Source organism: Arthrobacter sp. M4 (assembly GCF_020251205.1).
Lineage (GTDB): Bacteria > Actinomycetota > Actinomycetes > Actinomycetales > Micrococcaceae > Arthrobacter.
In genome coordinates, this window is sequence record NZ_JAIWYX010000004.1 from 285,146 (window position 1) to 342,816 (window position 57,671).

Consider the following 57,671-nt stretch of genomic DNA (forward strand, 5'->3'; position numbering starts at 1 on the left):
CGGCGATGATCACCAGCAAGTATGCCAACGGAATAGACCTAATCGGGTGGAACAGCGCCCTCCGAAGCCCGGAGGTGCGTTCGAGCGAGGATTCCTGCGGCCGAATAGCGCTGCCATCCGGCCTGCCAACAACCCTTCGAGCCTGGTCCCTTGTGCCGCGCTCCCCTATTTCCGCGTCTTTCCCCCTCAGTTCGTGGCTCATGCTGGCCTCTCCTCCGGATGCCGCCGCCCGCCGTCGCGCTTTTACTGACGCTGAACGGTGGCGGCCACTGGTGGTCTTTTAGCGGAGGCTAACACCGCCACCGAGCACCGAGCCGTGGCATTTACGAAATCCTTACGCCGGGCGGGCTTGTGCTCAACAAGCCCGGGCTATGCCTCCAGAACTGTCAGGACAATGAGCACTACGTTGAGGCCCACAATGAGCACCGCACTGCAGATTCCGGCAATGCGCAGCGGGGTCGAGTCCACATGGACACCCATCACTTCACGGTCTCCGGTCAGCCGGATGAGCGGAATGAGGGCGAATGGGATGCCGAAGCTGAGCAGGACCTGGCTGACCACCAGGGCCCAGGTCGGCTCGGCGCCCATGCCAAGGACAGCCAATGCGGGAATAAGGGTGATGAGCCGGCGCAACATGATCGGAATGCGGACTTTGAGCAGCCCGCCCATGATGGTGGCGCCTGCGTAGCAGCCCACTGAGGTGGAGGCCAGCCCGGAAGCCAGCAGGCCGATGCCGAAAACCATCCCAACCACGGGACCCAGCGCGGAGACAATCGCGGCATGGGCACCGGCGATGGTGTCTGTGCCCTCGACGCCACGGAGGCTGGAAGCGGCCAGGAGCAACATGGCGATGTTCACGGCACCGGCCACCAACAGGGCTCCGACCACGTCAATGCGCGTGGCCCGGATGAGGCGGGTCGTCTGCTCAACGCCTGCAGACAGTCCGTGCCGGTCGCGTGCCAGCGCCGAGTGAAGGTAGATCGCGTGCGGCATCACAGTTGCGCCGAGCATGCTTGCCGCAAGCAGCACCGTCTCCACGCCGTCGAAGCGCGGCAGCAGTCCCGTCAGCGCCTCTCCCGGGACAGGAGGATTGACGAAGAGCCCGGTCATGAATCCCACTGCGATCACCACCAGCAACGTGATGATCACACTCTCAAAAGCGCGTTGGCCTCGCATGGACTGAATAGCGAGCAACAGCATGGACGCCGCCCCGACAATAACGCCACCGGCCAGCAAGGGGATGCCGAAAAGCAGATTCAATGCCACGGCGCCGCCGATCACCTCGGCCATGTCCGTAGCGCCCGCGACTACCTCAGCCTGCAGCCAGTATGCGCGGCGACTCCTCGTTCCCAAGCGACGCCCCAAGATCTCCGGCAGGCTCATCCCCGTCGCAAGGCCCAGTTTCGCCGACTGGTACTGCACCAGCACAGCCATGGCGTTGGCCGCCACCAAAACCCACACCAAGAGGAAGCCATGCTGGGCGCCAGCGGTCAGGTTCGCAGCGACGTTGCCTGGATCGACATAAGCGATCGCAGCCACAAAGGCAGGCCCAAGCAGAAGAAGCCGCCGCCAAAGCCGGGGGCCGGGGGCAGTTCTGGTGAGGAGGGCGGGAGCAGTCATTGGCACACCTTTGAGCGGGAACGACAAACAGTTGTTTTAGGGTACCCGAACTTTGATGCTCAGGTCTACCGAATAAATATGACTAATACCCCCGGACCTCGGCCCAGTTCGCGAATGCCCCCTGCGACCGCAACCAAAAGGTGTCCCATTCGTGGCCAAATTGAGGCCCTGTGATTTCCGCCACACATGGCCCAACGGTGGTACCGTCCGGTCATGAGCGGACGACGGCGACTGGTGCCGGCAGCGTTGCTGGCAGTTCTGATGGTGCTTGGCATCTTCCTCGCAAGCTGCTTCGGCAATGGCGGGCCCAGTCCGTCGTCGAGCAGTCCCAGCCCGACGACCAGCAGCCCCACGCCCACACCAACACCAACACCGACTCCCCCGCCGGCACCGGCAGCTCCTCAACCACCAAAAATCCCGGACCTGGCTCCAGGCGCGATGAACATCCTGGTGATCGGCAGCGACAGCCGCGGCAACGCCCGTGAGCAAGCGGCGTGGACAGCCGCAACCGGCGAGAGCCAGGACCACCGCTCCGATTGCCTGGTGCTGGTGCACATTCCTGCCGACCGCAAGCAAATATTCGGCATCTCGATCATGCGCGACATGTTTGTAGACGTTCCCGGCTACGGCACCAACAAGATCAACAGCAGCCTGGAAGTTGGCGGAATCCCAGAGGTGGTCCGAACAGTCGAATCACTCCTCGGAACGCATATTGACCACACCGCCATGCTGGACTTCCACGGCTTCAAGCTGCTCACCGATGCCCTGGGCGGCGTGGATGTGAACGTCACCACGCCATTCCAAGCGACATTTGAAACTCAGCACCAATTCGTGGCTGGTGTGAACCATTTGGACGGGCAGGCCGCACTGGAGTTTGTCCGCGAGCGCTACGCCTTTGTTGACGGGGATTTCCAGCGCGTCCGCAACCAACAGACGCTCCTCCGGGCAATCCTGGCCAAGGTCTGGGGAAGCCTGCAGGACCCAGCCACCTTGCTGGGACTGGTGCAGTTCGCAGCCGGTGACCTCGTGGTGGACCAAGGCTACGACTGGCTGTCGGTCGCGACCCTGGCGTATGGCATGCGGACCATAGACCCTGCTGCCGCGGTGTTCTTCACCTTGCCAACAGCGGGTGTGGGCAATGTTGGTGGCGCCTCGGTGGTCTTCCCTGACTACGGCGGGATCAATGAAGTAGCAGTGGCCCTGCGCGACGGCACCCTGCCGCAGTACGCAGCGGCGCACGGCTACTAAGGCAAAACCTCATTGAGTCCGATCTGCAGAAGCTGCGGTCTGGCCGTTCCGATCTTTATGCTGCAGAATGCTGCCAAATGACCCGGAGGTGTCGCAGTGACTCCCGCATCGGACGGTGCACGGCCGGAAGGTAAACCTGTCTCACTCTGGACTGTTACCGCCGGAACTACCGACTACCCCGCCTTGCGCGAGGACATGGAAGTCGATGTGGCGGTGATCGGGGCGGGCATCGCGGGGCTGACCGCCGCGCTTGCGCTCAAACGCGCCGGCCGCACGGTCGCGGTCATCGAGGCTGCCCGAGTCGGGACCGGCGTCACTGGCCACACAACCGGCAAAGTCACTTCCCTGCATCGGCTGGCCTATACCGGGCTCGCACGCAGCCACGGCACCGACACCGCCCGCACGTACGGGCAGGCGAACCAGGCCGCGATCGAGCACATTGCGCACGTCGTGGCCGGGGAGGGCATCGACTGCGACTTCCGCCGAGTCGCCAACTACACGTACACCGAATCCGACAATGCGCTGGGACTCGTCCGCGCCGAAGCCAACCTTGCCGCGCAACTGGGCCTACCTTCCACGTTCACCACCGATGTACCGCTACCTTTCGCGGTCAAGGGCGCGGTCCGGTTCGACGGGCAGGCGCAAATCCACTCCGTGAAATACCTCCAAGGACTTGCCCGGGCCGTAAACGGCGAAGGGAGCTTCGTATTCGAGCAAACACGTGCCCAGCGAGTGCACGACGGTACCCCCGGCGCTGTCGTCACTGAGCATGGCACAGTCCACGCACGGGACATTGTTGTGGCCACCAATGTGCCTTTCGACGCCCGCGGCCTGTTCTACCTGCGTTGCCACCCACACCGTTCCTACATCGTCGCCGGACGAGTGGACACCCCGCCCCTGGATGCTACGTTCATCAGCGCCGACGAACCGATGCGCTCCATTCTGACTCTGAACGTCGGCGGGACCAGTTACGTGCTGGCCGGTGGCGAAGGCCATCGCGTGTCCGAGGCCGGAGATACCAGGGGGCGCTACGGCAGACTCGCAGCCTTCGCCCACGATCGCCTGGACGCCACCCAGGTGGACTACCGCTGGTCTACCCAGGACGCGATGCCGCTGGACGGGATGCCCTACGTCGGACTCGCCTCCCCCTTTGCCAAGCACGTGTATGTCATCACAGGCCTTCGCAAATGGGGCCTGACGAACGGAACCGTGGCCGCGCTCATTCTTGCCGACACCATAAACGGCCAGAAAAACCCGTGGGCCCGTGTGTTCAACAGCAACCGGATCACCCCATTGGCCAGCGCCAGCCGGTTCGTCCGGGAGAACACCAAAACCTTCACGGCAATCCTGACGGGCAAACTCGCTAGCAGGCGACCCGGCCACGAAATCCTGGCCCCCGGGACCGGAACAGTCATCAAAATCGGCGGCCAGGACACAGCAGTCTACAAAGACGAAGAGGGGCAGGTCCGCACCCTCTCCGCAACCTGCACGCACCTGGGCTGCACCGTCGGCTTCAACCCCTCCGACACCACCTGGGACTGCCCATGCCACGGCTCACGATACGCCACTGACGGCACCGTCATCCAAGGACCAGCCACCAAAAACCTCGCCCCCGGACCGTCCCGCCTCCCGGAAGGCCTGGCCTAACAACGCACATCCCAGGGCGCTGTCCCCGGGGCGTCCACCAAGGGCGCCCCAAGAGACTAGCCGACAGGCTGGGACTCGGCCTCCCGCCGTCGGGCCTTCAACGCGGAAGCGCGGGTCCCGGACGTGCGGGTCCCGGACGCGCGACACCACGAGGGAACCGCCCTGGACAGCCGCATGTGCAGCCGCTCCGCACCTCCCATCATGCGGACCGAAATCGTCCAATAGGCGATACCTGCCATGACGGACAGCACCACGGCCAGTTCGGGCTGGTGTTCCTTGAAATCCGGGAAAATCACCCAGTGCGTCACGTAGATGTAGAGGGAAGCGCTGGCGATAACGCCCACCAGGCGGTGCAGGAAAGTAGGCAACGGGATGGCGGGAACCCACGCGATCAGGAGAATCCCAGCCACGATCGTTGCCTCGCGCCACGGGTTGTCGAAGTACCCCGGCACGGTCAGGACTATGAGAAGGGAAAGCGCCAGCCGCTGGGGCCACGTCCGTGCCCGGGCGATCGCCCAGCCCAGCGCGAAAAGCCAAAGCACCGGCCTGGTGTGGAGGATGTCGAACGGCACCAGGTTGTAGCGGAACAGCAATCCGAAGCCCATCAGCCCCACCGGAAAGGCGAGTGGGAAGCGCTTCTCCGCGCGGTGTGCCCACGGAATTGCCAGCAGCGCCATTATCCCCACGAGGCAGTACACCAGGACCTCGATGAACCAGAAGTGCCATGCGTCAGTCCACTCCACGGGCCCGATCATCGTATTCAGGAGGAACAGATTGGCTGTGGTGTAGTGGAATTTGTCGTCGGAGAGCAGCATCACGGCGGCAATGAAAGTCACGGTGGGCAGCACAACACGGGCGAGGCTTCGCAGCTGTCTGCGCAACCTGGGGAGTCGTTCACCGCCAAGCTGGAAGCGTGCGAAGTTGTAACCTGCGATTGCCATCAAGACGTGGGCGGTGCCCGGCCATTGGATCAGGTCAATGTGTGTGCTGATGATAGTCAGGATCGCCACGGCCCGAAGCGCAATACTCGTCTCCATCGGCGCGACGATCCGGCGGAAGCGCTTTGCGAACGCGGACCGCTTGGGCGTTCGGCGCGACAGGTCCTTGACGGGAGTGACGTGCCAGTTCGCGGGTAGGTGGCCCAGGGAGCGTTCAAGCCGCACAGAGGCCGCGACGTACGACAGCGAGTCGCCGCCCAGGGAGACGAAGGTATCATCGTCGCCGATGTCGTCGAGTTCCAGGGCGTCGGCGAAGATCCGCTTCACGTCGTCCGGTGAGCCGGCAGCAGCGGGGTCCGTGCCGTCGTCGGGCATTCCGTTGCCGTGTCCGGTGCCGCGCCCGACGGCGGAAGTCCCGACGACGGCGCCCGTCGCCTCAGTTGGCCCGGCTGGCTGGGCGGCGAGGGCGAGGACTGCCGGATAGTCGGTCTTTCCGGTGGCCAGGCGGGGCAGTTCCTCAACGGCGCGGATTACGACGGCGGCGCGCGGCAGCCCGAGGTCGCTCGCCAAAGTCTTGGCCAGCAGGCGCTCATCGTGTTGGCCCTCGACGGCCACTACCAGCTTCGCGTCCGTCCCGGCGCAGGCAGCCTTGATGCCCATCCCGGCGAGCAGCTTCTCCACCTGCCCGAGGTCGATACGCAGGCCTACAATCTTCACGAAGCGGCTGCGGCGTCCCACCACTTCAAACAAGCCGTTGGGGTGCTGGCGGGCAAGGTCGCCCGTGCGCAGTTCCTCGACGGTCCGACCAAGTCCGAGGTCCGCGGGAATCTGCGCGTAGCCGAGCATCACGTTGGGGCCGCTGTAGACGAGTTCGCCGTGCTCCAGGCCGGACACGGGATCAATCCGGAAGGAACCCCCTGGCACGGCCACACCGATGGTTCCCGAATTCTTCTCCGCAAGGTGCGGCGGCAGGTAGGCCATCCGGGCTGTGGCTTCGGTTGCCCCGTACATAACGTAGAGCTCCCAGCCCCTTCGCCTGCCGAGTGCGGCGTAGCGGGACACCGTCTCCGGAGCTAGCTTGCCGCCCGCCTGCGTAATGTAGCGCAGAGTGGGCAAATCCCGCTCCGCGAAGCCCGCCCGATCCAGCAGCTCGAAGGTGTAGGGAACGGCGGCGAAGGATGTCGCCTGGCGGTTTTGGAACAGTTGCCAGAAGCATTCATCCACCACGGACAAGCTGGTCAGCACCAATGCCCCGCCACGCAGCAGGTGGCTGTTGATGACTGAGAGCCCGTAGCAGTAATACATGGGCAGGGTGGTCATGGCACGGTCGTCCGCTGTGATGCCGAGGTATTCGGCGATGGACTCCGCGTTGGATTCGATGTTTTGGCGCGACAGCCGGACGAGCTTGGGGGAACCCGTAGAACCAGAAGTACTGAGGAGCAGGGCGAGGTCAGGATGCAGCTCGTGGATGGTGTGGGTGCGGATCTCGTCAATCTGCGGCTCGCCGGATACGGGAGCGCCTAGAGCACCAGACGCCCGAGCAGCCGACGCCGGCCGGATGACGACGTCGGGATCGTAGGCCTCTACAAGCGAAGCGAGCGCCGCCGGGTTGTCCGAGGGCGCCAGCAACAAGGGGTGGCCGCTCGACAGTGCCGCAAGGTAGGCCACCAGGGATTCAACGCTGTTATCCGCCGCAAGCACCACCAAACGGCGGGCATGGCCCAGGCGGTCAGCGAAATCCTGGACCCGTCCGGCCAATTCGGCGTAGGTGATCGACCGGGCGCCGGTGAGGATGGCGGGCCGGTTGCCGTGGCGGTCTAGGTCTGAAGCAAAAGAGACCCCCGCGAATTTAAGGGGGAAGTTCACCGCCCCAACGTAGAGGATAGCCTTACCTAACAACAACTGGAGTTAATTTGGAAACGCTTTCATGACGTAAATCGTCACGAGAGTTTGTACTGCGTTTGGATGGCGTCGGTTTGCCAAAGGTGGCCGCTTTCAGCCGTCCAAAGCGGCCACCTTTGGCAAACGACCGGGCAAACGGCCATTTCCGGCAAACGAACGAACCGAGGCGAACCGACTTCCACCCGTCCGCGACGTTCACCCGAGGCACACGGCCATTTCCGGCAAACGAACGAACCGAGGTACCGACTTCCACCCGTCCGCGACGTTCACCCGAGGCACACTTCCGGTTCACTGACGGGCCACAGACTGTGAACGATCGTTCGGCAGACTCGCGGGCATGACTGATTTCTCTCGCCGCACCCTCGTCAAAGGATCCCTAGCAGCCCTCGCCGCCGGTGGGCTGGCCACCGCCGGTGCTGCCGCCGTCGGGACCGCCCCCGCAAGCGCCGTGGCCGCAGCCCCGCTGGTCCGCCGTCGTCTCACGCTCCCCAGCGGCATCGCCACCGGCGATGTCTCCGCCGAATCCGCCGTCCTCTGGGCACGCTCATCCGACGCGGGCAGGATGGTCGCAACCCTGCGCGCCATCGACGACGCCGGAGACGTGTTGGGCGGCAAGGCAGCCTTCAGCCGCAGGCTCCGCGGCCCCTGGGCAACTGAAAACAGCGACTTCACCGCCAAGATCCACGCGGACAAGCTTCCGGCCAGGACCCGCTTCGCGCTGGACATCAGCTTCGAGGACGACGGCGGCGCCACCGGCCAGACGGTCAGCGGCACCTTCCGCACCGCTCCTGCCAGCAACGCGGATGCGGCAAACCAGGAGCAGCGTCGGCAGAGCTTCGTCTGGACCGGCGACACCGCGGGCCAGGGCTGGGGCATCAACGAGGAGATTGGCGGCATGCGCGGCTACAAGGCCATGCTGGACACCCGCCCCGACTTCTTCATCCACTCCGGCGACACCATCTACGCTGACGGCCCCATCTCCGCCACAGTCACGGAGAAGGACGGTCAAGTGTGGAAGAACATCGTCACGGAAGAGGTCTCAAAGGTTGCGGAGACCTTGAAGGAATTCCGTGGCCGGCACCGCTACAACTCGATGGACGCCAACATGCAGGCGATGTTCGCGAACGTTCCTGTCCTGGCGCAGTGGGATGATCACGAGACCCACAACAACTGGTACCCGGGCCAGATCATCGAAGATTCCCGCTACACCATCCGCGACGTCAACGTCCTGGCCGCCCGCGGCCGCCAGGCGTGGCAGGAAAACATGCCCATCTCTGAAGCTGCCACGCTGTGGCGGCCGGGCACTTACCAGGACGGCCAGTACCAGCCGGCCCGCATCTACCGGAAGATCAACCGCGGCCCGCAGTTGGACGTCTTCTGCCTGGACATGCGCACCTACAAGTCGCCCAACACTGACGGCAAGGAACCCTACGCCACCAACATCCTGGGCCAGGAGCAGGTGGACTGGCTCATCAAGGAAGTCAAGCAGTCCAAGGCTACGTGGAAGGTCATCGCCGCCGACCTGCCCCTTGGCTTGGTCGTCCCGGACGGCCCGGTCAACCAGGAGAGCCTCTCCAACCGCGACAACGGCGCACCGCTTGGCCGGGAACTGGAGATCGCCGGTGTGCTGAGCGCGTTCAAGAAGCACGGCGTCAAGAACGTGGTGTGGGTGACCGCGGACGTGCACTACTGCGCCGCCCACCACTACTCGCCGGAGCGCGCGGCTTTTACGGACTTCAACCCGTTCTGGGAGTTCGTGGCTGGACCGATCAACGCCGGTTCCTTTGGGCCCAATGCCCTGGACGGCACCTTTGGTCCCGAGGTTGTGTTCAACCGCGCAGGCCGCTTTGCCGGCGAGTCGCCGCGCGATGGCCAGAACCAGTACTTCGGCCACGTCGACGTCGGAACGGACGGCAGCTTCACGGCGAGCCTCCGCAACGCCAACGGTGAGGTGCTCTTCACGAAGGTCCTGACGCCGGAGCTATAACGCCTCCCCGCCCGGGAGTTTGTGTAGGTTTGCACCCCGCATTAGACGAGCGCAAATGGGTACAAGGTCTATACAGACTCCCGGAAGGCCGGGATGGATCCAGGTAACGGAGAGCGCGGCACATGGACCAGCATGAAGCCCCGATCCTCGATGGGCTGGTGGAGCACAGGCAATTGGACCGCTATGGCTTCACTCCGCCCGGGCATCGGCAGGGCCGGGGCGCCGACCCCCGCACCCTGGCAGCGCTGGGGCGGGAGACTTTTCAGGCGGATATCCTGGCCACGGCGGGCTTGGACGACCGTTCCTCCTCCCGCGGTCTGCTCAAGAAGGCCCAATCGCTCATGGCTGAAGCCGTGGGGGCGGAGCAGGCCTTCTTCTCCACCTGTGGCAGTTCGCTGTCCGTCAAGGCAGCCATCCTGGCCGTGACACGGGGAACCGGGGAAATCCTCATTGGCCGTGATGCCCACAAATCGGTGACTGCCGGGCTGGTGCTGTCCGGGCTTCAGCCTCGCTGGATCCGCCCGATGTGGGACTCCGAACTGCACATCGCCCATCCGCCGTCTCCGGACGCCGTGGAGGCCATGTGGCAGCGGCATCCGGATGCCGCGGCGGCCCTCATCACCAGCCCAACTCCGTATGGAACCTGTGCCGATCTTGCATCGATCGCCGATATCTGCCACAAACGTGGCAAACCGCTCATCGTGGACGAGGCGTGGGGTGCCCACCTCCCCTTCCATGACGACCTGCCAACCTGGGCCATGTCGGCGAACGCGGATATTTGCGTGGTCAGTGTCCACAAGATGGGCATGGGGTTTGAACAGGGTTCCGTCTACCACGTGCAGGGCGGCCTGGTGGACCCTGTCCGTCTATCGCAATGCGCCGATGTACTGGCCACCACCAGCGCCAACGTCATCCTGTACTCGGCGATCGACGGGTGGCGGCGGCAAATGGTGGAACACGGCCACGAGGAGCTCGCCCGGACGCTGGATTTGGTGGAAACAGTGCGCACCCGAATCGAACACATCGGAAGATTCCACGTCCTGCGGGACGAACTGGTCCGCAAGGAAGCCTCCCACGACCTGGACCCGCTCCACGTGCTGATCGACGTTTCCCAACTGGGAATCAGCGGATACCAGGCTGCGGACTGGCTCCGGGCCGAGCAGCGCATCGACGTCGGGCTGAATGACCACAGCCGGATTGAAGCCACGTTCTCCCAGGCCGACGGTGACGGGACCGCCGACCGCCTGCTCCAGGCTTTGACCGCCCTGGCGCAAGCCTCCGCAACCATGCCGGCTCCCCATCCGATGTTCCTCCCGGAACCTTCGGACCTGGAGATGGAGACCGTCATGCATCCGCGGGATGCGTTCTTTGGTCCCGTGGAAGTAGTGCCGGCCGAAGACGCCGCCGGTCGGATCGCCGCCGAGCAGATCACCCCGTACCCTCCGGGAGTTCCCGCCATCCTGCCGGGCGAGAAGATCAACGGGAAGGTGGTGGAATACCTGCGCTCAGGCGTTGACGCCGGGATGGTCTTGCCCGACCCCGCCGACCCGAGCATGAAGACCATCAGGGTAGTTCAGGAGTAACGCCATCCGCAGTATGCTCTGATCAGCACCGCTTTCTGCCTTGCCAAGGCACGACGGTCGGTGTTGTTCGCTTTTTGGGGAGGCCACTAACGAGGCGGGGGTCCGGTGGCAGAGGTGAAGCATGTGCGTCGGAGCCACAGTCTCCTGTGGTTCATCATTCCGGCAGGGGCGTCCCTGGGGATCCTGGCTACTGGGTTCAGCCGCGGAACCGGAACGGAAGAGGCGCAGACCTACGGCGATATCGCTATTCTGCTGGCAGCGTTAACTGCCTTCGTGAGCCACACGCGGGCTGCCATCCAGGCACGCGAGAACAGGGTGGCCCGGTGGTTCATGGCTGCCGGCCTGCTTGTTTGGGCCTCGGCCCAGGGGCTGTGGACGTATTACGGCGTCACCCTGGATCACGCCTACCCCTTCCCGTCTTTTGCGGACCTGGGCTTCACGGGGTACTCCATCCCGGTTGGCGTGGCCTTGCTCCTGCTGGCCCGGCGGTCCGGCCCTCGGCTGCCTTTTGTCCGATCCCTCCTTGACATCGGAGTGGTGGCCAGCGCCGTCCTATTCATGGCGTGGGGATCCGTGCTGGGGCCCGTGGCCTCCGATCAAGACGACGACCCGCTGTCCCACATCGCCCAACTGGCCTACCCCATCGTCGACGTCATGATGCTTTCCCTAGTCATCATCCTGACCATGCGGGCAGCAAGGGGCCACCGCCTGCCGTGGTTGTGCCTGAGTGTGGGCTTCCTGGTGCTTGCCCTCACGGACATCATCTACGTGAGGTTAACGTTCGACGGCGTCACGGGAACCACCGGTTCGCCCCTTGCCGTCGGCTGGGTGCTTGCCTTCCTGCTGGTCGGTTTCAGCCCGCTGCTCCCCGAATCGGAAGAGACCACGAAGGATGGCCGTGCCTACACGGCGGCATTGGAGCTTCTGCCCTACCTGCCCGTGTTCATGGCACCGTTCTTTTCGCGGAGCCGGCCACTCACCCTCAGTGATCCGGTCCTGGTCTTCACCGGGCTCACCGTGCTGGTGTTCGTCATCGTCCGCCAGGTGCTGATCGTCGTCGAAAATGTGACGCTCACCCGCAACCTTGAGTCCAAAGTCGCCGAGCGGACCGCCCAACTCGAAGACCTGGGCGCCATTGTGAACTCGTCCGGCGACGCAATCGTCGGAAAGACGGCGGAAGGTGTCATCACCAGCTGGAACCCCAGCGCGGAACGGATCTATGGTTACCCGGCGTCGGAGGCCATTGGCAGGAACAGCGATTTCTTCATCCCGGAGCACCTCCTGGCCATCGAGCACGCCATCCTGTCCGACGCAGCCAAGGACGGCAAAGTACATATTTATGAGACCGAGAGGGTCCGCGGTGACGGCAATTCAGTGGCCGTGGCAGTCACCATGTCCCCAATTCGCGGTCAAGACGGGATCCGGGGTGTGGCAACCATCGCCCAGGACATCACTGAACGCAAGGCAGCCGAGGCCGAATTGCTGGCGGCAAGGGAAGCCGCGCTGGAGTCCAGCCGGCTGAAATCCGAGTTCCTGGCAACCATGAGCCACGAAATCCGCACGCCGCTGAACGCGGTGATCGGCCTGACCTCGCTGCTGATGGATACTCGCCTCAGCGAAGCCCAGAGGCAGTACGCGGAAGGGGTCAAGGGCGCCGGCGAAGTCCTGCTTGCCCTGATTAACGACATCCTGGACTTCTCCAAGCTGGAAGCCGGGAAAGTGGAACTGGATATCGCGGCCTTCGATCCAAGACTGCTTGTGGAGGAGGTCGCAGGCCTGGTGGCAGAGGCAGCCCAGGCCAAGGACTTGGAACTCATTTCCTACTGCCACACGAACGTCCCGGCGAGGCTCCTCGGCGACGTTGTCCGAATCCGCCAAATCCTGCTGAATCTTTCGTCCAACGCGGTCAAGTTCACTCCGTCCGGCGAAGTGGAAATCCACGTGAAAATGCTGAGCCAGCGTGACGACAAAGCCGTCCTCCGTTTCGAAGTCAGGGATACCGGAATCGGCATCGGCGCGGGAGACCACCAGCGGATGTTCGAGTCCTTCGCCCAGGCCGATGCCTCCACCACGCGACGCTACGGAGGAACCGGCCTGGGACTCGCGATCTCACGGCGCCTCACGCAGGCCATGGGCGGCGAGATCGGACTCAGCAGCGAGGTGGGCCAGGGCAGCACGTTCTGGTTTGTGCTGGAACTCCCGATTGGCCAGGCTGTCGAGGACGACGCCGAACCGATCCCGGACCTGCTGACCGGGCTCAACGTGCTGGTGGTAGACGACAACGCCACCAACCGGCTGGTCCTGGAATCCCAACTCGCCGGTTGGGGAATGCGGCCGGTGGCCGTCCCGGACGCCCGCTCCGCCGTCGAAAAGGTCCATCAGGCGTCCGCTGCCGGCACGCCCTACGACATTGCCGTCGTCGACATGTGCATGCCGGAAACCGACGGCCTGCAACTGGCCCGCCAAATCAAGGCGGAAGAGGACACTCCGCCGCGCTTCATCCTGCTGACGTCCACCATGGAAGTGGACAAAGCCGGGCTGGCACAGGCGGGGATCCGCGAGCATCTCACCAAGCCCGTCCGCAGTTCCGAGTTCTACAACCGGCTCCTCCGGCTGATGGCCGTCAAGCTGCCGGCAGCCCGCGAACCTGCCCGCCAGGGAGCCGCGCCCAAGCCCGCGCGGTCGCTCGGCCGGCTGTTGGTGGCGGAGGACAACGAGGTCAACCAACTCGTCGCGCAGGGCATGGCAGCCCGCCTGGGCTACGACGTCGATATTGTCACCGACGGCGCCCAAGCGGTGGCCGCAACGGCCGCCACACGGTACGCCGCCGTCCTAATGGACTGCCACATGCCGGTAATGGACGGGTTCGAGGCCACGCGAACCATCCGGGGACGCAATGGAGAAGCCGGCCGGATTCCCATCATCGCCATGACGGCCGGAGCCATGGACGAGGACCGCGAGCGCTGCCTGGCGGCAGGCATGGACGACTACATCAGCAAGCCCGTGGACCTCACTAAGTTGGGGAACGTGTTGTCCCGCTGGGTGCGGCAGAGTGACGCGGGTGCGCAGACTGAGGGCCCGACGACGTCAAGTGACGCGGGTGCGCAGTCCGGGAGCCCGACGACGTCAGGCGCCGCGGGTGCGCAGTCCGGGAGCCCGACGACGGCAGGTGCCGCGGCGGAGTTGCCTCCCGAAGCGACCACACCGGGACTGCCGGCTCCCACTGAACTGTCGCCGTCGTCGTCGGGCCCTGCTTTGGACGCAGACCGGCTGGCTGTCCTCCGCGAACTCGGCCCAGGGGACGGGCTCGGGCTGCTCCCGGGGGCGGCGCGGGCGTTCCGCGACGAGGTGCAGCGGAGTGTCAGCACCTTGCGGCTGGCGCTGGAGGGCGGCGATGCGGACGCCGTGAGGCAGACTGCCCACAGGCTCGCAGGTGCGGCGTCCAACATCGGTGCCATGGGCGCGGCCGAACTAAGCAAGGAACTCGAGCGGATGGGCCGGGATGCCGGAGCGGAAGGCTCCGAGCCCGGCGTTGCGCTGGCGTTAACCGGCTCATCGGACGCAGCGCCCGCCATCCCGGAAGAAGTGCCATCGGAAGAAATACCAACGACGACGGCAGCGCCTTCAGATGACGCGTCGCCCTTTGTGGGTGGCCTGGAACTGCTGGCGCGGCTGGAGGCCGAACTGGCGGAGGCCGAAGCGGAGCTTGAGCGTTTGCTGTCAGAGTCCGGATGGGAGTCTGGTTCCTCATGAAGGTCCTGATCGCAGACGATGACCAGCTCTCGCGGATGATCACCAAGGCGGCCGTGGAGCAGTCCGGCCACGAGTGCATCGTTGCGGCGGACGGTGATGCGGCCTGGCAGCTGTTCCAGGAACATGCGCCCCAGGCAGTGGTCACGGACCTGATGATGCCGGGCCTGGACGGTCTGGCACTGTGCCGGGCCATTCGGGCGGCGGAAGACGGCTCGTACACCTACTTGATCCTGGTGACCTCACACGGCACCCGGAATGACGTCCTGGCCGGTATGGAAGCAGGAGCGGACGACTATGTCACCAAGCCGCTTGACCCGTTCAGCCTCCACACCCGGCTCCTGGCTGCCCAGCGAATCACGTCGCTGCATGCCGACCTGGCCCGGTACCGCCTCGCCCTGGCCGAACAGGCCCGCACCGACCCGCTGACCAAACTGCACAACAGGCTCAAGTTGTCCGAGGACCTGGACCAGCTGCACGCCCGCTGTGAACGCTACGGCAGGGACTATTCGCTGGCCATGTGCGACGTAGACCATTTCAAGAGCTACAACGATATTTACGGCCACCAGGCAGGCGACGCCGCGCTGGAGGCCATTGCCGGGGCCATAGCTCACCAAGCGAGGAAAGGCGACGGCGTCTACCGCTTTGGGGGCGAGGAATTCCTGTTTGTACTTCCCGAGCAGTCCCTCGCCGAGGCCCGTTTGGTGGTGGAAAGGGCCAGGGCGGCTGTGGGCGCGCTGGGCATTGTGCACAGCGGCGATTCCTCGGGGGTACTCAGTATCAGCGCCGGACTCGCCTCCTACGTGGAGGGACACCGCGTGGACTCGGAGCAGCTCCTCAAGGAAGCCGACCTTGCCCTCTACCGGGCCAAGGCCGCTGGTCGGAACACAGTGGCGGTGGCCGAATAGTCCCGTTCCCCCGCCATTTGAGTTTAGGCCGCCATCGCCAGCTCGGCGGCGTACTCTGCGATCGGGGCCACGATGCTCAGCTCGAAATCCGACTGCCCGGGATCAATGGAGGGCGGAAGGTGGTGGGTTTGGGAACATTCCTGCAGTTGCTCCAAGGCGGCTGCGTCAACCTTGGCGTGGCTGACGTCCACCACAAGGCGCAGGCCTTCCCGGAGATGGTTGGCGCGTTTGACTACTACATACAGTGCTTGAAGGCTTCGCGAGGTGACGTGGCCATGTGCTGCCACTTGCGCCTCGCCACAATCGAGGTCCAGACGAACAAGTACCCGGAGTTTGTCATTCACAATGCTCTCCCGTCCGTGGGTGGCCACGGCACAAAGGCCGGGGCCGGGCCGCGACGCTGCGGCCCGTGGCTGGCCGCGACGCTGCGACCGTGATCCACCCTAGACAGCAAATGTGATGCAGACAACATATTTCTTCGAAAAGGGGATATGACTTGCGGGGGACCCGGGACGCCGATAGCTTGGCGCGCATCGCGTTGTCGGTCCGGCTCTATATATTGAAACCATGACCCAGGCTTCCGCGTCCCCTGCCGATACATCCGCCCACACTGCTGACAGGGCTTCAGCAGTTCCGGCGGCACCAGTTGCCAAAAAAGTCCCCACCGAGCGCGTGCATCACGGTGACGTTTTCGTGGACCCCTACGAATGGCTCCGGGACAAGGAATCAGCGGAGGTCATAGCCCACCTCAAGGCAGAGAACGCATACCAGGAAGCCGTCACCGCCCATCAGGAGCCTCTGCGTGAAGCCATCTTCCAGGAGATCAAAGGCCGCACCAAGGAGACAGACTTGTCTGTCCCAAGCCGCAAGGACGACTGGTGGTACTACACCCGCTCTGAAGAGGGTAAGGAGTACGGCATCCAGTGCCGTGTCCGCGCCGCAACCACCGATGACCCGGTTGCCGACTGGACTCCCCCGGCGGTGGAGCCCGGCGTCGACGTGCCCGGCGAGGAGGTGCTGCTGGACGGCAACGTGGAGGCGGAGGGCAAACCGTTCTTCTCGGTTGGCGGCGTTGCTGTCACAGTGGACGGAAACCTGTACGCCTATGCTGTGGACAACTCCGGGGACGAGCGATTCACCGCGCGGATCAAGGACCTCCGCACTGGAGAGCTGCTGCCGGATGTGATCGAGAACGTGTTCTACGGCGTCGCTTTCTCCCCCGATGGCAAACGCCTTTTCTACACCGTGGTGGACGAGTCCTGGCGTCCGTACCAGGTCAAAGCCCACGTACTCGGCACGCCGGTTTCCGAAGACCAGCTGATTTACCAGGAAGACGACGTGGCCATGTGGCTGGGCTTCGAGCTCTCGTCCGACCGCCGCTACCTGGTTTTAAGCATCGGCTGCTCCGAATACAGCGAGACGCGGATGCTGGCGTTCGATAACTTCGACGCCGGGCTGACTACAGTGATCTCGCGGGACGAACGGATCCTCTACGAAGCCGAGCCCTTCCTGCAGCACCAGCCCGACGGCACCAGCGCGGAGCGGATCCTGCTCACGCACAACAAGGACGCCATCAACTCGATGGTCAGCCTGGTGGACCCTGCCGAACTCAGCAAGCCCCTGTCCGAGCAAAACTGGAGCACCGTCGTCGCGCATTCCGACCACGTCCGTGTCAACGGCGCCGGTGTCACCGCAACGCACGCCGTTGTGTCCATCCGGAAGGACACCATTGAACGCGTCCAGGTCCTGCCGCTGGCGGGGCTGGGAACCGAAACCCAGCAGGCCGCCGTCGAACCGGCCTTCGACGAGGAGCTTTACACTGCGAGTGTGTCTGGCACGGATTACAAGGCGCCCGTGATCCGCGTGGGCTACACGTCCTATTTCACGCCCTCCCGTGTGTACGACTTCGTCCTGCCCACCGAGCAGAAGCCTGCTGGCGAGCTCCTGCTGCAGAAGGAAAGCCCCGTGTTGGGCGGCTACGACGGCGACGATTACGTCGCCACCCGTGAATGGGCGACGGCGGCAGACGGCACCAAAGTGCCGCTGTCCGTGCTGCGCCACAAGTCCGTGCAGCAGGACGGCACGGCTCCGGGACTGGTGTACGGCTATGGCTCCTACGAAATGAGCATGGACCCCGGCTTCGGCATACCGCGGCTATCCCTGCTGGACCGCGGCATCGTGATGGTGATCGCGCACATCCGCGGCGGCGGCGAACTCGGCCGACACTGGTATGAAGACGGCAAGAAACTCAACAAGAAGAACACTTTCACGGACTTCATCGCCGCCACGGACTGGCTGGCGGGCTCCGGCTGGGTGGATTCCTCCCGGATCGCCGCGATGGGTGGCTCTGCGGGCGGGCTCCTGATGGGCGCCGTAGCCAACATGGCACCGGAAAAATACGCCGCGGTGTTGGCGCAGGTGCCCTTCGTGGATGCCCTGACCAGCGTCCTGGACCCGGAACTGCCCCTGTCAGCCTTGGAGTGGGAGGAGTGGGGCAATCCCATCACCGACCCGGACGTCTACGCCTACATGAAGTCCTACAGCCCGTACGAGAACGTCCACGCAGTGGCCTACCCCAAGGTTGCTGCCGTGACATCCTTCAACGACACCCGGGTGCTGTACGTGGAGCCGGCAAAATGGGTCCAGGCCCTGCGGAACGCCACCACAGGGCAGGAGCCGATCGTGATGAAAATCGAGATGGAAGGTGGCCACGGCGGCGCTTCCGGCCGGTACGTCCAGTGGCGGGAACGGGCCTGGGACTACGCCTTTGTGGCTGACTCCCTGGGCGCCAATGAGCTCTTGCCCGGAGCCGGGCTGAAGTAGCGGGATCGAAGGAGCACTTTCCACAGACTGTGAGGCGACCAATTTGACGGCGACCGCTGATATGGTGTTGCCACAGTCACGAGTTGCCGCGCAACGGCACCGCGCAACCGAGGGGGGACCGTGAGTGATGAAGCAGCTGGGGCATCGTCAACACAGCGTGTCGTGGTGGTTGCTGATTCCGATGCCGCACGCCTGGAGCTAACAACCGGCGCGCTGTCAGGGGCGGGTTTCCAGGTCCACACGGCCGGGGACGCCTCCACGCTGGCTGCAGAACTCAAACGGCGACACCCCGCCGTCGTCGTCCTGGAAAACGCCCTGACGCATAGCCTGCCCAGCCCCGGAGTCCCGGTGCTTTTGCTGCTCAATGCCGGGGACTCCGTGGACCTCGAGGCTGTGGAAACCTGGCGAGTGTCGGACTACGTCATCAATCCCCCGCGCCCGGAAGAGCTGGTCCACCGGGTTGAGACGCTGATTGGCCGCGCGCAGGAAAGGCACCGGCTTCGCAGCGACGTCGAGGCCCTCCGCGAGAGCCTCCGCAAGGTGTCCGCGGCCGTGCGGGCCACCAATGTCCCCCAACAAATTGCTGAACACCTTGTCCGCGGCTTTGGCGAGGCCCTCGGCGCCGACTACGTCTGGTTCGCAACCTTCCGCGACGAACGCGTCCCGCGCATCCGTGCCCAGTGGAACAGGGAGGGGCTCACGGAGGCGCGGGCGCGGCTGGGATCACGCGAAGACAAGGTGGCTGACGCCTCCAACCGCCTCTGGACCGAGGCGGATGTGCTGGCCGTCAACGACCATCGTTCCGAACCGACCTCGGCACTGGCCTCCACTTTGCATGGTTGGGCCGGCGAGCTCAGCGCGAGGTCCTTCGTGGCGGTACCAGTCGGGGAGGGCGAGTCTGCCCTTGGCGTCATCCTGGTGGTTATGGTCAACCAGGGCCATGACTGGTCCCGAACCGAGATCGCCTTGATGCAGCACGTCGCAGGAAACGTTGCCCACGGCCTCATCCAGGGGCACCTCATCAGCGCCCAGCAACAGGTCCTGCAGCAGCTCCGGCAACTGGACAAGGCCAAAACTGACTTCCTTGCCACGGTCAACCACGAGCTTCGGACACCGCTCACGTCCATCACGGCCTACCTGGACATGATCCGCGAGGGCGCCGGCGGCCCGGTTTCGGAGGGCGTTGAACGGATGCTGGAAGTCATCGACCGGAATTCGGACCGGCTGCGGCGGCTCATCGAGGACATGCTGACCGTTTCAAAGCAGGGTTCCAGTTCCAGCCTGAACCTCAAGCCGGTGGACATCGGCCAGGTCCTGCAGATCGTGGTGGCCACGCTTCGCCCCCTCGCCGAATCGCGGGACGTGGCGGTCACCCTGGAGGAACCCGCCGAGGACGTCAAGGTCAACGCCGACGAGGCACAACTGGAGCAGGTCTTCACCAACATCGTGGCCAACGCCATCAAATTCACGCCCGACGGCGGCACCGTGGGGATAACCTCGGAGCCGTCAGTAGCGGACGACGGCGGCCCGTCAGTTTTGGTGCGCGTGGCGGACACGGGCCTGGGCATCCCGGAGCAGGATCTCCCCCATGTCTTTACCCGCTTCTTCCGCGCGTCCAATGCCACGTCCACCGCAGTGCCCGGAAGCGGGCTGGGGCTGGCCATAGCACACGACATCGTCAAGCGTCACACAGGGCGTCTGGGACTGGCGTCCAAGCTGGGTTCCGGGACCACGGTGTCGGTGGAGCTTCCAGTCGGCGGGCCGTAACAATCACGTCATATTACGCAGTTAAAGAGTTGTCACAAACTAAAAAACGGATACCCCGGACTGTAGTCCGGGGTATCCAGAGGTTAACCCGTCGGATAGGCCAACCTGATTACTCAGGCGGCACCGATCACGGCCACCAACCAATTGTGGTGGAACTGGTGGTGTCCTTTGGAGGGGCGGCGTTGGCAGGGGCTGCAAAACCCGTAACCGCAAGGATGGCCGCCATAAGTAGTGATGCCGCAAGTTTTTTCATTCGCTGGACCTTTCGGCTTATGAGAATTTGGCTATGTGAATTGCAAAACCGTCACGCTGGATAGTATACGGGCATTCGCCCGATCAGGACATGGATAATAGGCTCATGCCTACTCCGCAGTTAACTCCACATCTGGTGGCTGAGCTGAGCGCCCGCGCCAGTTGGAAGAAGCGGGAGTACGACGTGGCATTCCGGGAGGCCGGAGAGGCTGCGGAGATGGCCCTCGCAGCGGGTGATGAGCTCGCCTGGTGGAACATGAAGTACCTCCAGGCGGAGTGCCTACGGGACAAGGGCGCCATCATGGAATGCCTCCAAATGGCAATGGATCTCAAGGAAAACGCGCTTACCGGAACGTCCGCGGAGCTTGGTTCCCGGGCGGGGACGCTGCTGGCTGTCTCCTTGCAGGGCCTTGGCAGGTTGCCGGAGGCGGCAACGGCGGCCAACGACGCAGCGAAGCTCGTGGCGGGCAACGTCAACCTGGTGTACCAGCACATCCTGGCCCAAAGGGCCCTTATCGCGGCTCTTGCCGAGGGCAGGCTGCTGGACGATGCGTGGCGTGAATGCCTGGTGCTGGAAACTCTTTTGGGCGACGCCGTTGACGAAGATACAGCGGGCAAGGGTTATTGGGTCATAGGAAATGTGGCATTCCTGAGCGGCCGTCTGGAGGACGGGAGCCGTTTCCATGACCTGGCCGCAGACAGGCTTTCACCCTCAAAAGATGTGGATTTATGGGCGCGTTTTAACCGGGCATCGGCGGAAATGCGGTTGCAGGCCAAGATCGCCGATGCGGCAACTCTGCGTTGTATTGAACGCGCGGAACTCGCCACGGATATTGTTGGCGGCTCCGAACGGGATCACTTGGAAATGTCATTGGTCCGCGCGCATTGGAATTTCCTCAGCGGCGATATGGCAGGAGCCATCGCGATCCTTGAACCGCTTTGTGCCAAATCCTCCATTTTGGCCATACAAACAGCTGCGGAAGCACATTTCCTGCTTGCCCGGGCTTTCCTGGGAGCAGGACGCGATGATGACGCCCGGCGAACCTTCGAAGAGGCGGCTAGGCTGTTCGATAGGGCAGCCGCCCCGGAGCGAAGCGCAGTGGTCCGTACACATCTGGAAGGTATCGGCCAGGAACACCTGGACGATTCCGACGGGGCTGCTGGAGGACCTGTAGGGGGTTAGATGTCAGATGCAGTGCGGGATCCCGGCGGCGACCCCCGCCTGGGCCGACTGCTGGACGGTATCGTCAAGCTGGCAGCAGGGGAACTGGACACACGCATAGAAGTGGACGAGCCTAGGGACCAAATCGATGCCGTGATCATGGGGACCAACATCCTCGCCGAGGACCTCCAGGTTATCTACCAAGAGCTGGAGAAGCGCGTCGAACTACGCACTCGCATGCTGCACGAGGCACACCTCAAGATGCAGAAGATGGCCATGACCGACTCCCTCACCGGCCTGTACAACCGTTCTGCGCTGGTGGCGGCCCTCAACGAGGCCCAGGCAACTGCAGAAGACGGCGGACCGGCGTCGGCCCTGTTGCTCCTGGACCTGGACGCCTTCAAAGGCATCAACGACTCCCTCGGCCACAGCACCGGCGACAGGGTCCTCACAACCGTGGGCGGCCGCATCCTGGAGTCCGTACGCGAAGGTGACCTCGTGGCCAGGCTGGGAGGCGACGAGTTCGCAGTCCTGCTGCCCAATGTGACGCCCGCCGAGGCTTCCACCATAGGCAACCGAATCCTCGCCTCATTCGAGGGCACGGTGGAGGTGGAAGGAAAGCACATCCGCTGCGGCGCCAGCATGGGACTGCGCATGGCCGAGCCAGGGCAGACGGCCGAGGACCTGCTGATGGAAGCGGACATCGCCATGTACGAGTCAAAGGCGGAGGGCCGCAGCAAGCTCAAGGTCTTTGAAGCCACAATGCTCCATGCCCGCCAGCTGAAGAACCAGCTGATCGGCGAGCTCAAGGACGCCATCTTTGATAACCAACTGGTGCTCTACTACCAGCCGATCATCGAGTTGGAGACCGGCGCGATCGAGGGTGCCGAAGCCCTGGTCCGCTGGAAGCACCCTTCCCGGGGCATGATCATGCCGGACGTTTTCATTCCCATCGCCGAGGAGACCGGGTTGATCTCGGAGCTGGGCAACTGGGTGCTCCGCGCCGCCGTCGAGCAGTTGCGCAAATGGCGGGCCGACCCGGTGACCGGACATCACAACTTTTCCATCCGCATCAACGTCTCCGCCGCCGACCTGCAGCGCCTCGAGTTCATTGAGGACGTCAGGGACATCCTGGGTGAGGCTGGCCTTGATCCTGCCCTGCTGGTGCTGGAACTAACCGAAAGTGCCGTCATCCAAGGCAATGACCTGGACCGCTACACGCTGGCGAGCCTGCGCCGGCTGGGCGTTGGGCTCGAGATCGACGACTTCGGCACGGGCTACTCCTCAATCAGCTACCTCCGAAAGCTCCCCGTAGACGCCGTCAAAGTGGACCGGACATTGCTCTCCGCCCTTGGCAGCGACCCGGCCCAGCCTGCCCTCATCGCGGCCGTGCTGCAGCTCATCCGCGCCTGCGGCCTTGGCGCCGTCTGGGAGGGCATAGAAACAGCGGACCAGGCCGAATACCTTCGCAGCATAGGCTGCACCAGCGGTCAGGGGTACTACTTCAGCCGGCCATTGCCCGAGCCTGAATTCACCGAGAAGCTCGCAAACAACAAGAGCTGGCCGGTGGCTGGCTAGCCGCCTGCTTTTTGATGCCGAAGCGCCCGTCGGCTGCTCCGCCACGGTCGGTTTAGCGTCTGAAAACGAAAGGTACGGAGCCGTCCCAAGCCCCCTAAGCTCTTGACAGCACGCGCGATCTAAGATTACCTAATGATCGTTCGGTAAATAAAAGCTGGAGGCAACGACGCATGGCTGATACGACCATCCCCGGTGTGGTCCACCACATCCTCACCAACGACTATGCCTCCGAGTGGATGGGGATCGAGGTCCTCAAAATCGACGACGGCCACGCGACCATTCGCATGGCCCTTCGCCAGGAGATGCTGAACGGCTTTGGGATGGCGCACGGCGGAATGATCTTCGCCTTCGCGGACACAGCCTTCGCCCTTGCCTGCAACCCGGCCAACCCGGGTCCGTCCGAAATCGACACCATCACCGTTGCTGCCGGCGTCGACATCAACTTCCTGAAGCCCGCATACCAAGGCCAGGTGATCACCGCCGTCGCGAACCGCCGCGCCCACACGGGCCGCAGCGGGCTCTACGACATCCAGATCTACGCTGCCCACGCTGATGCGGCGTCGGCAGCGTCCCCCGATGAGGCCCCAGGCGAACTCATCGCCGAGTTCCGCGGCCGCAGCCGCACGATTTCCAAGAAGTAGGACCACGCAATGACGCTCCACACCACAGAACCGGCCACCCCGTCCGCCGGCGGCGCCGCACACGCAGGCGGTGCCGCTCAAGCAGGCGGTGCCGCCGTCGTCAGCGGAACTGTTTCCAGCGATGCAGTCCTGGACCGCGAAGAGACCATCTCGCGCGACGAACTGGAGGCCTTGCAACTGCAGCGCCTGCAGCACACGGTGGCCTACGCGTATGAGCGCGTGCCCCTCTACAAGCGCAAGTTCGACGAAGCCGGAGTCCACCCGTCGGAGCTGCGGGAACTCTCCGACCTTGGCAAGTTCCCCTTTACCACCAAGGAAGACCTTCGGCTGGAGTACCCCTTTGGGATGTTCGCCGTCCCGCAGCACCAAGTGGCCCGCATCCACGCTAGCTCCGGCACCACGGGCCGGCCCACGGTGGTCGGCTACACCAAGAATGACCTCGCCAACTGGGCAACTCTCGTGGCCCGTTCACTTCGCGCCTCCGGCGTCCGCCCCGGCATGAAGGTCCACAACGCGTACGGCTACGGCCTCTTCACCGGCGGGCTGGGAGCCCATGCGGGGGCGGAAGCCTTGGGCTGCACCGTCATCCCGATGTCCGGCGGGCAGACCGAACGCCAGATCCAGCTCATCCAGGACTTCCAGCCGGACGCCATCCTGGCCACGCCCACGTACCTGCTGACTATCGCCGACGCCATGGCGCACATGGGCATCGACCCCACTTCTACGTCGCTCAAGTACGCGGTGTTGGGTGCTGAGCCGTGGACCGAGGAAATGCGCCACGAACTCGAAACCACCATGAACATCAAGGCCTGCGATATCTACGGCCTGTCCGAGGTCATGGGCCCTGGCGTCGCTGGCGAAGCAGTAGAAACCCAGGATGGAAGCCACATCTGGGAAGACCACTTCCGGCCCGAAATCATCGACCCCTTCGATCACTCCACAGTGTTGGACGACGGACAGCCGGGCGAACTGGTGTTCACCTCGCTGACCAAGGAAGCGTTGCCCATCATCCGGTACCGCACCAAGGACCTGACCCGTCTCCTGCCGGGCAGTGCACGTCCCGCGCACCGCCGCATGGGACGCATCACGGGCCGCAGCGACGACATGATCATCCTCCGCGGCGTGAACCTGTTCCCCTCGCAGATCGAGGAAATCGCCCTGCGCATTCCCGAACTCAGCCCGCACTTCCAACTGGAGATAACCCGGCCCGAGGGCAAGCGCATGGACGAGCTCACCGTGAAGATCGAGCGCCGGGAAACGGTGAGCGCGGAACAAAGCGCTTCCGCGGCCCGGTCACTGCGTGAGCAGATCAAAATCCATGTCGGCTCGTCCTGCGTTGTGGACGTAGTGGAACCGGGGTCCCTTGAGCGATCCAACGGCAAACTTCGCCGCATCTACGACCTGCGTCCTAAAGGCTGAGCCCTACCGTTCATGAGAAACTGACCAGTATGCCAACTGAGACCACCACCAAGCGCGGACGCCCGGGCTACGACCAGCAGTCCGTGTTGCAGATCGCCGTCGACGTGTTCAACCGCCACGGCTACGACGCTACGTCGATGGGCATACTGGCCGAGAACCTAGGCATCTCCAAGTCCGCGATCTACCACCATGTGCCGTCCAAGGGCGATCTGCTCAAGCTCGCCCTTGACCACGCACTCGGTGGCCTGGAAGCCATCCTGGAGGAGCCGGGGGCGCAGTCTGGTCCCGCCGACGCCCGCTTGGAATTCGTGGTCCGGCAGACCATCTACGTGCTGGTGGACCGCCTGCCGTTCGTGACCCTGCTGCTTCGCCTGCGCGGGAACACGGAGATCGAACGGGACGCGATGGCCCGCCGCCGTAGCTTCGACCACAAGGTTGCCGAACTGATTTCGGCTGCCCGGGAGGACGGCTCCCTGCGCCAGGACATCGATCCACGCACCGTGACCCGCCTCCTGTTCGGCACCATCAACTCGATTGTTGAGTGGTACAAGCCGGGCGGCTCGCTCTCCAAGGAGAAACTGGCCGACGACGTCATCACCATCGCGTTCGACGGTCTCCACGCGTCCAAATAACCCCCGCTTAAAACAGCAGATAATGCGAGCCACGAGGAACGTACGTCGCATTATCTGCTGTTTCTTTTGTTGAGTTTCAGCGCCGTGAGGCTCTGTGAGGTGCTCAGCGCTTAGTGCTTGACGGCTTCCAGCTTGAGCATCTTGGCGATGACGTTGTCCAGCTCGGAGTCGTCGAAGATCTTCTTCCAGTCGTCCTTGATGATGGTGTCCTTGCCGTACTGGATGGCGATTTCGCACGCCTCGGAGAACGGGTTGGAGCCGCGCAGGGCGTTGGTCAGCGCGATCTGGACGTGGCCGAACAGCATGGCCTTGGCGGCCTCCTCCGGTACGCCCACGGTGTGTACGGTCTCGTGCAGGGCCTCGTTGAGCAGGGTGCCGATCATGCAGGCCACGGTTTCCACGAGGGTGGGCTCCAGGACTGCCAGCTGGTACACGGTGACCCAGTGCACGTCGATGACGGGCGCGTAGATGGTGCGGATGACGGCCTCGGTGAGTTCGCGGGTAGCGGCGGGGGCGTCCTCGTCGATGGCTGCCACGACGTTCTGCGGGGCGCCGGCGCCGCCGAAGGTGTCGGCCCATTCTTCCTTGGTGGTCCGCTCCAGGAACACCGATGGGTGGCACGGGTGGGCAACGGCCTGCACAACGTCGTCGCGCTTGGCCAGCAGGCCGGCGTAGGCGGCGGCCGGGTCCAGCGTGAGCAGGACGGCGCCGGACTTCATCTGCGGCACCACGCCCTGGGAGACGACGCCCAGGACGGTGTCCGGAACGGCGAGGATCACGACGTCGGCGGCCTTGACGGCGTCGTCGGTTGCGGTGATCTCGCGACCCTCAGAGCGGACGCGGTCCTGTCCGGCCGGGCTGTTCTCCGAATAGAAAACGGTGTGGGCGCTCTTCTGCAGGTTGCGCGAAACGCGCATGCCCATCTTGCCACCGGCACCAATGACGGCAACGGTCAACTGTTCTGCTGACATTTCATTTACTCCTTAGGAAATCGAGGCTTTTCTGGGTCCACTGGTTCTCGAGGCGGATGGTCTCCTCTTCGGAGTCCTGCCACGGGAGCCAGTGCTCGACGATTTGGTTGATTTTTCTTTCTTTGGGTTGGATCTTTTGGACCATGTACTCGTAGTCCAGAAGGCCCTCGCCGAGGGGCGCGCCGGAGTAGGTGAAACCGACCCAGCCCTCCTTGCGGCTGAACGCAAAGTCTTTGATGTGCATGTTCAGGACATACGGTGCGACGGCGTCAATCACCTCGCGGGGCATCTCGAGGGCCGCCACGGTGTTGGCTGGATCGGAACAGATCCCCAGGTACGGGCTGCCGATCCTTTGCACGACGTCCAGGATGGTTGCGGTGGGAACCTGTTCGTAGGTTTCGATCGCGAGCTGCATTCCGGCGTCTTGGAAGGCGGGCAGCGCCTCCTTGAGGATCGCGTAGGCTTCGTCGGCGTCCGGTGTGTGCCCGGGCATGTTGAACATGGTCCGCAACAGACCTGTTCCGAGGATCTTGCCAATATGCAGGAACCGTTCCAGATGGTCGGGCCGGATGCCTTTGGTGCCGAGTTCCAGGGTGATGCCCAGGCGATCAGCGGTGGCGCGGATGGCGGCGAGGTCGTCGTCGGACATGGTTTCCAGCGGGGCGTAATCGCAAATCTGGAACAGGTCCACGCCCAGCTCCGCGGTACGCATGAGTGCGTCGTGGATACTCAGCGGGCTGGTCACCCGGTCCGAAAGCTGCCAGAAGAATGCGTAGCTGCTGAGGCCAATCCGGCTCATGCTGACACCTCCGCTGCCTCTTGAGCTTGGGGGACGGTTCCAAGCCCCGCGGGGGCCTCGAGGCGCTGGACTGCTTCATCAAGGATGGCCGAGAGGGCGGCGGGGTCGTGGGCGAAGCGGCCAAGGAACAGGCCCGCGACGGCGGTGTCCAGCTGGGCGAGCAGACCGGGTCCGGCGCTGCCGCCGTAGATGACCCGGCTGTCGTCCTGCCCTTCGCGGGTGGCCAGGTGGGCGTCCAGTCCCGCGATCACGCTGTTGATGTATTCCGGGGTGGCAGGTTCGGGGGCGCCAATCGCCCACTGCGGCTCATAGGCCACAATGGTCCGGCCGGCCCGCCCGATGCTGGCGGCCCGGTTGAGAACGGCATCGATTTCCGCTGCGCAGTACGCGATTGCTTCCTCGGCCGTGCCTTTCGCGGGCTCGCCGACGCAGAACACCGGGGTGAGGCCGTTGCGGTACGCCGCGGCGGTTTTAAGGCCGATCACATCGTCGTCCTCACCGAAGATGCGGCGACGCTCGGCGTGCCCCACCTCAGCGTAGGCTCCACCGATCTCGGCGACCATGGAACCGCTGACCTCGCCGGTATAGGCACCCAGGTCCTCCCAGAAAAGGTCCTGCGAGCCCGTGCCGGCACGGGTCGGTGTCAGGATCCGCGTCGCCTCGACAAGCACGGGGAATGCCGGGAGGATGAACAGCTCGATCCGGCCGTCCTGCACCGCGGGGTGGGCTGAGGCGATCTCGGCCACTGCGCGGCACCATTCCAAGGTGCGCTCGTAGCCGAAGTACATCTTCAGGCTCACGCCGATCACCGCGGTGCGGCGCGCGGGGCCGCCGGGCGTTACGGAGGTGACAGGACCGCCGCCGGGCGATATGGAGGCGATAGGACCACCGCCGGGCGCTACGGAGGCGACAGAACCGCCGCCGGGCGTTACGCCGTCGGGGTTAGCAGGATGTGACACCTTCGTAGTCCTTAATCAGGGCGACCTTTTGTGCGGAGGCGGAGGTCTCGTCGAAGGTGTACGTGAGCCATTCCTTCGCGAGGCGGCGGGCCAGTTCCAGGCCGACCACACGCTGGCCGAAGGTGAGCACCTGGGCGTTGTTGGACAGGATCGAGCGCTCCACGGAGAAGGAGTCGTGCGCGGTCACGGCGCGGACACCCGGAACTTTGTTCGCGGCGATCGCGACGCCCAGGCCCGTGCCACAGACAAGTAGCGCGCGGTCGGCCTTGCCCTGGGCCACCAGTTCCGCCGCGGCAATGGCCACGGACGGGTACGGAGTGTGCGATTCGGCGTCGACCCCAACGTCGGTCACAGACCCAACGAGTTCGCTGGCCTGCAGGTCCTTCTTCAGGGCTTCCTTGTATTCGTATCCGGCGTCGTCGCAGCCGACAACGATCCGCAGTTTCTCGCTCATGCGTTCTCCTTCAGGGTGCTCTGGTTGACGAGGGTGTTGTGGATGGCCCTGACAATCAGCGCCATGGACACGGCACCGGCGTCGGGGGTTCCCAAGCTCTTTTCGGCGTGCGGGCGGGCCCGGCCCATCAGGGGCAGCAGCTGCGCGGTGGCTTCGGCGGCATGCTCGGCCACGCTGGCTGCGGCACCCCAGGCCTGCCCAAGGTTCTGCCCGACGGTGACGCCTTCGGACAGCGAGTCGCTGAACGGTGCGAGGACGTCCACCAGGGTCTTGTCGCCCACGGAGGCCTTGCCGAAGTCCATGATCGAGCGCTTCGCCTCCGCAACGCCGGCGGCCATTTTCGCGGCGGTGGGTGCGTCGGTGTCCCCCACAGCTTGCCCGACGGCCCGCAGCGCCATCCCCCACAGCGCGCCCGAGGTTCCGCCGGCTTTGTCCGCCCAGGCGTCCGCGGCCAGGTTCAGGGTGGTGCCGGCACCGGCACCGCGTTCGACGGCGTCAGCGGCGGCTGCCGCGGCAGCGTGCACCCCGCGTTCCATGCCGATGCCGTGGTCCCCATCGCCGGCAACCGCGTCGATCCTGCCCAGTTCGTCCACGTTCGCGTCGATCACATCCCTCGCGGCACCAAGCGCGGCAAGGACGCGGACGGCCGCGGCACGGGATTCTTCCGAAGCAACCGGGATGGAACGTTCGGCGGCGTCGTTCCCGGCGGCGTCGTTCCAGGCGGCCAGTTCATCCGTGGTCAGGGCCTGGGCCGTGACGGCACCGCGTCGGAAAGCAGGCGCATCGCACGGAGCCAACCACAAGGATTCGAGTTCCTCGTCCAGCCAGAACAGGGTCAGGGAAGTGCCGGCCATGTCAAAGCTGGTCACCAGCTCGCCCACCTGGGGGTCCACGATCTCCAGTCCGGCTTCCTCAAGCAGCTGCGCGACGCGGCGGTAAACCACAAACAGCTCTTCGTACTTGACACTGCCCAGTCCGTTCAGGATCGGGACCACTCGGCGCTTCGACATCGAACCAGCATCGGACGCGCGGCTCTCGGCGACGCCGCCGTCGGCGCGGCGGTCGGTCACGCGGCCATCGGTAATGCGGCCGCCGGCGACGCGGCCACCGTCAACTGGGCCATCGGCGACGCGTCCATCGGCAACGCGTCCATGGGCAACGCGGCCATCGGTCACGCGGCCATCGGCAAAGCGGCCATCGGCAAAGCGGCCATCGGTCACGCGGCCATCGGCAACGCGGCTGTCGGCGACGTTGCCGCCGGACACAGTGCCGCCGTCGAGGTCTTCCGGAATCTCCGCGAGGAGGTCCTTCACCAGCAACTCGGCTAGCTCGTCCGCCGTCGGGATGTCCGTCTCCCGGATGCCAGGCTCGCCGTGGATGCCCATGCCAACCGCCATCCGGCCCGCCGGAACCGTGAACAGCGGATCCTTCGCTCCCGGTAGCGTGCAGCCTGTGAACGCCAGTCCAAAGGACCGCGTGCGGTGGTTGGCGCGTTCAGCGACCTTGACGACGTCGTCCAGCGTATAGCCGGCCTCGGACGCGGCGGCAGCTACCTTGAACACGGTCAGGTCACCCGCAATACCCCGGCGCTTGTGCTTCTCCGCCAACGGCGCGGAGGATATGTCGTCCGTGACGGCGACGCTACGGCAGTCGATGCCGTCCGCCCGGAGTTTGTCCTGGGCCTGGGTGAAATGCAGCACGTCACCGGCATAGTTGCCGTAACTGAGCAGCACGCCGCCACCATTATCAGCGGCCTTCGCCACGCTGTAGACCTGCTGCGCGGACGGGGAAGCGAAGAGGTTGCCCATCGCCGCGCCGTGCGCCAGCCCCTGCCCCACCAGACCCGCGAAGGCCGGATAGTGACCCGAGCCGCCACCAATCACCAACGCCACGCTGCCCGGGGTGCTGCGCGTGCTGCGGGCCACACCGCCGGAAACGCGGCGCACCCAACGGCCATGGGAAGCGACAAAGCCTTCGATCATCTCATCAGCGAACGCGGAAGGCTCGTTGTAAAGGCGGGTCATTGCGGTTCTCCTGGGTTGTGTGGCTGCGGTTTTGCGTGGCGGTTTTTAGGCCGGATGTACTGTTCCCGGCTGAATGGGCTGACCGGGGCTGATTGGGCTGGCTGGGCAGGTGCGGTGTCAATCGGCGCGGCGGCTCGTCGCCGGGGTGAGGGACGACGTCGGACGCTCTGCTTTGCGGCGGCTCGTCGCCGGGGTGAGGGACGACGTCGGACGCTTTGCTTTGCGGCGGCTCGTCGCCCGGGGTGAGGGACGACGTCGGACGCTCTGCTTTGCGGCGGGCCGACGGTCCCGGCGGCCCGCCAAAGACTTACGGCTCCGCGTGGTGGCCGGCGCCTGTGGGATCAAGCGCTTCGGCGGCTACGCCCTGGCTGACGCGTCCGGCGCGGCTGAGGGCGACCATGAGGATGCAGGACAGGAGCATGAAGCCGCCCACCACGAACATCGGAACGGTGTAGTTACCGGTCCAGTCCTTCAACCAACCCGTGATGTATCCGGCGCTGAAACCTGCCAGGTTGCCCACGGTGTTGATGAGCGCGATGCCAGCAGCTGCCGCAGCGCCGGTCAGGAACTGCGTAGGCACGGTCCAGAAGTTGGGCAGGGCCGCGAAGATGGACATGGCAGTGATCGTGATGACGGCGATGGTTGCTGCCGGGGAACCAGCGAACAGGGCCAGCGGGATGCTCAGGCCGCCCACGAGGGCCGGGATCGCGATGTGCCACGTCTTGACGCCGCGCTTGGTGGCGTCCTTGGACCAGAAGTACAAAGCGAACGCTGCGGGCAGGTACGGGATGGCTGTGATGAGGCCCTTCTGAAGGACGTCGAACTTTGTGCCGTAGATGCCTTCGAAGCCGGCGATGATGGTCGGCAGGAAGAAGCCGAGGGCGTACAGGCCGTAGATGAAGCCGAAGTAGATCAGCGACAGGACCCACACTCGGCCGTTGCCGAACACGGTACGGACGCTGACGTGCTTGTTGCTGGCAACAGTCTCGTTCTTTTCCTTCTCCAGGGCACCGGTCAGCCAAGTCTTCTCGTCGGCGGTGAGCCACTTGGCCTTGGCTGGGGAGTCTGCCAGGTAGAACCAGGAGATGATGCCGATGATGATGGCGGGCAGGGCCACGCCGAAATACATAAAGCGCCAGCCTTCGAGGCCGAAGAACAGGCCGTGCTGCTGGATGAGGGCACCGGCCAACGGAGCGCCGATCACGGTGGTCAGCGGCTGTGCCAGGTAGAAGAGGGCCAGGATCTTGCTGCGGTGCTTGGCAGGAACCCAGAGGCTCAGGAAGAGGATGGCGCCAGGGAAGAAGCCAGCCTCGGCCACGCCCAGGATGAAGCGCAGGATGTAGAGCTGCTCAACATTTCCAACCCAAGTGAACAGCAGGGAGACGATGCCCCAGCTGACCATAATGCGGGCCAGCCAGCGGCGGGCACCGAACTTGTGCAGGGCCAGGTTGCTGGGGACCTCCAGCAAAATGTAGCCGATGAAGAAGACTCCGGACGCAAAACCGAACTGCGCCGCGTTCAGCGCAAGGTCCGTGTTCATGCCGTTGGGGCCGGCAAAGGAGATGGCCGTGCGGTCCAAATAGTTGATGAAGAACATCAGGGCGACGAACGGCACCAGCCGAACCGCGACCTTCTTGATGGCGGATCGCTCGACCGCCGTTTGCGTGGTGTCCACGTTGACTCCTTGGTGTATTCCACCCGTTGGGGGAAGCGCCCTTCTCTGGACGTGTTCGGGTTGGATTTCTCAGTCCGGACCTGCCCGTGCGGGCACGACCGGCTTTAAGCGCTTGAAAAAACGATAGGTCCAAAACGAAAATTGGTCAACCGGTTGACTGCAATGATTTTCTGCTCGCTCGTTCAGTGAGGCGGCGGTGGGGGCTTTGGCCGTGCCGTAGGGGCGCCATCTGTCAACGTCAGCGATGAAGGCTTGCAGTCGGGGTCACTGGCGGAGGCCGCCCGATCGGCGGCCTCCGCCAAAATACGGGTTGGCACGGCAGATGCTTCAGCGGGGGCGGCGCCATCTGTCAACGTCAGAGGTGAAGGCTTGCAGTCGAGGTCACTGGCGGAGGCCGCCCGATCGGCGGCCTCCGCCAAAATACGGGTTGGCACGGCAGATGCTTCAGCGGCGCCGGCGCCATCTGTCAACGTCAGCGATGAAGGCTTGCAGTCGAGGTCACTAGCGGAGGCCGCCAGGCCCAGGCCAGCCTGGGCAAAGATCGGTCATCCGGTTGCTACCCTGTGAAGGTGTCAGGAAATTCCGCCGCTGCAGCGGCCAAAATGAGCGCCGCCCTCACGCCGATGGAGCATGGCTCCGTTGTCTCGGAGGTCGCGGAACGGCTGCTCGCATACTTCACCAGCGGCGACATCGCGGTAGGAACCAGGCTCCCAGCCGAGCGTCAACTGGCAGCCTCGCTCGGCGTCGGGCGTTCCGCAATCCGGGAAGCACTGGCGGCGCTGGAAATCCTGGGAATTGTCATCGTACGGCCGGGCTCCGGCACGTATCTGCGGGACGGAGTTTCCGAACTACTCCCCCGCACGCTCAGCTGGGGGCTAATGCTCGGCGAACCCCGCACGCGCGAGCTCGTCGAACTGCGCAGCGGGCTGGAAGTTCAGGCCGTGCAGCTTGCTGCCCGAAGGATCACGGACGAAGCACTGGACCGGATGCAGGCAAACCTGGACGCAATGGAAGCCAGCCTGCATAACCTGAGCGCTTTTGTTGAAGCCGACGCCGCCTTCCACCGGGAAATTGCAGCTGCGTCCGGGAACCAGGTACTCCTGGAACTGTTACAGAGCATCCGATCACTTCTGCGAATCTGGGTGGACCGGGCCCTTACCGACGAAGGCCATGCCGCTGCTGCGCTGGCCGAGCACCGGGAAATCTTCCACGCCCTCAAGTCGCGGAATGTCGAGGCCGTGACCCAGGCCATGGCATCGCATATGGGAACGGCGTCGCGCCGCTTGCTAGCTGGCTACGACGCCGCCCAGTAACGCAGTCCCCCACACAGCGAGATGGCAGTTAATGCCAATCCCAGCGCCTGGAACCGGCGTTAACTGCCATCTCGAGTGATGCCAGGCTTTCTCCGGAGTTAGAGCTGGTACTCCGCCTGGACGCCCAGCGATTCGTGGATACACAGGATGTTGTGCTCAGTGTCCATGAACCAGGCACTCTTCTCATCAGGTGCGGTCCAAATGTGGTTTTTAGTCTTCATTTCCGGCAAATCGTAGTCCTGGAACTCGATGCCTTGGGCCGCCATTTCCTCCATAACGTGCTCGATGTCATGAACTTCGAAACTCAGGGCGGTATGCTCCGAATGCTTTCCGTCCTGGACCGGCATCAGCTGCAGCGTGTGGCCGCCGGCTGTGCCAAACAAGTCATTTCCGTCCCATGTCATCCCACGGTGCTGGAGTCCGAGCTTCTCGGCGTAGAAGTTCCGGGCCCGGGCGGCGTCGTCGACCGGTAGAACGGTAGTGGCTGTATCAAGGGCAAATTTCATAAAACACCCACCTCCTACGGAATGCATCTTACGCTCGGCCCAGTCGCCAAATCGATGGGTTTTGTGGTCCAGCTCCCCATATCCGCAGCGCAACCCGTCGCCCCATGAGGCCGGCAGGCATAAACTGTGCGCGTGAACTGGACGGACGAAATTCCGCCGTGGCTACCGCCAATCGGAGGCAAGGGACCACGACATCACCGCGGCCGGGCGCTAATCATCATCGGCCTGACCATCCTGTCCGGATTTATGGTTTTCGCGATCGTTTTGAGCGCCGTCGGTGGCCGTCACACCATTTACGGCCTATTGGTCGGCGCAATTGGCCTGATACTGCTTATCACCGGCCTCCTCCGCCGAAATCGGCGCTAAGCCTCATCAAACGCAACTAACGGCAATCCGAACGATCAGGACTGCCGTTACTGCGTTTTAGACGAACTATTTCTCGACGAGAGTGAGGACGTCGTATGTGGCCACGATCTCGTCATCCTGATTGGTGAGCACAGCGTCCCAGGCCACCTCGCCGTACTCATCAGTTTCGCGGGGCGTGATCCTCTTGGCCGTCAGGGTTACTCGGAAAGAATCTCCCGCCGCCACCGGCTTGACGAAGCGCAGGTTCTCCAGCCCGTAGTTGGCCAGCACGGGACCCGGCGCCGGCTCCACAAACAGGCCCGCCGCCCAGCTCAGCTGCAAGTAGCCGTGAGCCACGATGCCCGGGAAGAACGGGTTGGCTTCAGCCGCCTCCTGGTTGGTGTGGGCGTAGAAGGTGTCACCCGTGGAGTTCGCGAAAGCCGTTATGTCCTCCAACGTCACCTGCCGAAGCCCGGACCGCACGGCATCGCCGACCCGGAGCGTCGCCAGCGACTTCCGGAAGGGGTGCGTGGACTCGGTCTCAAGGGTGAAGTTTCGGTCGGCGCCGGTGTGCCAAACACCGGTAACCGCTGTAAGCATGTTCGGCGAACCCTGGATGGCGGTGCGCTGCATGTGGTGCAGCACGGAACGGATTCCGCCCAGTTCCTCGCCACCGCCGGCCCGGCCGGGGCCACCGTGGACCAGGTGGGGGACGGGCGAACCGTGCCCCGTGGACGTGCGGGCGTCTTCCCGGTTGAGCATCAGGACCCGGCCATGGTGGGCCGCGATCCCTGTCACCAAAGTCGAAGCCACCGACGGATCGTTGGTACAGACCGTCGCTACCAGGGAACCGCCGCCCCGGGCGGCGAGCCGCACGGCGTCGTCGAGGTCTGAGTAGCCGATCACGGAGGAAACGGGACCGAAGGCTTCCAGCGAGTGGACGGCCTCGGCGTCGACGTCGTCCCAGCTCAGCACCACTGGGGACATAAACGCGCCGCCTTCGACGACGCCAACGGTTCCGTCCGCGGAGGTGACCGACGGCGAATCGAGCGATCCGTAGGCGAGCTCACCGCCGGCGTCGAGCATGGATTGCACGGCGGCGCGAACGTCGGAGAGCTGCTCAAGGGACGCGAGAGCGCCCATGGTGACGCCCTCGGCGCGCGGGTCGCCTACAACAACGCGCTGCTCCACGCGCTCGCCGATGGCGGCAACGACATCGGACACCAGGTTTTGGGGCACGATGGTGCGGCGAATCGCTGTGCACTTCTGGCCGGCCTTGACGGTCATTTCGGTGACCACGGACTTGATGAAAGCGTCGAACTCAGGTGTGCCAGGGACTGCATCGGGACCGAGAATTGCGGCGTTGAGCGAGTCTGTCTCGGACGTAAAGCGCAGGCCGCGCAGGCCGACGCTCGGGTGCTGCTTGAGTGAGTTGGCGGTGGACGCGGAACCTGTGAAGGCGAGCAGGTCACGGTAGTCGAGGTGGTCCATCAGGTCCCGCGCGGGGCCGGAGATGAGTTGCAGCGATCCGGCAGGAAGGATGTTGGACTCGACAATGGCCTTCACCACCGCGGCCGCCACGTAGCCGGTTGGTGTGGCCGGCTTAACGATGGTGGGGACACCCGCAATGAAGGCGGGCGCGAATTTCTCCAGCATCCCCCACACCGGAAAGTTGAACGCGTTAATCTGGACGGCGACGCCGGGGATTCGAGTGTAGATGTGTTCCCCCACAAATGAACCATCCTTGGACAGAACCTCCATGGGTCCGTCCACCACAACCTGGGAGTTGGGAAGCTCGCGGCGACCCTTGGAGCTAAAGGTGAACAGCACGCCGATGCCGCCGTCTACGTCGATCATCGAGTCAACCTTGGTGGCGCCGGTCTGGTACGAAGAGCGGTAGAACTCCTCGCGCCGGCCGTTGAGGTATTGCGCCAGTTCTTTCAGCTTGAGCGCGCGCTGGTGGAAAGTCAGCTTGCCAAGTTCCGCCTGGCCTATGGTCCGGCCGTATTCGACGACGGCAGCCAAGTCGAGTCCCTCGGTGCTCACTGTGGCCAGCGTGGCGCCCGTGCTCGCATCCCGGACTGGGACGCCCAGGGGGGAGGCAGACTCCGGCGTCCACCAGGCATCCTTCACGAAGCTCGGGACGGTTTCAACGGCAGTGGCTTCGGGGGCGAATGCGGCTGTGGTCATCGTCGACGGGTCCTTCCAAGGAGGGGTCTCACGGCTTGGGCCAGGGATCTTCCCATGCGTTTGGCGGGATGATGATTACTGACCGGCCGTTCGGTAATGTAAATAGGGTACATGACGTTCCGCTTCAGCACACTAGTCCCGTCCCAGATTCCCGGCAGGTGAGGAAGCTGAGACACTCCGGAAACATGCCGCCGCAGAAAAGAAACATTGACCGGCTACGCTTCTTGACACTTGGACAACGAGGTCCAGCAACGAAGGGAAGTTCACCAACAATGTTTCTCTTGAGCGGAATCACCCTCTTTCTTGACGGCGGCCGAAAAGGTTTCAGCGGCTCGTGGGGTGAGGGCAATAACACTACGGATTTCCCCAGCGGCCAACTGACTTCCACAGCCTGGGCCGGCTGGTGGCATGACGAGGTCGCGGGCCTGGCAGAAAGGCCTGCCACCGCAGCAGAGTGAGCTCGCACGGCCCCGAAATGACGTGGAGTCAGCTCACGCGAAGCCAGCTGAGGCAGCAAATAGGGTACCGACCACCCGTTACAACGTGATGCCTTCGGCGTAGCCTCAACCCTGAGCGCCGAAACCCTGTGGCCGCCGGCCGCATCGCCGCTCCGAGGAGGCGTCACGATGCTAACCACGACCCAAACGCCCAAGCGGCGCCTGATGCGCTTCGTGGCAATGATGGCCGGGCTCGCCCTCCTCACTGGGCTCTCCACGGGACCGGCAGCGGCGGCTCCGGCCACTGTATACGTCGGCTTGGGCGATTCCATCGCAGCAGGGACTGGTGGCGGGCCGTCCAGTCCGCCTTGCCACCAGACCCCGGCTGCCTATCCTTCCAGCCTCGGAGGCGTGAACGTGGCATGCTTCGGAGCGACCACCGGTTCAGTTGTCCAACTGGAGCTGCCGTTTGTTCCCTCCAACGCTGCGCTCGTCACAGTCACAGTGGGCAGCAACGACGTGGGTGCCGGAAATGTCGCCGCCACGTGCACCAAGGCACCCGGTTCCCCGGCCTGCCAGGCAGCTCTTTTCGACTCGGTGGCCATCCAACTGCCAAAGCTTCCGGGTCGAATTGCTTCGATGGTGAAGGCGATCCGCCAGAAAGCGCCATCCGCGCAGATAGTTCTGACAGGTTATCCGCGACTATTTACGTCCAACCCGCTCATGACCCCCGAGCAATTGGCTACCACGCAGAGTGTCAACCGGGCTACCGACCTGCTGAACGCGTCCATCGCACTTTCAGCGTTGTTGAGCAGGGCGCGGTACGTCAGCGTCACGGACCGCTTCATCAACCACGGAGTCGGATCCTCAGATCCCTGGATCGTCGGTCCGCCATCCCTGTGCATTCCGACAGTCAACTGCCCCACTCAGCCTGAACAGTTATTCCACCCCACGGCTACAGGGCACATTCAGGGCTACTCGGCAGCCGTGGCTGCTTCCTTTGTTGGAGTAGGCTAACCCGCGCTTCGCCAGGCGGAACTCCAGGCCGCAGGCGAACCCCAGGCTCGGGTGAGCCGCAGGCCGCAGGCGAACCCCAGGCCCGGGCGAACCCCAAGCCGCAGGGCGAAACTCCAACCCGCAGGCGAACCCCAGGCCCGGGCGAGCCCCAAGCCGCAGGCGAGCCCCAAGCCCGGGCGAGGCATGCTCGCCACGAAGCCCCAAACTGCGGACGGACTCACTCCGACCAGTCGTAGAATCCTTTGCCCGTCTTCCGCCCCAACTCCCCTGCCGCCACCTTGTCCCGGAGGATCTGCGGGGGCGCGAACCGCTCCCCGAGGGTGGAATGCAGGTACTCGGCAATGCCTAGCCGAACGTCCAAGCCCACCATGTCTGTGGTTTTGAGCGGACCGGTGGGGTGTTTGTAACCCAGGACCATGGCGTTGTCGATATCCTCCGCGGAGGCGACACCCTCCTCCACCATGCGCATCGCTTCAAGGGCGATGGCCACCCCCAGCCGCGACGAGGCGAAACCGGGTGCGTCGTTGACCACCACGGCGGTCTTCCCGAGCGCCGTGGTCCAGGCCTTGGCCAGTTCCGCGAGTTCCGGGGCGGTCTCCTTGGCCACCACCACTTCGATGAGCGTTGAGGCCGGCACGGGGTTGAAGAAGTGCAGGCCCAGGAAGCTGCTCGGCCGGGAGAGCTCGTGGGCGAGCGCAGTGACGGACAGCGAGGAAGTATTCGATGCCAGGAACGAGTCCGCAGGAAGATGCTTCTCAACTTCCTTCAGCGCCGCGACTTTCAGACCGAAATCCTCCGGGACAGCCTCGACTACCAAGCCGCAATGCTTGAATGATTCGTAATCCGTCGATGTGCTGAAGCGGGACAGCGCTTGTTCCGCACTCTCCTCCAAGGCGCCCCGGGCCACGGATTTCCCGACGGCGTCTGACACGCGGGCGTGCGCACCTGCGGCAGCCTCGTGGTCGCGTTCGACGACGATCACGGTGGCACCCTTGATCAGGAACGCGTGCGCGATGCCAGCGCCCATGCGGCCGCCGCCCAGTACACCGATCACGTGCGGAAGTGGTTTGGCTACGGTCATTGCTGGATCCTGTCTGCCTCTGGGGTGGGTTGTTCCGCGACCTTGGCAGCCTTGCGCTCTGCCTTCTTGTCCAGGAACTCCTGCATACGGTCAAACTTGGCTTGGGATTCGAAGAGGATGCCCTGCGCCAGGGTGTCCACCAGAGGGTGCGCTCCCGCCGGCGCATGGAAAACTGCTTTGGTGATGCGCACGGCCAAGGGATCCTGGCGGGCAATCCGGTCCGCGAGCTTATGGGCAGCATCCATCAGCTGGGGAGCCTCGTGGATCTCAGTGATCAGGTTGATGCGGAGCGCCTCCTCCGCGCGCAGCACGGCGCCGGCCAGCAGGATCTCCTTGGCCAGCGGCTCGCCCACCAATTCCTTCAAGCGCCAACTGGCCCCAGCCGCTGCAAGGATTCCCAGGCCCGTTTCCGGATTGCCAATGCGCACGCTCGGCGTCCCGATGCGGAAATCCGCCGCATAGGCCAGTTCCGCGCCACCGCCCAGACAGTAGCCGTCAATGGCTGCGATGACGGGCATCGGAAGCTTGGCGATCCGGACGAAGATGGTGGAGTTGATACCCTGCAAGGCGTCGTCGCGAAGCCGTTCCCGGAGCTGTGCAATGTCCGCGCCCGAGGCGAAAACGCCGTCCCCTCCCGTGATGATCAGAATCTTCGGTTCGCGCTCCAACTCACCGCAAACACGGTGCAGTTCATCTACCATCTGCTGGTCGATGGCGTTACGGACCTCGGGCCGGTTGAGCGTCACGGTGACGCGGTCGTCAGCCTCATCAATCAGGAGGGTGGAGAATTCTGCCGGGTTGAGCGTCATGACACACCTTCCACGAGGAGTGCTGAACCCTGGCCGACACCTATGCACATGGTCGCCAGTCCGATCTTGCGGCCCGGCGACGAGGCTAGCTCGCGTTCCATCCGGCCCAACAGGGTAATCGCAATCCGGGAGCCGCTGGAACCGAGCGGGTGGCCCAGGGCAATCGCGCCGCCGTCGTTGTTGACTATCTCCGGGTCCAATCCCAGGCGGCGGATGCTGGCAAGGGACTGCGTGGCGAATGCCTCGTTGAGCTCCACCGCGGACAAGTCGTCAACACTGAGGCCGGACCGGGCCAGGATCTTTTGCGTGGCGGGAACCGGGCCAATTCCCATGATTTCCGGCTCGCATCCGGCAGAACCGCCGTCGATAATGCGCGCGCGCGGCATCAGGCCGTACCTGGCCACGGCAGCCTCCGACGCCACCACAATCGCCGAGGCTCCGTCATTGAGCGAGGACGAGTTGCCTGCAGTCACCACCGAACCGCCGGAAATGACGGGGCGCAAACCTGACAGCACGTCCATGGATGTGCCGGGGCGAGGCCCCTCATCAGTATCCACGACCGTTTCACCCTTGCGCGTTTTGACCGTTACCGCGACGATCTCGTCCTTGAAGCGGCCCCCATCAATCGCCGCGATGGCGCGCTCGTGCGAGCGGACGGCAAAGGCATCCGCGTGCTCACGGGTAATTCCATCAACTCGGGCAACTTCTTCCGCGGTTTCCGGCATGGAGAACGTCATTTTGCCACCGCGCGAAAGCTCACCCTTCTGGAAGAGGGGGTTGACGAAACGCCAGCCGATGGAGGTATCGAAGATCTGGCCTGGCTTGGCAAACGCCGCAGTGGGCTTCTCCTGGACCCACGGAGCGCGGCTCATGGACTCCACGCCACCGGCAACCACGATGTCCGCGGCGCCCGCCTTGATCATCTGGCCAGCCATGATGATGGCGCTGAGGCCCGAGGCACAAAGGCGATTCACCGTGATTCCGGGAATGTGGAGCGGAAGTCCCGCAAGGAGGGTGGCCATTCGCGCGACGTTCCGGTTTTCCTCACCGGCACCGTTGGCGTTTCCCAGGATCACCTCATCGATGGTGTCAGGATCGACGCCGGCCCGAGCCACCGCCTCGGCCACCACCAAAGCAGCCAGGTCGTCCGGGCGAACACCCGAGAGGGCACCCCCGTAGCGTCCGACCGGGGTGCGGGCACCACCAACAAGAAAAGCCTCCACCATGAGAACATCCTTTGCGCAGGGAGCATGGTCGCTAACTGAATAATTTACCGACCGTTCGTTCTATAAAGATTACACGGTGTGCTCCGAGGGTCAACAGATCCACCCTTCCGGCCTGGCCTCAAACCACCCTTAGTCCGACGTGTTTTGCCAGCAGGGGCGCAAGCAGTCCCAGTTGGTAGTCGTCAATGACCGCGCCGGCAAGATAGCCGATGCCATTGATACCCTCGAAGTCGCTGCCCCGCAGGTCCACGTCACTCAACTTGGCCGCCGTGACGTCCAAGGTGCCCACGATGCAGTTCTTCAACGCCACCCGCGAGGCGGTGCAGGCGCCGAGGTCCAGTTCATTGATGATGCAGCCGCTGAGCTGGACGTCCGTGAGGTTGGAGCCGCGCAGGTTGACGTAGTCCAGCTTGCCGCCTTCGATCGACACTGATTCCCATGTTCCGTCATAGAATTCGGCGGAGCCCCAGCGTGGATTGCTGATTCGGACCTCACGCCATGTGCTGCGGGACGCCAGCAGGACCGGCGCAAACGGCTCAGTGAGGACACAGTCCCTGAAGGTGGCACCACGCAATTGGGCTTCATGGAGGTTGACGCCTTGGAGTTCGCACTCGATGAAATCAGCGCCCGCCAGGTCCTGGCCTTCCGCCGACGCCCGACTAAACCTCAGCCCGTCATAGGATCCGCCACGCTCAAACTCCGGATCCGATTCCTCGCGCAACTCCCCAAGATGAACGCCTGGAAGGCGGGGCGCCGTGACCTTTGACTTCGCCTGGGCCATCACAGTGATTCCGCCTTCGCTGCGATCTCAGAAAGGTCCTTGGCCAGCGCCTTGCGGGTCATGCTCATGCCAAGTTTGCCGAACAGGGCCATGGTTAACCGGCTAAAGAAAGTTGGCCTGATGACCTCGGCGCCGAAGGTCAGCGTAAGGTCCGTGCCGCCGTCGCTCTCCAGCAGTGTGAAGCGGCTGGTGTAGTCTGCTCCGCCTTGGACGGCCTTGACCGTGGTGCTCCGCCGGGGTTCGACGTCTGCAACCCACATTTCCACGGTCTCGCTGCGGCCCATCATTGATCGAGTCTCCTTCCAGCGTGTGCCCTCACCATAGGGGCCTTCACTAAGCATCTGGATTGAGTCGATTCCGGAAAGCGTCCTCGCGGACCCCGGGATATCGGTAATAACGGACCACACTTGCTCCGGAGTAGCGCGGATGTGCTGGGTAAGGCTGGTGCTGTGCTCCATAAGGTCGAGCCTAGCGCCGGGGTGCGACGCTTTCTAAGCCCCGCAGGCCCGTATGTGGGCGAGAGCCAGTATGTGGATAAAAAGCGAATTGCTCCGCAGGTACCCGCATTTCAGACGGATACCTGCGGAGCAATCAAATGCTCAGGAGTTACGCGAACAACTCACTCTTCGGCTCGTTGTCCTTGACCTTGCGCCAGCCGAGCCACAGCAGCAAGGCGAAGAACGGGATGGATGCCAGAGTCCAGAGTCCGAGCATAAAGACCTCGCCCGTTGCCTTGTCTGTCATGGTGTCCATGCCGATCAGGACGGTGATGGCCGCCAGGGCAAGCAAGCCAACCCAACTGGTCCACGGCGATCCCGGCATCGGCAGGCTGGAAACCTTGCCCTTCTTGTGGCGCAGGGCAATCTGGCTGGCGAAAATGGACCCCCAACTGAAGATCACGCCGATGGACGCGGTGTTCAGCGCCAGGTCGAAGGCGTGGGAACCGCCAAGCCAGATGTTGAGCAGGATGCCCACCAGGTAGAACGCTCCGATGGCCAGGATGGCGGCGTACGGGACGTGGCGGGAGGACATCTTGGTGAGCCACTGCGGAGCGTGGCCGTTGTTGGCCATGGTACGGAAGACACGGCCAATCGAGTAGAGACCGGAGTTGCAGGAAGACAGGGCTGCGGTGATGACGATCATGTTCATAACGTCACCCACCCAGCCGAGACCCATCTGGCCAAACACAGTGACGAACGGCGAGGTACCGGCCTTGTACTGGTCCGAGGGCAGGAGCATGGCCAGCAGGAGCACGGAGCCGATGTAGAACACGCAGATGCGGAGCACAACAGCGCGGATGGACTTGGGAACTTCACGCGCGGGGTCCTGCATTTCGCCGGCGGTGATGCCCACCAGCTCGATGCCGTTGTACGCGAAGATCACGGCGTTGAGGACGAGGACCATCACCAGGGCGCCATGCGGGAACAGCCCGCCCTCGCTGGCAAAGAGGTTGCCCACGGAGGCGTGCCCGTTGCCCACCTGGGCGTTGGTGACCACCATGAAGGTGCCAACGGCCAGGAAGATCACGATGGCACCGACCTTGAGCACGGAAGCCCAGAATTCAAACTCGCCGAAGGCCTTGACGCTCAGCAGGTTCACCGCAACCAGCAGCAAGAGAGCGGCGATAGCGGACGCCTCCACCGGTACGCCCGGGAAGAAGAATTGGAAGTACAGGCCGATCGCGATGAGCTCCGCGATGCCGGTCATTCCCCAGTTGATGAAATACATCCAGCCGGAAAGGTACGCACCCTTTTTGCCGAACATTTCTCCGGTGTAGCTGACAAAGGAGCCGGAAGTCTGCCGGTACATGACGAGTTCACCGAGGGCCCTCATCAGCAGGTAAGCGATGACGCCGGCAATGGCGTAGGAGAAGATCAGGGCCGGACCCGTGGAGGCGAGGCGGCCGCCTGCTCCCATGAACAGTCCGACGCCAATGGCACCGCCCATCGCAATCATGGTGACATGGCGGCGGCCCAGGGATTTTTCGTAGCCCTCAACGCTGAGGTTAGTGGAAGTGGCGGAAGTAGCGGGGCGCGTTTCCGGGGTGGCCGGGGCACGCCGAAGGTCTGTCGTGGTGTCTTGAGGCACAGCGCTTTCCTTATTTTGTTGGGAAGGTGCCGGCGCGTCAATGGCAGGACTGCACACACAATATTCGGGCTTTGTCCCTAACAGGGTGTGTTTATTTAAGCAATCTGCTGAATCATCGAAGCGGACATCCGGCAAGCCCATCTTACATTGTGAAACCGGGTGCAAGTGACGCACACAACACGCGGCGGTCCTTGACCCGCCCAGAACAAGCCGATCCAAGACGTTGGGCGGCCCAAAAAATATAGTCTTCGCGGCTTCGGACAGAGCACAACAGCAGGGCCCGACGGCGACAATCACCATCGGCGGGCAACTCGCCGACGGCGACAATCACCATCGGCGGGCAACCCACCGTCGTCGCGCGCTGGCCAAACGCGAGCCGATCAGGCTACGAGTCCACCAAGGGCGCCAAACGCACGTAGGCTGGGGTTATGCGGACCATACCGCCGCCCGGCAGGCTTTACGATTTCTCAGGCTTGGATACGGCCGCGGTCGTACTTTACGTGGGCATTGTTGCCTTCTTCTCACTGGCCGGAACCTTGCTGGTCCCGCTCCTCAGGCCCTTCTTTGGCGACCCTGCCTCGGCGACTTTTGCGGTAAACCTGGCCTTCTACACCGCGGTTGGCGTTGTTGCGCTGACGGCTTCCCGGACAGTCGTGTCGCGGGACCTGCGCATCCTTGCCACACGGCCTTGGTTCACGCTCATGATGGTTCCGCTGTCCGTTGTTGCCATGCTGGTCCTGAGCGTTCTCTTTGTGACAATCACAGGCACCCCGCGGAGCTCCGAAAACCAACTGGCCGTGGAAAACCTGGTCCAGCAGATTCCCCCGTGGCTGGTGATCCCGCTGCTGGTTGTTGTGGGCCCCTTTGTGGAGGAGTACATCTTCCGCCACCTGCTCATCGGCAAGTTGAGCAAACGCGTCAACATCTGGATCTGCTGCGCCGCTTCCGTGTTCCTTTTCTCGTTTATCCACGTGGTTGGTCGGGAAGGCATCGAGCTGCCGGCGCTGGCGCCCTACTTAGGGATGGGCGTTGTGCTGGTGGCGGTGTACGTCTGGACGGGCAAGAACGTGATGTTCTCCTACTTTGTTCATGCTTCCAAGAACCTCCTGGCGGCCATCCTCATTTACGCGATCCCGCCGGACCTGATCAACCAGCTCCAGCAACTCTCCCCTTAGCCCCGAACCGGCCACCACCGGGCGGCGGGCGCAACGAGTTCTACATCGCCTGAGCCGCTCACTAGACTCTGTCTGTGATCAACGACTTCCCTGCACAGGTCTCCGACGTCTTCGACCCCACCCGTTGGCGGGCCGTCTCCGGCTTCGATGACTTCCAGGACATGACCTACCACCGGCAGGTGGAGCGCGCGGCGGACGGGTCAGTCGTGCGGGACCTGCCCACGGTGCGGATCGCATTCAACCGTCCCGAGGTCCGTAACGCCTTCCGCCCGGGAACTGTGGACGAGCTGTACCGGGCGTTGGACCACGCGCGCATGACGCCCGACGTCGCCACAGTGCTGCTCACGGGCAACGGCCCCTCCCCCAAGGACGGCGGCCACTCATTTTGCTCCGGCGGTGACCAGCGCATCCGCGGCCGCGAGGGCTACAAGTACGCCACGGGCGAGACTGCCGAGACCATCGATCCCGCCCGTGCCGGCCGCCTCCATATCCTGGAAGTCCAGCGGCTCATGCGGACCATGCCTAAGGTGGTTATCGCCGTCGTCAACGGCTGGGCGGCCGGCGGCGGTCACTCACTGCATGTGGTGGCGGACCTGACCATCGCGTCACGGCAGTACGGCAAGTTCAAGCAGACCGATGCCACCGTGGGAAGTTTCGACGCCGGTTACGGCTCAGCGCTCCTGGCCCGGCAAATTGGCCAGAAGGCCGCCCGGGAGATCTTCTTCCTGGCCCGAGAGTATTCTGCCGAGGACATGGTGCGCATGGGTGCCGTGAATGAGGCCGTGGACCATGAGCGACTGGAAGAAGTAGCGCTCGAATACGCCGCGGACATTGCCCGGCAGTCCCCGCAGGCTATCCGCATGCTCAAATTCGCCTTCAACCTGGCCGACGACGGGCTGGCGGGACAGCAGGTTTTTGCCGGCGAAGCCACGCGACTTGCGTACATGACGGACGAAGCCGTGGAGGGCAAGGAAGCCTTCCTGGAAAAACGCGACCCCGATTGGTCCCGTTTCCCCTACTACTTCTAGGCTGGCCGTTGTGAACATCGATCCCCTCCTCAAAGCCCTGGCCGACGCCCTCCACGGCGAGGGGCCCGCCGTCGAACTTTCCGTCGACGAGGGCGGCCAGCCGGTTGCATTGACAATCCAGACGCCAGGTTTCGATGACGCGGCAGTAGTCGTCCGTACCTCCGGGTCCACCGGCACGCCCAAGGCGACGGTCCTTACGGTCGAATGCCTGGCGGCCTCCTCCATGGCTACGGCCATTGCCCTTCGCGGCGAGGGTCAGTGGCTGCTCGCGCTACCGGTCCAGTACGTGGCCGGACTGCAGGTGCTGATTCGATCGCTCTTCGCCGGGACCCGCCCCTGGGCAATGGACCTTTCCGCTGGTTTCACGCCGGAGGCCTTCACCGCCGCCGCGCAGGAACTTACCGATAGGACCCGTTTCACGTCCTTGGTGCCGACGCAGCTGCAGCGGCTCCTCGACTCACCCAGCGCCGAGACCCTTGCCGTGCTGCGCCGCTTCAACGCGATCCTCCTTGGCGGAGCGCCAATCCCGCCCGAACTGCTCCAGGCCGCCCGCGACGCTGGCCTCAACGTCGTCAAGACCTACGGCTCCGCGGAGACCTCCGGGGGCTGTGTCTATGACGGCGTCGCCCTGGAAGGCGTTGAGGTGCGGATCGACGACGACGGCCGGATCCTCCTGGGCGGCGACACTATCGCCGCCGGTTACCTCGAGGGACCCGACGACGGAACGTTCTTCGAGGAGGACGGCATCCGCTGGTTCCGCAGCAGCGACCTCGGCGAGCTCACTGAAGACGGCACCCTCAGTGTGCTCGGCCGCGCCGACGACGTCATCATCACCGGAGGTGTCAAGGTTTCCGCCGCGCACGTGCAGGCGGAGTTGGAAAAGCTCGACGGCGTCACAGCGGCTTTTGTAGCGGGCGTTCCTTCGGAGCGCTGGGGCCAGGCGGTAGCTGCGTACGTCGCCGTTGATGGCGTCGCGGCGGAAGCTATCCATGCCCAGGCCCGAACGGCGATGGGTGCGCTGGCCCCCAAAACTATTCATGCCGACGTCGAACTCTTAATGCTGCCCAACGGCAAGCCGGACCGGATCGCGATGACCGGCAAGCTTGAGTCGCTGCATCAGGGAGAATAGAAGTCGTCCTTTCCACAGGCAGGCATTAGCTAGCCCCAGCACAAGACAACAACACGAGGTACAAACCGTGGCCACAGCCGCCCAATGGATCCAAGGCGCCCGTCCGCGCACCCTGCCAGCAGCCATCGCACCGGTGCTGATCGGCACTGCGGCAGCCTACGAGTTGCAGGCGTTCCGTCCGCTGAACGCGATCCTTGCTGCCTTTGTGGCGTTGTTCCTGCAAATCGGCGTCAACTTCGCCAACGACTACTCCGACGGCATCCGCGGCACCGATGAGGACCGCATTGGTCCCATGCGCCTTGTCGGTTCCGGGGCAGCACAGCCCGACCAGGTCAAGTGGGCCGCCTTCGGCGCTTTCGGCCTGGCCATGGTGGTTGGCCTGGCGCTGGTGGTCATTACGCAGGCCTGGTGGCTCATCCTCGTCGGGCTGGGCTGCGTGTTGGCGGCCTGGGGCTACACCGGGGGCAAGAACCCCTACGGCTACATGGGGCTCGGCGATGTGTTCGTCTTTGTGTTCTTCGGGCTGGTGGCCACGCTGGGTACGACGTACACGCAGGCCGGGCAGATCAGCCCGCCGGCCGTGGTTGGGGCCATTGGTACCGGTTTGATCGCGTGTGCGCTGCTGATGGCCAACAACGTCCGTGACCTTCCCACAGATGCGGCTGCCGGCAAGAAGACCCTGGCCGTCCGTCTGGGTGACCGCCACGCCCGGGAGAGCTACGTGCTAATGCTGGGGCTGGCCATCCTGCTGGTGATCGTGTTGGCGCCTGCCAAGCCGTGGATGCTTATTGTGCTGTTGCTCATCCCGGCGTGCCTGATGCCGGCCTGGCTGATGGTGAACGGGAAGAAGCGCAAGGGCCTGATTCCCGTGCTCAAGCAAACGGGACTCATCAACCTGGGTTACAGCGTACTGTTCGCACTTGGCCTGGTGCTGAGCCGCGGGTTCTGAGCCGAGCAAGGGGCTGGGCCGCGGGCGCTGAGCCACGGGCGCTGAGCCGCGGGTTCCAGCTGTGCGCCGCGGCACGTTCCCAGATGGGCGTTGCCTATCCAAGCGCTCGGCTAAGCGTCCTTGGGTCGCCGGTCGTTGTGGACGGTGATGTCCGGGTTCTGGTCCACCATGCGGTCTTCGGCGTCAGCATCGGCAACCTCGCCCGCTGTGCGGATTGGCTTGGCCTTACCGGAGAAGCGCTCCCGCATCTGTGCGGTGGCGGCATCACGCTGCTTCTGGAAGAACAGGTAACTCAGCGCGAAGGCGATCAGCCCGGCAAAAATCGCTGCGAGCACCAGTCCCGTCTGCAGGAAGGCGAACAAGACGAACAGGGGCACAAACAGCGCCAAGCGGATCAGGGAGTATTTCAAAAAAGCCACGCCCTTAAGTCTAGCCGCCGGAAACATTGCACTCTGATCACGGACAGTCCACTCCCAGCTCCAACGACTAGACTTGCTTCATGCTTCGAGTAGTTGCCATCGTTGCCGTTTTGGTCTTCTACGTTTACGGTCTGGTGGACGTGATCCGGACGGACCGCGGGGCCACGCGTGGCATTTCAAAGCCAGCCTGGATCGTGGTGCTGGTTGTCCTTCCGCTGCTGGGGGCCATCCTCTGGTTCGCCTTCGGAAAGCCCTACGCCCGTTTCACTCCTGCTCCGCGCACCTACAGCCACCCCACGGCACCCGACGATGATCCGGAGTTCCTCAGGAACCTTGAACAGCGCCGCCGTAACCAGGCCGAAGCCGAACGCCTTCGCAAGCTCCAGCAAGAGTTGAAAGAGAAGGAACGGCGTATGCGCGGAGAATCCAGCGCCGAGGACGGCCCCGCGGCCTAAGGCTTCCGCAACCTAACCGCACCACAACGAAGCCCCACCCCGACATAGCCCTGCCACCTCATAGCCCTATGTTCGGAATTACATCCGTGCCCTACCCTCGGAATTGCATCCTTTTGCCCCAAACGGCCGGAATAAGCGCGCGAGAACGGCCGTTTTTGGCAAACGGCTGGTGCACACTTCTCCTCCACATCGCTCGGATTCTGTGGACAGCCCGCCGCCTAAGCTTTGCAGCAGCAAGAATGCCGTATGCGCACGCCGCGGGAACTCCCCAGCCACCTTGTTGATCGGCCCTTCACAACAGCTGAAGCCACCAGATTTGGCATTTCTCGCCGTCGAACTCGGGCACAAGACCTCGTCTCACCCTGTCATGGAGTTAGGTTCGACCCAAGCTACTCGACGGAGGCGGACCCCCGGGAGGAACCATCAACGGATCTGAATCCAATTCCCAAGCAGAATTCAGTAAAGACCACTCGACTGTCACTGCTTGACCGCGTTCGCGCGCTCGTTACAGCCACCGGAGCCATCGCGAGCCACACGACGGCGGCTGCACTCTGGGGTATCCCTCTGCCCCTTGGGTTGAAGTCCTGCGATGTGGTTCATCTCACCCATCCCCACGGCAGGCGCGCTGTTCGGAGAAAGGGCGTCAAGGGCCATCAAGCGACCCTCGTTGAAGCCGACATCGTCCAGGGACGCCTTGTTGCCTGCACCTCACCCCTGCGGACTTGGTTCGACCTGGCACAGATTCTGACGGACGATGAACTCGTCATTGCGGGCGACCACCTATTGAAGCGCCAGAACCCTCTCTCGGCGGTGCAGGAATTGGATGATTTCCTGTCCCATCAACGAGGACGTGCTGGCTACCGCAAGGCGGTGCGCGCAAGGAGCCGAATGCGGCCGCGCACAGATTCACCCAAGGAAACCGAGGTGCGGTTGCTTCTTGTGGACCATGGCCTCCCCGAACCGGTCATCAACGTTCCCCTGTTCGACGAGGCGGGCCGTTGGGTCCAAGATCCCGACATGTCATACGAAGACTTCAAGGTCCTCATTCAATACGACGGCGCTCACCACGTAACGCCGCAGCAGCGAAGGAGCGACATCTTCCGGGATGAAGAGGCGAAGGACCTAGGCTGGCGCGTTGTCCAACTGACTCAGAGTGATCTGGACACTTCGGTTGGGGGCGTTCCGCGCGCCGTCGCACGAGTCAAGAAGGCGCTTCTTGGGCGAGGATGGACTGAACCCCAAAGACCCGCAGTCTCAAAAACTGCCTCGGAGGCGCAGGCTTGATGAACACTGATTTGCCAGAAACGGCCACTCTCAGCTCGTCATAACGGCCGTTTGTGGCAAACAACCGCTTCCGCATGCGCCAGAACGGCATTGTGGCAACCAATGCCTCGGAACCACCGCCGCCGGCCCACAAAAGGCCGCGCCGGGGCAAGCAAATGCCTCGGAACCCCCACCACCGGCCCACAAAAAGGCCGTGCCGCTACGGGATCTCCGGCTTATAGCCCCGAGTACGAGTGCAGGCCGTTGAAGAACTGGTTCACGATAGTGAAGTTGAACACCACGCACAGGTAGCCCACGATGGACAGCCAGGCCGCACGGGTGCCGGTCCAGCCTCGGGTGGCGCGGGCGTGCAGGTAGCCTGCGTAGACCACCCAAATCACGAAGGTCCAGACTTCCTTGGTATCCCAGCCCCAGAAGCGGCCCCAGGCCTTCTCCGCCCAGATCGCACCGAACATAAGGGTGAAGGTCCACCCCACGAACGCTACGGCGTTGATGCGGTAGGACAGGTTCTCCAGGGACAGCGCGTTGGGGACCAGTCGCATGAACCCCAGCTTGTCCGCACCGCCCGAGGCCAGGGTTTTCTGCCGGTGGGACTGCACCAGCTGCAGCGCCGACATGGCAAACGTCAGCGTGAACAGCGCCGATGACAGCACGGCGATGGATACGTGAATGACCAGCCAGTAGCTCTGCAGGGCAGGAACAAGGTGGCCAACCGGCGTCGGATACGCGACGGCTGCCGCCACGAGCATGATGGTCACCAGGCCAATGACAAAGGTGCCGAGGAACCGCAGGTCGCGCCGGATGAGGGCCAGCAGGAATACAGCCGCAGCAACAAAGGCACCCGTGGTGAGGAACTCGTACATGTTGCCCCAGGGCACGCGGCCTGCACCGATGGCGCGGGTGACGACGCCCGCCGCGTGGATCAACACGCCTAGGATCGCGAGTGCTACACCCACTCGAGCGGGAGCACGGCGCACAGAGCTGTAACGCATGTCGCCTCCCGCAGTGGTGTCCACGCCGGCAACCCCCGACGCCGGCGCCGCGCCGGAACCTGCGGGGGCACCGGTGGCGCTGGCCGTCGTCGGGCTTCCCACGGAACCGGCGGCGACGGCGACTTTGGTGCCCGCCGCTACCGCTGCGGCCTGCGCTGCTTTGAGGTCGACGGCCTGCAGGGTTTTGCTGCTCTTGGCGAGATCCCAGGCGAACGCGACAAACGCCACCGTGTACGTTGCAGCTGCAAGCAGCATAAAGAGCTCGCTGTACTGGCCCATGGTTTCGTTGATGGGGAACATTACTGGTCCTTCTGGGAGGTGGAATGTGCCTTGCTGGGAGCGTCGCCTGATGTGGATTCAGTGCCGGGCGGGTTTGCCGCGGTCTGGGTTTCGTCAAGCCGCCATTGTGCCCGGAGGAGCTCCTTGATGGCAGCGGATTCATTGGCGAGTCGGTGGTCTTCGCCGCGGGCCAGGAGACCAAACTCAACCATGGTACGGCCGTCTGCGTGTGTGCCCGTACGGACCCAGACACGGCGGCGGTTGAGGTAAAGGGAAACCACGAGGCCTGCGACGGCGACGAGGGCGAAGATCAGTGCATACTGCTGACCCGGGTTGTGATGGATATCCACGCCGATGTACCGCTTGACGCCGTCGAACGTGATGCTGCCCTTGCCCTCCGGCAATGTGTACGTCGCGCCGGGGGCCAGTGTGATGCCGCCTGCGGCCAGTTCACGGTTGTTGAGCGGCTTGAGGTTTTTCACATCGAGTTCAAAGACGTTTTGCGGCTGGCCCTTGTCCAGGCCAAGGTCGCCGTAGAAGGAATTCAGGCTCAGCTGCGGGTTGAACAGTTCCGGGTCGGCGCTGAAGGAGACTCCTTGCTCGGTACGGAACGCCGTAGGCAGGAAGAAGCCGACGAAGCCCAGCTGATCTGGCTTGGCGTCAGGGACTTTGATGACCACGGAGGAGTAGTAGTTCTCGCCCTGCAGCTTGGCAACCACCGGACCCTGAAGTGCTACGTTGCCGGCGCCGTCGCGCACCGTCACAACGGGCGCATAACCGTTACCGGTGAGGTAGATGCTGGTGTTCCCCAGGGTCACGGGGTCGTTGACCTTGAGAACCTTCTTTTCAGCCTGCGCATCCGGGGATTCCTTGGTGGTCACCTCGGCCCGGAAGTCGATGGGCTGGCCAAAGTTCTTGGGCGACTCGCGATCGAACTGGATGTTGAACTTGTCCAGCTGGATCGAGTATGGCTGCAGCCAGCTGCTCTGGAAATTTGTCCCCGGGGAGAACTGGTCGTAGCCCACCAGAGTGTTCACGAAGGTGTCGCCTTCAACCAGGATGCGTTGGCCGCTGTAGCCGAACAGTCCGCCAATGGCCACGGACACCAGGACGCCAATAAGGGAGGAATGGAAAACGAGGTTGCCAACTTCCTTGAGGAAGCCCCGCTCGGCACCCAGTGACGGCCGCTCGCCGTCGACATCGCGGACCTCAACGCGGTAGCCGCGCTTTTTCAGCACCTCAGCGGCGTCGCCAATGGCCTTCGACGCCGGGACACCGGCGTCCGCGGGCACCACCAGGGTGCCGTACTCGGGCAGTCGGGACAGCCGTGCCGGGGTACGGGGCGGTTGGGAGCGCATTGCCCGGTAGTGCACGATGGCACGCGGAACCACGCAGCCGATCAGCGAGATAAACAGCAGGATGTAGATGGCCGAGAACCAGACGGACGAATAGACGTCATAGAGCTGGAGCGCGTCCAGGATCTTGCCATAGTCCGGATGGTCCTTGATGTACTGGGTGACGTTGGAGGGGTTGGCCGGACGCTGTGGGAAAAGAGATCCCGGCACGGCAGCAACAGCAAGGAGAAGGAGCAGGAACAGCGCAGTGCGCATGCTGGTCAGCTGGGTCCACGCCCAACGAAGCATGCCCTTGATGCCAAGTGCGGGCAAGGCAGCCTCGGCCTTGGCACTCTCCACGGCGCCGGCCTTGGTGGAGGCGGAGGCTTCGGACGAGGACTCGTTGCGAGTCTTGTTTTTGGCTTTCACGCGCTCACTCATCAGATCGGCAACTTCACGTCAGTTTGGAACCAGTACTGCAGGCCCGTGACCCAGGAACCCCAGATGCCCGAGGCCATGAGGATGCCGAGGACAATCAGGATGGCTCCCCCCGCCCGCTGGATGGCAAGGCGGTGCTTCCGGAAGAAGGCCATCACGCCAATCCCCTTGCGCACCGCTAACGCGATCAGCAGGAACGGCACACCGAGGCCAAGGCAATAGACGAATGCCAGGAAGGCTCCTTTTGCCGCCGAGGATCCACCGGAGAGGCTGAGGAGTTGGACAGCGGAGTACGTGGGCCCAATGCAGGGGGCCCAGCCAAGTCCGAAGGTCATGCCCAGCAACGGCGCTCCCCACAGGCCTGCGGGAGGCCGCGCGTGGATTTTGGCATCGCGCTGGAGCCAACTGAACCCGCCCATGAACACGACACCCAAAACAATCACCAAGACGCCAAGGATTTGGGAAATCCAAGCATTCTGGGGTCCGGTCAGGAGGGCGCCAAGTTGTCCAAAGGCTCCGCCGAGCAGGACAAAGATCACGGAGAAGCCCAGCACAAAGAGGCCAATTCCGGCAAGCATCCTGCCCCGACGCTGCTTTTCCAAGTCGACGCCGGTCAGCCCGGTCACGTAGCCAAGGTAGCCGGGGACAAGCGGAAGTACACACGGCGAGAGGAACGACACGAGCCCGGCCAACAACGCCACTGGGATGGCCAGGAGCAGCGAGCCGTTCAGGATGGCTTCAGCGAAAGGACTGTTCACGATGCCGGGGACCCTACTCTGCAACCGCGGTGGAGATAAGCGCCTTGAGGGTGCCCTTCTCCAGTTCGCCGAGGACACGGGAAGCCACCCGGCCCTGTTTGTCCAGCACCAGAGTTGTGGGAACGGCGCCCGGCGGAACGATGCCGGACACGGACAGCAGCACCGCCCCGTCCTTGTCGTTGAAGCTGGGGTAGCTCACGCCAAACGTCTTCTCGAACGCCTCCGCCGTGGCTTTCTCATCCCGTAGATTGACGCCAAAGAACTGAACGCCCTGGTCCTTGTATTCCTGGTGAAGGCCCTCAAGGACAGGTGCTTCGACTCGGCAGGGCGCACACGCCGCGAACCAGAAGTTGAGGACCGTGACTTTGCCCTGGAAGTTGTTGGGCTCCACCTTGGTGCCGTCGAAAAGTGTTCCTTTCACGGCCACTGGCGCTTTTCGGTCGGCGGCGGCGAACTCCGTGACGGATCCGTCCCCTGCCACGTAGTTCTTGTTATCACCGGCTTTGGCCTGCTTTGCCAGGGCATCCTCCTGGGCGCAGGCCGACAGGCCCACGGTGGTGGCGGCAGCGAGGAGCATACCGCCAGCCGTGAGGAAGCGGCGGCGGGAAGTTTGGGGCTGGGATAGGGACTGCTGTGACACGGGCTCTTGCTTTGGGGTCCTTCGTTGGGGTGATGCCATGCTTATGCTCCCGGGGTGCTTGCGGCACCGGGGAGCAAGGCCGCCGCCGGTTCGCTGTACCGGACGCCGACTACTGCGCCGCCGTCGAGCGTCAGGGACGTCAGTGAGGTAAGGGTGCACTCGCGCTTGCGCGGGTCATGCCAGAGGGGGCGCCCTTCAGCCTTCAGCCGGGTGGCCCAAATGGGCAGCTGATGGCTGACAAGGATGGCTTCCGCGCCGTCGCCGCCCAGCTCAACGGCCTTCCGTGCGGCGTCGACGACGGCGGCCATCACTCGAGCGGCCTGGTCACCATATGCCTCTCCCCAGGAGGGACGGAAAGGGTTGCGCAGCTTGGCCCAATGTTTGGGCTTCATCAACTCGCGACCATTGACTTTGAGGCCCTCGAAGTAGTTTTCTGCTTCGATAATGCGGTCTTCGGTATGGATCTCCAGGCCGAGCACCTGTGACGTGGGCAGGGCCGTCTCCTGTGCACGCGTCAGGGGCGAGGCTGCAAGATAAACGAGGCGCTTGCCCTGGGCTGCCCGCTCGGCGAAGTGGTCAGCGAGAGTCTGCGCCATCTGGCGGCCCCGCTCAGAAAGGTGAAAACCGGGCAATCTGCCATAGAGGACGCCGGCAGGGTTGAACACCTCGCCATGGCGGAGTAAATGGACAGTTGCTTGGGGCATGTCTACCAGTTTCTCAAAGGGCATGGGTAATGACGAAATCTTCTACAGGAGGTAGAACACAAGAAATCCAAGAAAAGTTCCCTCAGGAGGAATAAAAGATGCAAATGCATGTTTATACTGGATGCAGCGGTTAGTTGAAACTTCAACGAACATCCGATTCCACCGAACAGCTACAAACCAAGGAGCAGCATCATGACCCTCCCCGCCAACGTAACCACTGGAACCTGGATCCTGGACAACTCCCACAGCGAGATCGCTTTCACCGTCCGTCACGCCGGCATCAGCAAGGTCCGTGGCCAGTTCAAGGAAGCTGAGGCCACTCTGGAGCTCGGCGAAACCCTGACCGACTCGAGGGTAACGGCCACCATCAAGACCGCCAGCTTCGACTCCGGCGACGCCAACCGCGACGGGCACGTCAAGGGCGAGGACTTCTTCGACGTGGAGAAGTTCCCCGAGATCACCTTCGTGTCCCGGCACATCAGGGGCAATGGCGAAAGCTTCGACCTGGTGGGCGACCTGACGATCAAGGGTGTCACCAAGGAAGTGTCCATCGAAACGGAGTTCAACGGCGTTGCCGTGGACCCCTTCGGCGCCACCCGAGCAGGCATCTCCGGTGAGACCACCATCAGCCGCAAGGACTTCGGCCTGACATGGAACGCCGTCTTGGAAGCCGGTGGAGTCCTGGTTTCCGACAAGGTTGTTATCAACCTTGAACTGGCCTTCATCGCCCCGGCTGCCTAGCCTTTCGACGGCACTCCGAACGGCGCCTCGCGCCCGGTTAGCCCCGGGTTGGAGGCGCCGTTTGGCATGTAAGCGAGTCATCCGGCAATTGTTCGGCGTTCACCCGTGATTTCGCGGCGATTTGGCCTAAAATTTCCTAGGATTCGGGTATTTGCAGGTCTACAGTATGGTTCCATGAGTAACCCAAACGATGTACCTCAGCCTGAGCAGCCGGGGGCACAGCCTCCGGAGTCACAAAATGTTCCTCCTGCGGGTTACCAGCCTCCGCAGGGTTATCAACCACCGCAAGGCAACCAGCCGCCGTCGCAGGGCTACCAGCAGCCTGCACCGGGCTACCAACAGCCGGGGCAACAGCCCGGCCAGGGTCGCTTCAAGTTCGAAATGCCTACCGATCGTCCCCATAACATCAACGACGTTCTACCCAAGGGCGGTTTCTCCGGCATGTTCAGCGTCGCCGGCCTGCCCATTGAGCTGAAGGTGTCCTACTGGATCTGGCTCATCGGCGGCCTGCTTGGCCTCCTCGGTTCAGTCATCGGCTTCTTCGGCAGTCTTGTCCTCTTCTCCTTCGCCCCGGGTGCTGGCGTTCTGGTGCTCATCCTCGTGCTCATCGCCCTTGCCCTGTCCGCTGCGCAGATTGTCCTGGCCATGCGGATGAAGGAAGGCAAGGAATGGGCTCGACTGGCACTAACGATTGTGGCCGGCGTCTCGCTGCTGCTCGCCATCCTTAACAGCGCCAGCTACGGCGGACAGGGCGGCACCAACTTCTTTGGCTTCGTCATCTCGGCCGTTGCAACCGTGCTGATGTGGCTGCCGA

49 protein-coding genes (2 of these 49 running past the window's edge) are annotated in these 57,671 nt (G+C 63.7%); 25 read left to right on the top strand and 24 right to left on the bottom strand.

Annotation, left to right across the window (positions count from 1 at the left end):
* Together LD110_RS09750 and LD110_RS09755 are read right to left on the bottom strand one after the other, a co-directional pair.
* Window positions 1-202, bottom strand: partial view of a TrkH family potassium uptake protein gene (locus tag LD110_RS09750; RefSeq protein ID WP_225498600.1) — the 5' end (the start) only. Its footprint begins 1,295 nt before the window's first position; 202 of the gene's 1,497 nt are visible here — the first part of the coding sequence; the start codon lies at window positions 200-202; its stop codon lies off the left edge, out of view.
* Between the two features lie 167 nt (window positions 203-369).
* Complete coding sequence (locus tag LD110_RS09755) at window positions 370-1,620, bottom strand: Nramp family divalent metal transporter (protein ID WP_225498601.1); 1,251 nt, start codon at window positions 1,618-1,620, stop codon at window positions 370-372.
* A 213-nt stretch (window positions 1,621-1,833) separates the two neighbouring features.
* Between LD110_RS09755 and LD110_RS09760 the strand changes: the two genes are divergently transcribed.
* Both LD110_RS09760 and LD110_RS09765 read left to right on the top strand, forming a co-directional pair.
* Window positions 1,834-2,868 carry an LCP family protein gene (locus tag LD110_RS09760; RefSeq protein WP_225498602.1) on the top strand — a complete coding sequence of 345 codons (1,035 nt, stop codon included), beginning with the start codon at window positions 1,834-1,836 and terminating at the stop codon, window positions 2,866-2,868.
* A 96-nt stretch (window positions 2,869-2,964) separates the two neighbouring features.
* Complete coding sequence (locus LD110_RS09765) at window positions 2,965-4,515, top strand: FAD-dependent oxidoreductase (protein ID WP_225498603.1); 1,551 nt, start codon at window positions 2,965-2,967, stop codon at window positions 4,513-4,515.
* A 56-nt stretch (window positions 4,516-4,571) separates the two neighbouring features.
* Here LD110_RS09765 and LD110_RS09770 read toward each other — a convergent pair whose 3' ends face one another.
* A complete protein-coding gene (locus tag LD110_RS09770) occupies window positions 4,572-7,319 on the bottom strand; it encodes an AMP-binding protein (protein WP_225498604.1) in 2,748 nt (915 codons plus the stop codon).
* 373 nt (window positions 7,320-7,692) lie between these two features.
* Here LD110_RS09770 and LD110_RS09775 point away from each other — a divergent pair, with 373 nt between their 5' ends.
* The 4 genes from LD110_RS09775 to LD110_RS09795 all read left to right on the top strand — a co-directional run bounded on the left by LD110_RS09775 (window position 7,693) and on the right by LD110_RS09795 (window position 15,583).
* Window positions 7,693-9,342, top strand: coding sequence for an alkaline phosphatase (locus LD110_RS09775; protein ID WP_225498605.1), 1,650 nt, complete (start codon window positions 7,693-7,695; stop codon window positions 9,340-9,342).
* Between the two features lie 122 nt (window positions 9,343-9,464).
* The gene (locus LD110_RS09780) at window positions 9,465-10,925 is read left to right on the top strand and encodes an ornithine decarboxylase (protein WP_308012423.1); all 1,461 of its coding nucleotides are present in this window, start codon (window positions 9,465-9,467) and stop codon (window positions 10,923-10,925) included.
* A gap of 105 nt (window positions 10,926-11,030) precedes the next feature.
* A complete protein-coding gene (locus LD110_RS09790; RefSeq protein ID WP_225498606.1) occupies window positions 11,031-14,678 on the top strand; it encodes a response regulator in 3,648 nt (1,215 codons plus the stop codon).
* Window positions 14,675-15,583, top strand: coding sequence for a diguanylate cyclase (locus LD110_RS09795; protein ID WP_225498607.1), 909 nt, complete (start codon window positions 14,675-14,677; stop codon window positions 15,581-15,583). Before LD110_RS09790 ends, LD110_RS09795 begins: the two co-directional genes overlap by 4 nt.
* Before the next feature lie 23 nt (window positions 15,584-15,606).
* Here the strand turns inward: LD110_RS09795 and LD110_RS09800 are convergent, their stop codons facing one another.
* On the bottom strand, window positions 15,607-15,927 hold the full coding sequence (locus tag LD110_RS09800; protein ID WP_225498608.1) for a hypothetical protein: 321 nt from the start codon (window positions 15,925-15,927) through the stop codon (window positions 15,607-15,609).
* 223 nt (window positions 15,928-16,150) lie between these two features.
* On the opposite strand from LD110_RS09800, the gene LD110_RS09805 reads away from it, so the two are divergent.
* From LD110_RS09805 to LD110_RS09835, 7 genes are all read left to right on the top strand, one after another.
* Entirely contained in the window at window positions 16,151-18,406 is a 2,256-nt protein-coding gene (locus tag LD110_RS09805) for a S9 family peptidase (protein WP_225498609.1), read from the top strand.
* A gap of 120 nt (window positions 18,407-18,526) precedes the next feature.
* On the top strand, window positions 18,527-20,173 hold the full coding sequence (locus tag LD110_RS09810) for an ATP-binding protein (RefSeq protein WP_225498610.1): 1,647 nt from the start codon (window positions 18,527-18,529) through the stop codon (window positions 20,171-20,173).
* A 358-nt stretch (window positions 20,174-20,531) separates the two neighbouring features.
* Complete coding sequence (locus tag LD110_RS09815; protein WP_225498611.1) at window positions 20,532-21,608, top strand: hypothetical protein; 1,077 nt, start codon at window positions 20,532-20,534, stop codon at window positions 21,606-21,608.
* A complete protein-coding gene (locus LD110_RS09820; protein ID WP_225498612.1) occupies window positions 21,609-23,165 on the top strand; it encodes a bifunctional diguanylate cyclase/phosphodiesterase in 1,557 nt (518 codons plus the stop codon).
* Between the two features lie 170 nt (window positions 23,166-23,335).
* Window positions 23,336-23,806 carry a hotdog fold thioesterase gene (locus LD110_RS09825; RefSeq protein ID WP_225498613.1) on the top strand — a complete coding sequence of 157 codons (471 nt, stop codon included), beginning with the start codon at window positions 23,336-23,338 and terminating at the stop codon, window positions 23,804-23,806.
* Window positions 23,807-23,815: 9 nt separating this feature from the next.
* Window positions 23,816-25,225 (top strand): phenylacetate--CoA ligase PaaK, encoded by a 1,410-nt coding sequence (gene paaK, locus LD110_RS09830; protein ID WP_225498614.1) that lies wholly within the window; start codon window positions 23,816-23,818, stop codon window positions 25,223-25,225.
* Between the two features lie 29 nt (window positions 25,226-25,254).
* Window positions 25,255-25,857 carry a TetR/AcrR family transcriptional regulator gene (locus tag LD110_RS09835; RefSeq protein ID WP_225498615.1) on the top strand — a complete coding sequence of 201 codons (603 nt, stop codon included), beginning with the start codon at window positions 25,255-25,257 and terminating at the stop codon, window positions 25,855-25,857.
* 110 nt (window positions 25,858-25,967) lie between these two features.
* Here the strand turns inward: LD110_RS09835 and LD110_RS09840 are convergent, their stop codons facing one another.
* From LD110_RS09840 to LD110_RS09865, 6 genes are all read right to left on the bottom strand, one after another.
* Window positions 25,968-26,828: a phosphogluconate dehydrogenase C-terminal domain-containing protein gene (locus tag LD110_RS09840; protein WP_225498616.1), complete on the bottom strand. Its 861-nt coding sequence runs from the start codon at window positions 26,826-26,828 to the stop codon at window positions 25,968-25,970.
* Window position 26,829: 1 nt separating this feature from the next.
* Entirely contained in the window at window positions 26,830-27,627 is a 798-nt protein-coding gene (locus LD110_RS09845; RefSeq protein ID WP_225498617.1) for a sugar phosphate isomerase/epimerase, read from the bottom strand.
* Window positions 27,624-28,586: a triose-phosphate isomerase family protein gene (locus LD110_RS09850; protein ID WP_225498618.1), complete on the bottom strand. Its 963-nt coding sequence runs from the start codon at window positions 28,584-28,586 to the stop codon at window positions 27,624-27,626. Before LD110_RS09850 ends, LD110_RS09845 begins: the two co-directional genes overlap by 4 nt.
* A complete protein-coding gene (locus LD110_RS09855) occupies window positions 28,570-29,040 on the bottom strand; it encodes a ribose-5-phosphate isomerase (protein WP_225498619.1) in 471 nt (156 codons plus the stop codon). The genes LD110_RS09850 and LD110_RS09855 overlap by 17 nt, the downstream gene beginning before the upstream one ends.
* Entirely contained in the window at window positions 29,037-31,064 is a 2,028-nt protein-coding gene (locus tag LD110_RS09860; protein ID WP_225498620.1) for a dihydroxyacetone kinase family protein, read from the bottom strand. Before LD110_RS09860 ends, LD110_RS09855 begins: the two co-directional genes overlap by 4 nt.
* A gap of 307 nt (window positions 31,065-31,371) precedes the next feature.
* Complete coding sequence (locus LD110_RS09865; RefSeq protein WP_225498621.1) at window positions 31,372-32,739, bottom strand: MFS transporter; 1,368 nt, start codon at window positions 32,737-32,739, stop codon at window positions 31,372-31,374.
* Between the two features lie 569 nt (window positions 32,740-33,308).
* Here LD110_RS09865 and LD110_RS09870 point away from each other — a divergent pair.
* Window positions 33,309-34,052, top strand: a complete 744-nt coding sequence (locus LD110_RS09870; RefSeq protein WP_225498622.1) for a FadR/GntR family transcriptional regulator — start codon at window positions 33,309-33,311, stop codon at window positions 34,050-34,052.
* Between the two features lie 98 nt (window positions 34,053-34,150).
* Here the strand turns inward: LD110_RS09870 and LD110_RS09875 are convergent, their stop codons facing one another.
* Window positions 34,151-34,558 (bottom strand): VOC family protein, encoded by a 408-nt coding sequence (locus LD110_RS09875; protein ID WP_225498623.1) that lies wholly within the window; start codon window positions 34,556-34,558, stop codon window positions 34,151-34,153.
* Between the two features lie 132 nt (window positions 34,559-34,690).
* Here LD110_RS09875 and LD110_RS09880 point away from each other — a divergent pair, with 132 nt between their 5' ends.
* The gene (locus tag LD110_RS09880) at window positions 34,691-34,924 is read left to right on the top strand and encodes a hypothetical protein (protein WP_225498624.1); all 234 of its coding nucleotides are present in this window, start codon (window positions 34,691-34,693) and stop codon (window positions 34,922-34,924) included.
* Between the two features lie 66 nt (window positions 34,925-34,990).
* On the opposite strand, the gene paaZ is transcribed toward LD110_RS09880, so the two are convergent.
* Complete coding sequence (gene paaZ / locus LD110_RS09885) at window positions 34,991-37,093, bottom strand: phenylacetic acid degradation bifunctional protein PaaZ (RefSeq protein ID WP_225498625.1); 2,103 nt, start codon at window positions 37,091-37,093, stop codon at window positions 34,991-34,993.
* Window positions 37,094-37,374: 281 nt separating this feature from the next.
* On the opposite strand from paaZ, the gene LD110_RS09890 reads away from it, so the two are divergent.
* Window positions 37,375-37,551, top strand: coding sequence for a hypothetical protein (locus LD110_RS09890; protein WP_225498626.1), 177 nt, complete (start codon window positions 37,375-37,377; stop codon window positions 37,549-37,551).
* 168 nt (window positions 37,552-37,719) lie between these two features.
* Entirely contained in the window at window positions 37,720-38,547 is an 828-nt protein-coding gene (locus LD110_RS09895; RefSeq protein WP_225498627.1) for an SGNH/GDSL hydrolase family protein, read from the top strand.
* Between the two features lie 217 nt (window positions 38,548-38,764).
* Here the strand turns inward: LD110_RS09895 and LD110_RS09900 are convergent, their stop codons facing one another.
* From LD110_RS09900 to LD110_RS09925, 6 genes are all read right to left on the bottom strand, one after another.
* On the bottom strand, window positions 38,765-39,628 hold the full coding sequence (locus LD110_RS09900; protein WP_225498628.1) for a 3-hydroxyacyl-CoA dehydrogenase family protein: 864 nt from the start codon (window positions 39,626-39,628) through the stop codon (window positions 38,765-38,767).
* The gene (locus LD110_RS09905) at window positions 39,625-40,437 is read right to left on the bottom strand and encodes an enoyl-CoA hydratase/isomerase family protein (RefSeq protein WP_225498629.1); all 813 of its coding nucleotides are present in this window, start codon (window positions 40,435-40,437) and stop codon (window positions 39,625-39,627) included. The genes LD110_RS09900 and LD110_RS09905 overlap by 4 nt, the downstream gene beginning before the upstream one ends.
* On the bottom strand, window positions 40,434-41,663 hold the full coding sequence (locus LD110_RS09910; RefSeq protein ID WP_225498630.1) for an acetyl-CoA C-acyltransferase: 1,230 nt from the start codon (window positions 41,661-41,663) through the stop codon (window positions 40,434-40,436). The genes LD110_RS09905 and LD110_RS09910 overlap by 4 nt, the downstream gene beginning before the upstream one ends.
* 118 nt (window positions 41,664-41,781) lie before the next feature.
* A complete protein-coding gene (locus LD110_RS09915) occupies window positions 41,782-42,444 on the bottom strand; it encodes a pentapeptide repeat-containing protein (protein WP_225498631.1) in 663 nt (220 codons plus the stop codon).
* Window positions 42,444-42,902 (bottom strand): SRPBCC family protein, encoded by a 459-nt coding sequence (locus LD110_RS09920; protein WP_225498632.1) that lies wholly within the window; start codon window positions 42,900-42,902, stop codon window positions 42,444-42,446. Before LD110_RS09920 ends, LD110_RS09915 begins: the two co-directional genes overlap by 1 nt.
* A gap of 148 nt (window positions 42,903-43,050) precedes the next feature.
* Window positions 43,051-44,532 (bottom strand): amino acid permease, encoded by a 1,482-nt coding sequence (locus LD110_RS09925; RefSeq protein WP_225498633.1) that lies wholly within the window; start codon window positions 44,530-44,532, stop codon window positions 43,051-43,053.
* Window positions 44,533-44,960: 428 nt separating this feature from the next.
* Here LD110_RS09925 and LD110_RS09930 point away from each other — a divergent pair, with 428 nt between their 5' ends.
* From LD110_RS09930 to LD110_RS09945, 4 genes are all read left to right on the top strand, one after another.
* Window positions 44,961-45,707, top strand: coding sequence for a CPBP family intramembrane glutamic endopeptidase (locus tag LD110_RS09930; protein WP_225498634.1), 747 nt, complete (start codon window positions 44,961-44,963; stop codon window positions 45,705-45,707).
* Between the two features lie 74 nt (window positions 45,708-45,781).
* The gene (locus LD110_RS09935; protein WP_225498635.1) at window positions 45,782-46,735 is read left to right on the top strand and encodes a 1,4-dihydroxy-2-naphthoyl-CoA synthase; all 954 of its coding nucleotides are present in this window, start codon (window positions 45,782-45,784) and stop codon (window positions 46,733-46,735) included.
* A 10-nt stretch (window positions 46,736-46,745) separates the two neighbouring features.
* The gene (locus LD110_RS09940; RefSeq protein WP_225498636.1) at window positions 46,746-47,864 is read left to right on the top strand and encodes an AMP-binding protein; all 1,119 of its coding nucleotides are present in this window, start codon (window positions 46,746-46,748) and stop codon (window positions 47,862-47,864) included.
* A 67-nt stretch (window positions 47,865-47,931) separates the two neighbouring features.
* Window positions 47,932-48,813 carry a 1,4-dihydroxy-2-naphthoate polyprenyltransferase gene (locus LD110_RS09945; RefSeq protein ID WP_225498637.1) on the top strand — a complete coding sequence of 294 codons (882 nt, stop codon included), beginning with the start codon at window positions 47,932-47,934 and terminating at the stop codon, window positions 48,811-48,813.
* 110 nt (window positions 48,814-48,923) lie between these two features.
* Here the strand turns inward: LD110_RS09945 and LD110_RS09950 are convergent, their stop codons facing one another.
* Window positions 48,924-49,232, bottom strand: coding sequence for a DUF4229 domain-containing protein (locus LD110_RS09950; RefSeq protein ID WP_225498638.1), 309 nt, complete (start codon window positions 49,230-49,232; stop codon window positions 48,924-48,926).
* Window positions 49,233-49,312: 80 nt separating this feature from the next.
* Here LD110_RS09950 and LD110_RS09955 point away from each other — a divergent pair, with 80 nt between their 5' ends.
* Together LD110_RS09955 and LD110_RS09960 are read left to right on the top strand one after the other, a co-directional pair.
* Window positions 49,313-49,687 carry a PLDc N-terminal domain-containing protein gene (locus tag LD110_RS09955; protein ID WP_225498639.1) on the top strand — a complete coding sequence of 125 codons (375 nt, stop codon included), beginning with the start codon at window positions 49,313-49,315 and terminating at the stop codon, window positions 49,685-49,687.
* Between the two features lie 591 nt (window positions 49,688-50,278).
* Window positions 50,279-50,971 carry a hypothetical protein gene (locus LD110_RS09960; protein WP_225498640.1) on the top strand — a complete coding sequence of 231 codons (693 nt, stop codon included), beginning with the start codon at window positions 50,279-50,281 and terminating at the stop codon, window positions 50,969-50,971.
* Between the two features lie 215 nt (window positions 50,972-51,186).
* Here LD110_RS09960 and ccsB read toward each other — a convergent pair whose 3' ends face one another.
* The 5 genes from ccsB to LD110_RS09985 all read right to left on the bottom strand — a co-directional run bounded on the left by ccsB (window position 51,187) and on the right by LD110_RS09985 (window position 56,116).
* Window positions 51,187-52,263, bottom strand: a complete 1,077-nt coding sequence (gene ccsB / locus LD110_RS09965) for a c-type cytochrome biogenesis protein CcsB (protein ID WP_225498641.1) — start codon at window positions 52,261-52,263, stop codon at window positions 51,187-51,189.
* Window positions 52,263-54,017: a cytochrome c biogenesis protein ResB gene (locus LD110_RS09970; RefSeq protein WP_225498642.1), complete on the bottom strand. Its 1,755-nt coding sequence runs from the start codon at window positions 54,015-54,017 to the stop codon at window positions 52,263-52,265. The genes ccsB and LD110_RS09970 overlap by 1 nt, the downstream gene beginning before the upstream one ends.
* On the bottom strand, window positions 54,017-54,772 hold the full coding sequence (locus LD110_RS09975) for a cytochrome c biogenesis CcdA family protein (protein ID WP_225498643.1): 756 nt from the start codon (window positions 54,770-54,772) through the stop codon (window positions 54,017-54,019). Before LD110_RS09975 ends, LD110_RS09970 begins: the two co-directional genes overlap by 1 nt.
* A gap of 13 nt (window positions 54,773-54,785) precedes the next feature.
* On the bottom strand, window positions 54,786-55,349 hold the full coding sequence (locus LD110_RS09980) for a TlpA disulfide reductase family protein (RefSeq protein ID WP_225498677.1): 564 nt from the start codon (window positions 55,347-55,349) through the stop codon (window positions 54,786-54,788).
* 104 nt (window positions 55,350-55,453) lie between these two features.
* Window positions 55,454-56,116 carry a histidine phosphatase family protein gene (locus LD110_RS09985; protein WP_225498644.1) on the bottom strand — a complete coding sequence of 221 codons (663 nt, stop codon included), beginning with the start codon at window positions 56,114-56,116 and terminating at the stop codon, window positions 55,454-55,456.
* Window positions 56,117-56,308: 192 nt separating this feature from the next.
* Here LD110_RS09985 and LD110_RS09990 point away from each other — a divergent pair, with 192 nt between their 5' ends.
* Together LD110_RS09990 and LD110_RS09995 are read left to right on the top strand one after the other, a co-directional pair.
* A complete protein-coding gene (locus LD110_RS09990; RefSeq protein WP_225498645.1) occupies window positions 56,309-56,857 on the top strand; it encodes a YceI family protein in 549 nt (182 codons plus the stop codon).
* 174 nt (window positions 56,858-57,031) lie between these two features.
* Window positions 57,032-57,671: the 5' portion of a hypothetical protein gene (locus LD110_RS09995; protein ID WP_225498646.1), read on the top strand. The gene runs 44 nt beyond the window's last position; the window shows 640 of its 684 coding nt (coding positions 1-640); the start codon lies at window positions 57,032-57,034; its stop codon lies beyond the right edge, outside the window.

Excerpts from the sequence above, each read along its gene's own strand:
- LD110_RS09755 (WP_225498601.1), bottom strand. The coding sequence starts at position 1,620 with ATGACTGCTCCCGCCCTCCTCACCAGAACTGCCCCCGGCCCCCGGCTT.
- LD110_RS09760 (WP_225498602.1), top strand. The coding sequence starts at position 1,834 with ATGAGCGGACGACGGCGACTGGTGCCGGCAGCGTTGCTGGCAGTTCTG.
- LD110_RS09775 (WP_225498605.1), top strand. The coding sequence starts at position 7,693 with ATGACTGATTTCTCTCGCCGCACCCTCGTCAAAGGATCCCTAGCAGCC.
- LD110_RS09780 (WP_308012423.1), top strand. The coding sequence starts at position 9,465 with ATGGACCAGCATGAAGCCCCGATCCTCGATGGGCTGGTGGAGCACAGG.
- LD110_RS09795 (WP_225498607.1), top strand. The coding sequence starts at position 14,675 with ATGAAGGTCCTGATCGCAGACGATGACCAGCTCTCGCGGATGATCACC.
- LD110_RS09805 (WP_225498609.1), top strand. The coding sequence starts at position 16,151 with ATGACCCAGGCTTCCGCGTCCCCTGCCGATACATCCGCCCACACTGCT.
- LD110_RS09815 (WP_225498611.1), top strand. The coding sequence starts at position 20,532 with ATGCCTACTCCGCAGTTAACTCCACATCTGGTGGCTGAGCTGAGCGCC.
- LD110_RS09820 (WP_225498612.1), top strand. The coding sequence starts at position 21,609 with ATGTCAGATGCAGTGCGGGATCCCGGCGGCGACCCCCGCCTGGGCCGA.
- LD110_RS09825 (WP_225498613.1), top strand. The coding sequence starts at position 23,336 with ATGGCTGATACGACCATCCCCGGTGTGGTCCACCACATCCTCACCAAC.
- paaK (WP_225498614.1), top strand. The coding sequence starts at position 23,816 with ATGACGCTCCACACCACAGAACCGGCCACCCCGTCCGCCGGCGGCGCC.
- LD110_RS09835 (WP_225498615.1), top strand. The coding sequence starts at position 25,255 with ATGCCAACTGAGACCACCACCAAGCGCGGACGCCCGGGCTACGACCAG.
- LD110_RS09840 (WP_225498616.1), bottom strand. The coding sequence starts at position 26,828 with ATGTCAGCAGAACAGTTGACCGTTGCCGTCATTGGTGCCGGTGGCAAG.
- LD110_RS09845 (WP_225498617.1), bottom strand. The coding sequence starts at position 27,627 with ATGAGCCGGATTGGCCTCAGCAGCTACGCATTCTTCTGGCAGCTTTCG.
- LD110_RS09855 (WP_225498619.1), bottom strand. The coding sequence starts at position 29,040 with ATGAGCGAGAAACTGCGGATCGTTGTCGGCTGCGACGACGCCGGATAC.
- LD110_RS09860 (WP_225498620.1), bottom strand. The coding sequence starts at position 31,064 with ATGACCCGCCTTTACAACGAGCCTTCCGCGTTCGCTGATGAGATGATC.
- LD110_RS09875 (WP_225498623.1), bottom strand. The coding sequence starts at position 34,558 with ATGAAATTTGCCCTTGATACAGCCACTACCGTTCTACCGGTCGACGAC.
- paaZ (WP_225498625.1), bottom strand. The coding sequence starts at position 37,093 with ATGACCACAGCCGCATTCGCCCCCGAAGCCACTGCCGTTGAAACCGTC.
- LD110_RS09895 (WP_225498627.1), top strand. The coding sequence starts at position 37,720 with ATGCTAACCACGACCCAAACGCCCAAGCGGCGCCTGATGCGCTTCGTG.
- LD110_RS09900 (WP_225498628.1), bottom strand. The coding sequence starts at position 39,628 with ATGACCGTAGCCAAACCACTTCCGCACGTGATCGGTGTACTGGGCGGC.
- LD110_RS09905 (WP_225498629.1), bottom strand. The coding sequence starts at position 40,437 with ATGACGCTCAACCCGGCAGAATTCTCCACCCTCCTGATTGATGAGGCT.
- LD110_RS09910 (WP_225498630.1), bottom strand. The coding sequence starts at position 41,663 with ATGGTGGAGGCTTTTCTTGTTGGTGGTGCCCGCACCCCGGTCGGACGC.
- LD110_RS09915 (WP_225498631.1), bottom strand. The coding sequence starts at position 42,444 with ATGGCCCAGGCGAAGTCAAAGGTCACGGCGCCCCGCCTTCCAGGCGTT.
- LD110_RS09920 (WP_225498632.1), bottom strand. The coding sequence starts at position 42,902 with ATGGAGCACAGCACCAGCCTTACCCAGCACATCCGCGCTACTCCGGAG.
- LD110_RS09930 (WP_225498634.1), top strand. The coding sequence starts at position 44,961 with ATGCGGACCATACCGCCGCCCGGCAGGCTTTACGATTTCTCAGGCTTG.
- LD110_RS09955 (WP_225498639.1), top strand. The coding sequence starts at position 49,313 with ATGCTTCGAGTAGTTGCCATCGTTGCCGTTTTGGTCTTCTACGTTTAC.
- ccsB (WP_225498641.1), bottom strand. The coding sequence starts at position 52,263 with ATGTTCCCCATCAACGAAACCATGGGCCAGTACAGCGAGCTCTTTATG.
- LD110_RS09970 (WP_225498642.1), bottom strand. The coding sequence starts at position 54,017 with ATGAGTGAGCGCGTGAAAGCCAAAAACAAGACTCGCAACGAGTCCTCG.
- LD110_RS09980 (WP_225498677.1), bottom strand. The coding sequence starts at position 55,349 with ATGCTCCTCGCTGCCGCCACCACCGTGGGCCTGTCGGCCTGCGCCCAG.
- LD110_RS09985 (WP_225498644.1), bottom strand. The coding sequence starts at position 56,116 with ATGCCCCAAGCAACTGTCCATTTACTCCGCCATGGCGAGGTGTTCAAC.
- LD110_RS09990 (WP_225498645.1), top strand. The coding sequence starts at position 56,309 with ATGACCCTCCCCGCCAACGTAACCACTGGAACCTGGATCCTGGACAAC.